General features: G+C 58.8%; 53 protein-coding genes and 1 tRNA gene (1 of these 54 running past the window's edge). 22 read left to right on the forward strand and 32 right to left on the reverse strand.

The features are described 5' to 3' along the window. The coding region (locus tag ABIL25_01215) for a hypothetical protein (protein ID MEO0080895.1) at positions 1-185 on the reverse strand (185 nt) is incomplete at its 3' end. A gap of 36 nt (positions 186-221) precedes the next feature. On the opposite strand from ABIL25_01215, the gene ABIL25_01220 reads away from it, so the two are divergent. The 3 genes from ABIL25_01220 to ABIL25_01230 all read left to right on the forward strand — a co-directional run bounded on the left by ABIL25_01220 (position 222) and on the right by ABIL25_01230 (position 1153). Further along, positions 222-557 carry a hypothetical protein gene (locus tag ABIL25_01220; protein MEO0080896.1) on the forward strand — a complete coding sequence of 112 codons (336 nt, stop codon included), beginning with the start codon at positions 222-224 and terminating at the stop codon, positions 555-557. Positions 558-622: 65 nt separating this feature from the next. Further along, positions 623-910, forward strand: coding sequence for a hypothetical protein (locus ABIL25_01225; GenBank protein MEO0080897.1), 288 nt, complete (start codon positions 623-625; stop codon positions 908-910). 12 nt (positions 911-922) lie between these two features. Continuing rightward, a complete protein-coding gene (locus tag ABIL25_01230; GenBank protein ID MEO0080898.1) occupies positions 923-1153 on the forward strand; it encodes a hypothetical protein in 231 nt (76 codons plus the stop codon). Positions 1154-1240: 87 nt separating this feature from the next. Here the strand turns inward: ABIL25_01230 and ABIL25_01235 are convergent, their stop codons facing one another. The 8 genes from ABIL25_01235 to ABIL25_01270 all read right to left on the reverse strand — a co-directional run bounded on the left by ABIL25_01235 (position 1241) and on the right by ABIL25_01270 (position 9228). Beyond that, a complete protein-coding gene (locus ABIL25_01235; protein ID MEO0080899.1) occupies positions 1241-2971 on the reverse strand; it encodes an ATP-binding protein in 1731 nt (576 codons plus the stop codon). After that, positions 2968-3642 (reverse strand): phosphate signaling complex protein PhoU, encoded by a 675-nt coding sequence (gene phoU / locus ABIL25_01240; GenBank protein ID MEO0080900.1) that lies wholly within the window; start codon positions 3640-3642, stop codon positions 2968-2970. Before phoU ends, ABIL25_01235 begins: the two co-directional genes overlap by 4 nt. A gap of 35 nt (positions 3643-3677) precedes the next feature. Then, positions 3678-4454, reverse strand: coding sequence for a phosphate ABC transporter ATP-binding protein PstB (gene pstB / locus ABIL25_01245; GenBank protein MEO0080901.1), 777 nt, complete (start codon positions 4452-4454; stop codon positions 3678-3680). A gap of 56 nt (positions 4455-4510) precedes the next feature. Continuing rightward, on the reverse strand, positions 4511-5419 hold the full coding sequence (gene pstA, locus ABIL25_01250) for a phosphate ABC transporter permease PstA (protein MEO0080902.1): 909 nt from the start codon (positions 5417-5419) through the stop codon (positions 4511-4513). Continuing rightward, complete coding sequence (pstC, locus tag ABIL25_01255) at positions 5416-6303, reverse strand: phosphate ABC transporter permease subunit PstC (GenBank protein MEO0080903.1); 888 nt, start codon at positions 6301-6303, stop codon at positions 5416-5418. The genes pstA and pstC overlap by 4 nt, the downstream gene beginning before the upstream one ends. 62 nt (positions 6304-6365) lie before the next feature. Continuing rightward, complete coding sequence (locus ABIL25_01260) at positions 6366-7226, reverse strand: PstS family phosphate ABC transporter substrate-binding protein (protein MEO0080904.1); 861 nt, start codon at positions 7224-7226, stop codon at positions 6366-6368. A gap of 10 nt (positions 7227-7236) precedes the next feature. Then, complete coding sequence (locus ABIL25_01265; protein MEO0080905.1) at positions 7237-8409, reverse strand: hypothetical protein; 1173 nt, start codon at positions 8407-8409, stop codon at positions 7237-7239. A gap of 135 nt (positions 8410-8544) precedes the next feature. After that, on the reverse strand, positions 8545-9228 hold the full coding sequence (locus tag ABIL25_01270) for a response regulator transcription factor (protein MEO0080906.1): 684 nt from the start codon (positions 9226-9228) through the stop codon (positions 8545-8547). Between the two features lie 141 nt (positions 9229-9369). Here ABIL25_01270 and ABIL25_01275 point away from each other — a divergent pair, with 141 nt between their 5' ends. The 3 genes from ABIL25_01275 to hcp are packed head-to-tail and all read left to right on the forward strand — an operon-like array spanning position 9370 to position 12309. Further along, entirely contained in the window at positions 9370-9828 is a 459-nt protein-coding gene (locus ABIL25_01275; GenBank protein MEO0080907.1) for an Rrf2 family transcriptional regulator, read from the forward strand. Then, positions 9812-10660 carry a 4Fe-4S binding protein gene (locus ABIL25_01280; protein ID MEO0080908.1) on the forward strand — a complete coding sequence of 283 codons (849 nt, stop codon included), beginning with the start codon at positions 9812-9814 and terminating at the stop codon, positions 10658-10660. The genes ABIL25_01275 and ABIL25_01280 overlap by 17 nt, the downstream gene beginning before the upstream one ends. A 2-nt stretch (positions 10661-10662) precedes the next feature. Beyond that, a complete protein-coding gene (gene hcp, locus ABIL25_01285; GenBank protein MEO0080909.1) occupies positions 10663-12309 on the forward strand; it encodes a hydroxylamine reductase in 1647 nt (548 codons plus the stop codon). 162 nt (positions 12310-12471) lie between these two features. Here hcp and ABIL25_01290 read toward each other — a convergent pair whose 3' ends face one another. Beyond that, the gene (locus tag ABIL25_01290) at positions 12472-13941 is read right to left on the reverse strand and encodes an IS1182 family transposase (protein MEO0080910.1); all 1470 of its coding nucleotides are present in this window, start codon (positions 13939-13941) and stop codon (positions 12472-12474) included. Between the two features lie 225 nt (positions 13942-14166). Here ABIL25_01290 and ABIL25_01295 point away from each other — a divergent pair, with 225 nt between their 5' ends. Then, on the forward strand, positions 14167-15849 hold the full coding sequence (locus tag ABIL25_01295; GenBank protein ID MEO0080911.1) for a PQQ-binding-like beta-propeller repeat protein: 1683 nt from the start codon (positions 14167-14169) through the stop codon (positions 15847-15849). Between the two features lie 75 nt (positions 15850-15924). On the opposite strand, the gene ABIL25_01300 is transcribed toward ABIL25_01295, so the two are convergent. From ABIL25_01300 to ABIL25_01315, 4 genes are all read right to left on the reverse strand, one after another. Then, positions 15925-16815 (reverse strand): hypothetical protein, encoded by an 891-nt coding sequence (locus ABIL25_01300; protein MEO0080912.1) that lies wholly within the window; start codon positions 16813-16815, stop codon positions 15925-15927. 17 nt (positions 16816-16832) lie between these two features. Next, the gene (locus ABIL25_01305) at positions 16833-17171 is read right to left on the reverse strand and encodes a type II toxin-antitoxin system PemK/MazF family toxin (GenBank protein ID MEO0080913.1); all 339 of its coding nucleotides are present in this window, start codon (positions 17169-17171) and stop codon (positions 16833-16835) included. Then, on the reverse strand, positions 17156-17398 hold the full coding sequence (locus ABIL25_01310; protein MEO0080914.1) for a ribbon-helix-helix domain-containing protein: 243 nt from the start codon (positions 17396-17398) through the stop codon (positions 17156-17158). Before ABIL25_01310 ends, ABIL25_01305 begins: the two co-directional genes overlap by 16 nt. Before the next feature lie 247 nt (positions 17399-17645). Beyond that, positions 17646-19052: a hypothetical protein gene (locus tag ABIL25_01315; protein ID MEO0080915.1), complete on the reverse strand. Its 1407-nt coding sequence runs from the start codon at positions 19050-19052 to the stop codon at positions 17646-17648. Between the two features lie 108 nt (positions 19053-19160). On the opposite strand from ABIL25_01315, the gene ABIL25_01320 reads away from it, so the two are divergent. Then, positions 19161-20171 (forward strand): dipeptidase, encoded by a 1011-nt coding sequence (locus ABIL25_01320; protein MEO0080916.1) that lies wholly within the window; start codon positions 19161-19163, stop codon positions 20169-20171. A gap of 476 nt (positions 20172-20647) precedes the next feature. Continuing rightward, the gene (locus ABIL25_01325) at positions 20648-21661 is read left to right on the forward strand and encodes a helix-turn-helix transcriptional regulator (GenBank protein ID MEO0080917.1); all 1014 of its coding nucleotides are present in this window, start codon (positions 20648-20650) and stop codon (positions 21659-21661) included. 181 nt (positions 21662-21842) lie between these two features. Here the strand turns inward: ABIL25_01325 and ABIL25_01330 are convergent, their stop codons facing one another. The 4 genes from ABIL25_01330 to ABIL25_01345 all read right to left on the reverse strand — a co-directional run bounded on the left by ABIL25_01330 (position 21843) and on the right by ABIL25_01345 (position 23616). Beyond that, positions 21843-22064, reverse strand: a complete 222-nt coding sequence (locus ABIL25_01330; GenBank protein MEO0080918.1) for a DUF2283 domain-containing protein — start codon at positions 22062-22064, stop codon at positions 21843-21845. An 8-nt stretch (positions 22065-22072) separates the two neighbouring features. Beyond that, complete coding sequence (locus ABIL25_01335; GenBank protein ID MEO0080919.1) at positions 22073-22333, reverse strand: DUF4258 domain-containing protein; 261 nt, start codon at positions 22331-22333, stop codon at positions 22073-22075. A 114-nt stretch (positions 22334-22447) separates the two neighbouring features. Then, positions 22448-22585 carry a hypothetical protein gene (locus ABIL25_01340; protein MEO0080920.1) on the reverse strand — a complete coding sequence of 46 codons (138 nt, stop codon included), beginning with the start codon at positions 22583-22585 and terminating at the stop codon, positions 22448-22450. 272 nt (positions 22586-22857) lie between these two features. Next, a complete protein-coding gene (locus tag ABIL25_01345) occupies positions 22858-23616 on the reverse strand; it encodes a FlgD immunoglobulin-like domain containing protein (protein MEO0080921.1) in 759 nt (252 codons plus the stop codon). 666 nt (positions 23617-24282) lie between these two features. Between ABIL25_01345 and ABIL25_01350 the strand changes: the two genes are divergently transcribed. Beyond that, positions 24283-26445: a TonB-dependent receptor gene (locus ABIL25_01350; GenBank protein ID MEO0080922.1), complete on the forward strand. Its 2163-nt coding sequence runs from the start codon at positions 24283-24285 to the stop codon at positions 26443-26445. A 12-nt stretch (positions 26446-26457) separates the two neighbouring features. Further along, entirely contained in the window at positions 26458-26892 is a 435-nt protein-coding gene (locus ABIL25_01355) for a YHS domain-containing protein (GenBank protein MEO0080923.1), read from the forward strand. A gap of 80 nt (positions 26893-26972) precedes the next feature. Here ABIL25_01355 and kbl read toward each other — a convergent pair whose 3' ends face one another. Further along, positions 26973-28223, reverse strand: coding sequence for a glycine C-acetyltransferase (kbl, locus tag ABIL25_01360; GenBank protein MEO0080924.1), 1251 nt, complete (start codon positions 28221-28223; stop codon positions 26973-26975). Positions 28224-28276: 53 nt separating this feature from the next. Then, the gene (gene deoC / locus ABIL25_01365) at positions 28277-29020 is read right to left on the reverse strand and encodes a deoxyribose-phosphate aldolase (protein ID MEO0080925.1); all 744 of its coding nucleotides are present in this window, start codon (positions 29018-29020) and stop codon (positions 28277-28279) included. 191 nt (positions 29021-29211) lie between these two features. Between deoC and topA the strand changes: the two genes are divergently transcribed. Next, positions 29212-31527 carry a type I DNA topoisomerase gene (topA, locus tag ABIL25_01370; GenBank protein MEO0080926.1) on the forward strand — a complete coding sequence of 772 codons (2316 nt, stop codon included), beginning with the start codon at positions 29212-29214 and terminating at the stop codon, positions 31525-31527. Then, positions 31524-31955 (forward strand): PPC domain-containing DNA-binding protein, encoded by a 432-nt coding sequence (locus tag ABIL25_01375; GenBank protein ID MEO0080927.1) that lies wholly within the window; start codon positions 31524-31526, stop codon positions 31953-31955. Before topA ends, ABIL25_01375 begins: the two co-directional genes overlap by 4 nt. Before the next feature lie 21 nt (positions 31956-31976). Here the strand turns inward: ABIL25_01375 and ABIL25_01380 are convergent, their stop codons facing one another. The 4 genes from ABIL25_01380 to ABIL25_01395 all read right to left on the reverse strand — a co-directional run bounded on the left by ABIL25_01380 (position 31977) and on the right by ABIL25_01395 (position 37039). Continuing rightward, positions 31977-32876, reverse strand: coding sequence for a hypothetical protein (locus ABIL25_01380; GenBank protein MEO0080928.1), 900 nt, complete (start codon positions 32874-32876; stop codon positions 31977-31979). 255 nt (positions 32877-33131) lie between these two features. Continuing rightward, positions 33132-34025, reverse strand: a complete 894-nt coding sequence (locus ABIL25_01385; protein ID MEO0080929.1) for a YCF48-related protein — start codon at positions 34023-34025, stop codon at positions 33132-33134. Further along, positions 34022-36253 carry a 6-pyruvoyl-tetrahydropterin synthase-related protein gene (locus ABIL25_01390; GenBank protein MEO0080930.1) on the reverse strand — a complete coding sequence of 744 codons (2232 nt, stop codon included), beginning with the start codon at positions 36251-36253 and terminating at the stop codon, positions 34022-34024. Before ABIL25_01390 ends, ABIL25_01385 begins: the two co-directional genes overlap by 4 nt. A 69-nt stretch (positions 36254-36322) precedes the next feature. Then, complete coding sequence (locus ABIL25_01395) at positions 36323-37039, reverse strand: coenzyme F420-0:L-glutamate ligase (protein MEO0080931.1); 717 nt, start codon at positions 37037-37039, stop codon at positions 36323-36325. Between the two features lie 162 nt (positions 37040-37201). Here ABIL25_01395 and murJ point away from each other — a divergent pair, with 162 nt between their 5' ends. Together murJ and ABIL25_01405 are read left to right on the forward strand one after the other, a co-directional pair. Next, positions 37202-38851 (forward strand): murein biosynthesis integral membrane protein MurJ, encoded by a 1650-nt coding sequence (murJ, locus tag ABIL25_01400; GenBank protein MEO0080932.1) that lies wholly within the window; start codon positions 37202-37204, stop codon positions 38849-38851. Positions 38852-38854: 3 nt separating this feature from the next. Beyond that, a complete protein-coding gene (locus ABIL25_01405) occupies positions 38855-39796 on the forward strand; it encodes a PAC2 family protein (GenBank protein MEO0080933.1) in 942 nt (313 codons plus the stop codon). Here ABIL25_01405 and surE read toward each other — a convergent pair. The 6 genes from surE to ABIL25_01435 form a co-directional block, all read right to left on the reverse strand. Further along, positions 39793-40554: a 5'/3'-nucleotidase SurE gene (surE, locus tag ABIL25_01410; protein MEO0080934.1), complete on the reverse strand. Its 762-nt coding sequence runs from the start codon at positions 40552-40554 to the stop codon at positions 39793-39795. The two genes, ABIL25_01405 and surE, sit on opposite strands and share 4 nt — an antisense overlap. A gap of 37 nt (positions 40555-40591) precedes the next feature. Further along, the gene (locus ABIL25_01415) at positions 40592-42091 is read right to left on the reverse strand and encodes a T9SS type A sorting domain-containing protein (protein MEO0080935.1); all 1500 of its coding nucleotides are present in this window, start codon (positions 42089-42091) and stop codon (positions 40592-40594) included. A gap of 95 nt (positions 42092-42186) precedes the next feature. Continuing rightward, entirely contained in the window at positions 42187-44079 is a 1893-nt protein-coding gene (locus tag ABIL25_01420) for a T9SS type A sorting domain-containing protein (GenBank protein MEO0080936.1), read from the reverse strand. A gap of 30 nt (positions 44080-44109) precedes the next feature. Next, complete coding sequence (locus tag ABIL25_01425) at positions 44110-46605, reverse strand: hypothetical protein (GenBank protein ID MEO0080937.1); 2496 nt, start codon at positions 46603-46605, stop codon at positions 44110-44112. A 329-nt stretch (positions 46606-46934) separates the two neighbouring features. Beyond that, positions 46935-49073 carry a YCF48-related protein gene (locus ABIL25_01430; protein ID MEO0080938.1) on the reverse strand — a complete coding sequence of 713 codons (2139 nt, stop codon included), beginning with the start codon at positions 49071-49073 and terminating at the stop codon, positions 46935-46937. A gap of 91 nt (positions 49074-49164) precedes the next feature. Continuing rightward, complete coding sequence (locus tag ABIL25_01435) at positions 49165-51567, reverse strand: tetratricopeptide repeat protein (GenBank protein MEO0080939.1); 2403 nt, start codon at positions 51565-51567, stop codon at positions 49165-49167. Between the two features lie 533 nt (positions 51568-52100). Between ABIL25_01435 and ABIL25_01440 the strand changes: the two genes are divergently transcribed. From ABIL25_01440 to rimI, 5 genes are read left to right on the forward strand one after another with little or no spacing between them, the layout of a single operon-like run. Beyond that, positions 52101-53243, forward strand: a complete 1143-nt coding sequence (locus ABIL25_01440; protein MEO0080940.1) for a fibronectin type III domain-containing protein — start codon at positions 52101-52103, stop codon at positions 53241-53243. A 25-nt stretch (positions 53244-53268) separates the two neighbouring features. Beyond that, complete coding sequence (locus ABIL25_01445; GenBank protein MEO0080941.1) at positions 53269-53970, forward strand: hypothetical protein; 702 nt, start codon at positions 53269-53271, stop codon at positions 53968-53970. Then, entirely contained in the window at positions 53967-54788 is an 822-nt protein-coding gene (locus ABIL25_01450; protein ID MEO0080942.1) for a hypothetical protein, read from the forward strand. The genes ABIL25_01445 and ABIL25_01450 overlap by 4 nt, the downstream gene beginning before the upstream one ends. 25 nt (positions 54789-54813) lie before the next feature. Further along, positions 54814-55440 carry a hypothetical protein gene (locus tag ABIL25_01455; GenBank protein ID MEO0080943.1) on the forward strand — a complete coding sequence of 209 codons (627 nt, stop codon included), beginning with the start codon at positions 54814-54816 and terminating at the stop codon, positions 55438-55440. A 27-nt stretch (positions 55441-55467) separates the two neighbouring features. Continuing rightward, positions 55468-55935, forward strand: coding sequence for a ribosomal protein S18-alanine N-acetyltransferase (gene rimI / locus ABIL25_01460; GenBank protein MEO0080944.1), 468 nt, complete (start codon positions 55468-55470; stop codon positions 55933-55935). Between the two features lie 15 nt (positions 55936-55950). Here the strand turns inward: rimI and ABIL25_01465 are convergent, their stop codons facing one another. Both ABIL25_01465 and ABIL25_01470 read right to left on the reverse strand, forming a co-directional pair. Then, positions 55951-56469: a nitroreductase family protein gene (locus ABIL25_01465; GenBank protein MEO0080945.1), complete on the reverse strand. Its 519-nt coding sequence runs from the start codon at positions 56467-56469 to the stop codon at positions 55951-55953. A 46-nt stretch (positions 56470-56515) separates the two neighbouring features. Next, positions 56516-56589 (reverse strand) — tRNA-Arg (locus ABIL25_01470). A 96-nt stretch (positions 56590-56685) separates the two neighbouring features. Between ABIL25_01470 and ABIL25_01475 the strand changes: the two genes are divergently transcribed. Together ABIL25_01475 and ABIL25_01480 are read left to right on the forward strand one after the other, a co-directional pair. Continuing rightward, positions 56686-57360: a class I SAM-dependent methyltransferase gene (locus tag ABIL25_01475; protein MEO0080946.1), complete on the forward strand. Its 675-nt coding sequence runs from the start codon at positions 56686-56688 to the stop codon at positions 57358-57360. 80 nt (positions 57361-57440) lie between these two features. After that, on the forward strand, positions 57441-57671 hold the beginning of the coding sequence (locus tag ABIL25_01480; protein MEO0080947.1) for a GWxTD domain-containing protein. Its footprint extends 969 nt past the window's final position; 231 of the gene's 1200 nt are visible here — the first part of the coding sequence; its start codon is at positions 57441-57443; its stop codon lies beyond the right edge, outside the window.

Below are 57671 nucleotides of genomic sequence, written 5' to 3' on the forward strand. Positions count from 1 at the left end.
GCCAGTCGTCGACAGATGTCTGCTTCGACCGCTTCCTTCCTCTTCTTACACTCCGACTCTCGACCCCTGGAATCCTTTCTCTGCTTGACCCGCGGCGGAATTGGAGTAGAAACTAGGCGTGAAGAATGACCCCGGTCGAGCGCGAATGCCCCGCCCGGCCGTGACGGAATTGAGATAGATATCATGCCCACGAAGTATCCGTTGAGCACAAAGGAGGGCTGATGAGAAGACTCACCGGCGATGTGTTGCGCATAAACATCACGCCCGCAGGTAAGCCCGGCAGACCCGGGACTTTCCCTTGGATTCGGGTCTACCGTCACCCCCACGGTATCAAGAGGCCAGCTAGCTACGATAGGCCACCTGAGGGGGTGAATGCAACCAAGGACAAACCAAGAGACCAGCTGGCCAAGGAGATTGGCGAGGCAGTGATAAAAAGCTCTAGAGTACTGAAGTCGTGGTTGCGGCCAAGGGTGACACCGGTGGACGTCGTTCCGTCTTCTGAAGTAGCAGAGGGTGCTCATCCTGAGACCTGGAATGCACGTGAAATAAGCTGCTGAAGGAATGCCGCAAGCTCCGACCTGCAAAGGGTATCTACCTTGAGAGAGACTTCATCACTGGCCTGATGACTACAGTCCTAGACTACCAGCTGAACGGCACCATTCTTGAGAACATTACTGAGCACCTCGAGACCAAGGGCTGGAAACGTCGCATTCGCTCCATGGAGGACCTAAAGCAGTTCTTCGGTCGCTATCCTGACGACAAGAAGGGCAATCGTGCTGCCGCCGTTGAGCTATGGGGATACAGATACAGCAAGCGCATGTGGCAGCTCAGGAGACTGGTCGAGTTACTAGAGAAAAGTCGTGTGACGGATTTACCGTCACTGCGGGAATGGGCGCACAAGAGCTGCTAAGAGAAAGATTTCATGGGAAGAATCAAGGGTCTAGGCTATGCGGTCTACCAGTGGCTAGTCATGCGTTTGGGCGTAGAGTCCGTGAAGCCGGACGTGCACGTATTGCGGTTCGTGGCGCGAACGATAGGACGTAAGCTCTCGCCCGAGGACACAGTCGCGTTGGTCAGGCAAGTCGCCAGAGATATGAAGTTGAAGGCGTACGAACTAGACTGGCGCATCTGGGAATACCAGAGAGACTTGTGACCCGATTCGGGACTGAAGACCGAGGTGCTTTGGCATAATCACGGTTCACTCGCTCTTTGCAGAGCTGGGCAGCAGGTATGACCGCGGTCAGGCCGAGGGGTGTGCGGATAAGCGGATTGTGAAGGCAGTGCCTTTGCCTGGGGTGCTTTCTACCTCAATTCTGCCCTGATGCAGTTCCACGATGTGCCGGACAATGGCAAGGCCCAGGCCGGTGCCGCCGGTCTTGCGCGAGCGGGCCCGGTCCACGACGTAGAATCGTTCGAAGATGCGCGGCAGGTGCTCAGACGCGATGCCGACACCGGTGTCTTCGACCCGAAGTACCGCATAGTCTTTCTCTCGCTCCACTCGCAGTTCTACATGTCCTTCTTCGGTGTAGCGGAGTGCATTGTCCAGAAGGTTGGAGATTACCTGCTGAAGCCGAAATCGGTCCGCCTCGACCAGCACTGGTTCAGCAGCAAGCAGAATCAGCTTCAGGCCCTTGGCTGCATAGCGCGGCCGGAACATTTCTGTTTCCTCGCGGGCCAGTTCGCTCAAGTCCACTGTCTCGAGCTCCAGCTTGAACTCCGGCTCTTCCAGCTCGGATAGTTGCGCGAGATCGGCCACAAGCCGCACGAGTCTTTCCGTGTGCCGGCGCACGATTTCCAGATACCGCTTGCCTTCTTCTGAGACCGACCCTTCTAGCGTTTCCAGGTATCCCTGAATCGCGGTCAGAGGCGTACGGAGTTCGTGCGAAGCCGCGGCCGCAAGGTCGCGCTTCATCCGGGTTGCAGCCTTGAGCTCCGTGATGTCGTGCAGGGTGACGACTGTCTCCTGAGTTGGCCGAATGAAGGATGCGTTGCAGACATAGGTACGGCCTGATACTTCCACTTCGTTTGTGTGCGGTTCGTGCCCCACACCGACCGAACGCAGGAATTCGCCCAGGCGGAACTCGCGGGTTATTTCCCAGTGATACCGGCCGACAACATCGCGGTCTCCGGCAATCCGGATGAAGCTGGCGTTGGCCAGTTTCACTTGTCCGGTTGCGTCCAATACCACGATGCCTTCCTGAATGGAGTTGATGATACGGTCAAGCGTTTCCCGCTGGTTGTTCAGGATACGGGACATCACTTCGAGCCGGGCCGCGGTTTCGTTGAAGGTGCGGCTGAGTTCGCCGAGTTCATCGGCTGCACCCGGGTCGGCTCTGACGCCGAACTCGCCGGACCCCAGCCGGCGAAAAGCCCGCACGAGCGTTGACACCGGCCGGGAAAGCTCTGAAGAGTACAGCAGGGCCGCAGCGATCGCGAAAAGAAGGATTGCCAAGGCGGCGACGAGGATGCGAACTGTAAGACTGTGGAGGGCAGCGTTCACCGGCCCGATGTCAGTGCTGGCCCTGATATAACCCGTTACAACCCCGGCTTCCTTCACGGCCAGAGCGTAGTAGAGCATCTCGCGGCCGGTGGTGCGACTGACTCGCAGTGAAGAACCCTGACCTGATGCTCGTGCCGCGATTATTTCCGGCCGTTCGCGGTGGTTTTCCATTGAATCCGGGTCGGCTTCGGTGTCCGCGAGTACCCGACCGAGCGAGTCAATCACGGTGATGCGCGTGCCGGCGGCGAGGGATAACTGCTCTAGTACTGAGTCAGATTCCGCGGTCCGGCCCTGCTTGAGTATCGGTCGGACCACTTCGGCGAGGATTGTTGCCTCGCGACGAAGCCCCTGTTCCAGAGTTGCCATATGGTTGCGGCGTACCGTGGTCAGACTGAGCATCAGCACCGCGGCCAGGGTGACAATCAGAACAAGCAGGTGGCCGCCGAAGACGCGGATGAAGAACGATTTCACTCTTTTTCCGTTGCCTCGCTCTGGCAGTGCTTGATGTTCTCACCCTGAGCAATGTAGATGGCTTCTTCTGAGATATTGGTCGCCAAGTCCGCCACCCGCTCAAGGTTCAGGGTTATCATTATCAGTCGCAGGGCTCGCTCGACTGTTTCCGGGTCGCGTTTCATGTACTCCACCAGCTCCTTAGTTATGAGACTCTTCAGTTCATCAACTGAGGAGTCGCGGCGGCACACATCGCGCGCCTGTTCCGGCCGGGCGTGCACAAAGGCATCCAGGCTGTCGTGTAGCATCGCCACGGTCTGGTCGGCCATCTTAGGAAGGTCAATGAGTGGTTTGACTTCGGGCCGGTCAACAAGATACAGCGCGGCTTCGCAAATGTTCACCGCATGGTCACCAATCCGTTCCAGGTCGCCGGCCAGTTTTATGCAGGAGATAATCGTGCGCAGGTTTGACGCTTCGGGCTGGTAAAGAGCAATAAGCCCGATTGCGGCATCTTCATTCTCTACCTCCAGGCGGTTGACACGCGGCTCCAGTTCGTTGATTACTTTATGACAGAGCGCGGGTTCACGCTTTACCAGCCCACGGATGCCCGAAGCGAGCATTTCTTCAACCAGGGAGGCCATCTCAAATACCCGTTCTTTGAGTTCGTTCAACTTACCTTCAAGGACCGTCATTCACACCTCCTGCAATGATACCAGAAAAAGACGCCTCATCCGAACTTACCGGTCAGGAAATCCTCGGTACGTTTGTCCTTGGGACTGGTGAATACCTGCTCGGTCCTGCCCCATTCGACCAGTTCGCCGAGCATCAGAAAGGCACAGTAGTCTGAGACCCGGGCCGCCTGCTGCATATTGTGGGTCACGATGACAATCGTGTAGTTGCGCTTGAGCTCCACGATCAGTTGCTCCAGTTTGGCTGTCGAGGCAGGATCAAGAGCCGAGGCCGGCTCGTCCAGAAGCACTATCTCGGGCCCGACCGCGAGCGCCCGGGCTAGACACAGCCGCTGCTGCTGGCCACCGGAAAGACTGAAGGCGTTGTCCTGGAGTCGGTCTTTGACCTCATCCCACAGGTTGGCCTGGATGAGCGCCTGCTCCACCTGCCGACGTATCTCAGACGGTCCGCCGAGGCGGTGGATGCGCAGTCCGAATGCGATGTTCTCGAATATGGACTTGGGGAACGGGTTGGGCTTCTGGAACACCATTCCTATCCGCCGACGCAGGTCAATCACATCGGTGCCGGCCGAGTAGATGTCCTCGCCGTCAATCATGATGCGGCCGGTAATGCGGGTTGATAGAATCAGGTCGTTCATCCGGTTTATGCAGCGCAGGAGCGTGGACTTGCCACATCCGGATGGCCCCATTATGGCGGTTACGGCGTTGGTAGGAATACGAAAGGTTACGTCCTTCAGCACGTGATTTGTGCCGAACCACAGATTGAGGTTTTCGACTGCTATGCGGACTTGTGCTCGATCATTCGCCGCTGTCATCAGTCATTCCTCCTTGCCGGTGCGGATGGCGTAGTGCGTGGAGCGTAGTGCATTTGTCAGACCTGCCACGTATTGGTACGGCTTATTCTTAGCCTGATTATGAACGCGACGGCATCGAAACCAAGTACAAATATCAAGAGAACGAGAGCAGTGCCGAAAGCGATGGGACGCACCTTGGCAATCTGGTCGTGCTGGGTTGCAAGTGCAAACAAATGGTAGGGCAGGGCCATGAATTTGTGCGACAGCGCGGTCGGAAGTTGCTTCGTATAGTAGGTCACGCCCGTGAAGAGAATCGGCGCGGTCTCACCGACGGTTCTGGCCACCGCCAGCAGGACGCCAGTGAGAATACCCGGGAACGCATAGGGCAGAACGTTGCGTCTTATTGCCTCCCACTTTGTCGAACCCAGTGCCAGTGCCCCTTCGCGGAACGAACCGGGGATGGCGGTAACCGCTTCCTCGCAGGTGGCGATTATCCAGGGCAGGTTTACCAGCCCCAGGGTAAGGCCCGAGGCGAGAACTGACATTCCAAGACGCATTGCGTTTACGAACAGCGCTACCCCAAAAAGCCCGTAAACGATAGATGGCACACCGGCCAGACTGCGGACAGAGCTGCGAATCATCTTGGTGAGAAGGTTGTTGGGAGCATACTCGGCAAGGTAGATGCCGGAACAGACACCGACCGGTACCGAGAACACAAGCGAGATGAGGGTTACGAGGGCTGTGCCGACGATGCAGGGAAGGATTCCGCCTTCGGTCATACCCGCGTTTGGGGCATGGGAAAGAAATTTCCAACTCAGAACCGGCGCGCCGTTGCGCACCAGGTAGAACACGAGCAGGAGTATGAAGGCTATAAAGACGAAGAGCGGAATGGCAAGAAAGACGAACCCGATGTTGCTGGTGAATCGCCTTCTTGGTATCGCACCGGCAACCGACAGGTGTTGGCGTCCGCGTTCATCTGTCCTCATAGCGTGAAGCTCCGCTTTTCTCTTCGAATCAGTGACTCGGCAATAAGGTTTGTGCCCAGGGCGATGAGGAAAAGAACAAGTCCAAGCGCAAACAGCGCATAGAAGTGGGTGGTGTGAAACGGCGTCTCGCCCAGCTCCACCGCAATCGTGGCGGTGATGGTGCGCACCGGGTCAAATAGTGATCTGGGAATCACTGGTGCATTGCCCGCAACCATCAGAACTGCCATCGTTTCACCGATCGCCCGGCCGAATCCAAGCATTACCGCGGCCAGGATGCCGGATTTGGCCGCAGGAAGCGTGACGCGCGTAGCGGTCGTCCAAGGCGTGGCGCCGAGCGCGTAGGCTGCCTCACGGTAGGACTGGGGCACAACGCGCAGGGCGTCATCCGAAACCGAAATGATCGTGGGCAGAGCCATGAAGGCAAGCAGCACCCCGGCGTTGAGGAGATTCAGGCCCGAAGGCACGTTGAACAGACGCGCAATGAATGGGCCGACTACTACCAGGCCGAAGAAGCCAATCACTACGGAGGGGAAACCGGCAAACAGTTCAACTACGGTCTTGACCAGAGTGCGGGCCTTGCCCTTCAGCCGCTCGGCGATGAATACTGCACCGGCGATCCCCAATGGAATGGATATGACAAGTGCAAGGACAGTGGTGAAGAAGCTGCCAGCCAGTAGCGGCACCAGCCCGTAGGACGGCTCGCCGTAGGCATCCGGATTCCAGCGCGTGCCGAACAGAAAGCCGCCAAGCGAAGTGCCGGCAAAGGTGCGTACACCGAAGAGCAGAAGGTACGCAAGAATACCGAACAGAACAAGCGCGGCCAGGACAGCGTTGACAAGGAATACTATCTGAACCAGCTTGTCGGCGACCTTGCGCAGTTTCACGGTCCGATTATGCCGCGTCCCGGCCAGGCGTCAAACCTGGCCGGGACGCACAAAGAAGGGTCCTACTTACCAAGCGCTGCCTTGTTATGTTCCTGATAGTCGCTCGTGACCGGGAAAAAGCCTTCCTGCTTCACGATTTCCTGACCTTTGGGGCTGAGTTCGAATTCGATGAACTTGCGGGCGTTCCCCTTGGGCTTGCCTGAAGTGTACTGATAGAGCGGTCGGGTAAGCGGATATAGCCCGGCTTCGACCTTCTTCTCATCGAGCGGTGACACATACTCACCTTTGGCGTTCCTCACCGCCACGGCTTTCACGCCGGTGGCTTCACGCAAATACCCTACCCCGACGTAGCCGATACCGCCCTCATCCGTCTTCAGGGCTTCGATAATCTGGGCGTTACCGTTCATCTGCCGCATCGCCACCGAATACTCGCCCTTGACCACTGCGTCGCGGAAGAAGACGAACGTGCCGGAACTGGGCTGGCGTCCGTACAGGCTTATCTTCTTGTTCGGCCCGCCCACCTGGTTCCAGTTCTTGATTTCGCCGCGGTAGATGGCGCCAATCTGCTCCGGTGTGAGTTTCTCCACCGAGTTCTTCTCGCTGACGATGACCGAGAGGCCGTCAATCGCAATGACGATGCCTACCGGGTTCACGCCGTTGGCGCGCGCGGTTGAGATTTCCTTGGACTTGATTTCCCGCGACGCATTGGCAATGTCGCACTCACCGTTGGTGATGGCGTTGATGCCCACGCCGGAGCCGCCACCGGTGATTGAGACCGAAATGTCGGGCTGAACTGCGGAAAACGCCTCGGCCAGGCGCTGGGTCAGGTTGAGCATTGTGTCTGAACCCTTGACCAGGACCTCGGCCGCGAAGAGAGTTGCGGCCAGCCCGGCCAGGACTGCAAAAGCTATGGTTCTTTTCATCAATTCCTCCTTACTGGGCTATGAACTCAGGGACAATCTGGGCCCACTCGAACCGGAACTGGGCAATGAAAGTATCGGTTGGTTTCGCACCTTCTGCCTTGGTCTGATTGCGGGTCCAGGCCACTTGCAAGGCAAGGCCCGGCTTGCCTTTCTCGCGGCGGATGAAGTGATAATTGAAGCCGCCGCCGTACGAAAGCGAACTCTTGGCGTCGTTGCGGGTTCCGTCTTCCTTACGCTCCCAAGTGGTGATGCGGGCGTACACGTCAAACTTGCGCTTGGCAAGAGAGACGAGAGGTATCAGGTCCAAACCGGACTGGGCATACCTTTTCTCACTTACTAGGCGTGTTGAGTCAACAATCTTGCCGGTTGTCGAGTCCGCAGTGTAGTACCCAAACTCACGGGTGTAGTTGTAGATGATATACTCGCCGGTCAGAGACACAGGCCCGAAGGCGAACTTCACGACCGGAGCAAGGCCCATCCGACCTTTGTTCACCGTATCCGGCAGAAGCCACTTCTTGCGGTCCGTACTCAGCTTACCCGCAGCCACATCGTTCTTGTAAGCAACGTGGTCCTCCGCATTACGGAAGACTGAGACACCGGCCATTACGCCGGCAAAAGGTGTCAGGCGCAGGTTGGCCAGCAACTCCGGGCTCTTATTCACGTACTTGCCCGCATACTTGTATCCCTCGCCGTTGTACAACCCGAGCTGCAGCTCGCCCAGGCCGCCCGGGAGGAAGCCATTCACGGTCAGGCCATAGTCCGCACTGGCCGCGATTCCCTGGATGTCGGCCAGGGACTTGTCCGGGTGCGTGTAGTCCCAGGAATAGATAAGACCGAAGTAGTGCTTCTGCAGACCCGCGGTGAGGTTGAAGTCTTTGAGGGGCAGAGCCAGGTCAGCGTAGCCCTCCTTCAGCCGCACGGTGGAACCCTCGGCATACTTGTCCGAGGAGAAGAAGTCCAGCGTGAACTTGGTGAAGAACTGGCTGGACCACTGGTAGGACAGCCGGATGTATCCCCGTTCCAACGCGAACCGGCTCACGTCCGGGTTCGTGATGCCGAACGAGGTTGACTGGTTCGTGTACCGAAACCAGCCGTTGTGCTCCAGTTCGGCCTGCTTCGGCTCCAGGGCCAAGCCTTGGGCTGCGAACAGAGCAAGGGCTGCGAACACGAGCGCTTTTCTCATATGACTCCTTTTCGTCATGGCCCAAGTATCCAGCCGGTCTTGAATACCTGATAGAGTGAATGTCAATTTTCTGTGAATGGCAGTCCGGTGGCTTGGAACACGATCCACCTGTATCGGGCGGCAATTTCCGGATACTCAGTCAGCCGTGAACCGGTACCCGACACCACGTACCGTGCGGATAGCGTCGCCTGCGGTGCCGAGCTTCTCGCGCAGGTTGCGGATGTGGGTGTCTATCACCCGGTCTATCACAGGCTTATCATAGCCCCACACACCTTCAATCAACTGGTCTCGGGAGAACACCCGGCCTGGCTGACGAGCCAGGACTTCGAGGATGCGGAACTCGGTCGCGGTCAGTTCTACCGGCTTGTTGTCCACCAGCACCGAGAACCGGTTCGGGTCAATCAGAAAGCGACCAACCGCAATTGCACCGGTGCCGGACGGCCGGTGCTCAAGCCGGCGCAGTACTGTCCTTACCCGCGCTACCAGCTCCCGTGGGCTGAAAGGCTTGGTTACGTAGTCGTCCGCACCGGACTCAAGCCCCAGCACCCGGTCGGTCTCCTCGACCCGCGCGGTCAGCATGATAATCGGCACCCCGGCCAGCCGGGCCTCGCTTTTCATGTACCGGCACACATCCATGCCGTCCGCATCCGGCAGCATCAGGTCAAGAATCACAAGATTTGGAACCTTGGTTGACAGGAACCGGTAGAAATGACCTGCATCGGCAAACCCCTCGACCCGGAACCCGGCTTTGCGCAAGTGCAGACCGACAAGCTCCAGAATATCTGGCTCGTCGTCAACAACCGCAATCAGCTTCGGCATCGCGCCGGCCAGAGGCTACCCCTGTCCGGCCTGCCAGTCAAGTCAAGAAACTGTGAATTTGTGTGCTGCCGTCCCGGTATTGTACAGAACGGCAGACGACAGCTTGACAGATTCGGCCGTTTTCAGTATTATAGTTCCAAAATGAGAAATATGGTTATTAGAGACCGCGCGCGCCTTTTCCATGTTTCCGAAGCGGCCAATCTGGCGCTGCATGCGATGGCAGTCCTGGCCGGCTCTGGAGACCGGGCCGTGCGGACGCGGGAAATTGCTGACAATCTTCAGGTATCTGCTGCCCATCTGGCCAAGGTGATGGCAATGCTCGAACGGGCCGGGCTGGTCACTGGCACGCGCGGCCCCTGCGGCGGCTACCGCCTGACCAGACCTGGTGCCGGCGTAACGCTGGCAGAAATCTACGAGGCAATTGAAGGCCCACTTGGAGCCGGAACATGCATCTTCGGTATACCGATATGCAACGGCAGCCGCTGTCCGCTCGGAAAATACTTCAGTCAGGTAAACCGCAACGCGGCCGCGAAGCTGAGAAAAACAAGACTGTCGGAAATTAACCTAACCGGGAGAGCAAAGCATGGGAAGAAAGCGTAAGATAATCAAAATAGACGAAGAGAAGTGTACCGGGTGCGGTCAGTGCATACCCAATTGTCCGGAAGGCGCATTGCAGGTGATTGACGGCAAGGCGCGGCTTGTCTCAGACCTGTTCTGTGACGGACTGGGCGCGTGTGTCGGTCACTGTCCGGAAGGCGCAATGACGGTGATTGAACGTGAAGCCGAGCCGTACGACGAAGCCAGAGTGATGGCCAACATCGTCAAGGCCGGGCCCAACACTATCGCCGCACACCTGGCACATCTGAAAGACCATGGTGCTATTGACTACCATAACCAGGCGGTCGCCTATCTAAGGCAACACAACATCCCCATTCCGGGTGAGAAGAAAACACTTGCCTGCGGCTGCCCCGGCTCTGCGGTCCGTGAACTTTCACCTTCTGTCGCAGTCGCTCGCACAACTGACCACTCAATCCCTCGGCCTCTGTCGCATCTGCGCAACTGGCCGATCCAACTGATGCTGGTACCGGTTTCAGCTCCTTATCTCAAAGGTGCGGACCTTCTGATTTCGGCCGACTGTGTGGGCTCTTCGCACCCCAACTTCCACGAGGAACTTGTCAGAAACCGGATTCTTCTCATTGCCTGCCCTAAACTGGACGATGCACAATTCTATGTAGAGAAACTGACCGAGCTGTTCCGGACTGCAAAGCCGAAGTCTGTAACCGTGGCGCATATGACCGTACCCTGCTGCTATGGTCTTGTGCAACTGGTACAGCAGGCAATAGAAGATTCGGGCGAGGTCATTCCGTTCGCCGAAGTTACGATAGACATAGATGGCAAGACAGTGAAACAAACCCAAGGAGTAAAATCGTGAGCATGTTCTGCTATCAGTGTGAACAGACCGCCAAAGGTACCGGTTGCACCGTACAGGGTGTCTGCGGCAAGGACGAAAGGACAGCAGTCCTGCAGGACCTGCTGGTATACGCCACCAAGGGCATAGCAATGTATGCACATCGGGCAGCTGAAATGGGAGCGTTCGACCCGGAAGTGAACCGATTCACAGTTGAGGCGCTGTTCTCGACCATCACCAATGTGGACTTTGACCCGGAGCGACTGCACGGTCTGCTCAAGCGTGCCGCGCAGGTGAAAGACAAGGCGAAGAAGCTGTATGAGGACGCAGCAAGGAAAGCGGGCAAGCAGGTAGAGAATCTGTCCGGGCCGGCTGCCTGGACTCCGGCCGCGGATATTCCGGGTCTGGTGGAACAAGGACGTGACAAGGGTATCCTCAAGCGCCACGAACGGTTCGGCCACGACATCGCCGGCCTACTTGACCTTATCCTCTTCGGTCTCAAAGGGATTGCCGCGTATACTGACCACGCCGCCATCCTGGGCCGGGAATCGAACGAGCACTATGCAGACATCTTCCGCCTGCTTGACCTTATCTCGCACGACACCTTCACCGCCGAGGAGCTTGTTGCCGCTGCACTCAAGGCCGGCGAAGTCAATCTCAAGGCTATGGAACTGCTCGATGCAGCCAACACCGGCACCTATGGTCATCCGGAGCCGACCAAGGTGCGTATCACCCCGCGTAAAGGCAAGGCAATCCTTGTGTCCGGTCACGACCTGCGTGATTTGGAACTTATCCTGAAGCAGACCGAAGACAAAGGCATCAACGTCTACACCCATGGCGAGATGCTGCCCTGCCATGGTTATCCGGGTTTGAAGAAGTACAAACATCTTGCCGGCCACTTCGGTACTGCCTGGCAGAACCAGCAGAAGGAATTCCCGAACTTTCCGGGCGCCATCGTCATGACTACCAACTGCATCCAGCGACCACAGAAAAGCTACTTTGAACGCATCTTCACCACCGGGCTGGTCGCCTGGCCGGGCGTTCCTCACATCGGCCCGGATAAAGACTTCACGCCGGTTATCAATGCCGCGCTTGCCGCACCGGGTTTTGACGCAGACGGCGAAGAGAAGTACATTACGGTCGGATTCGGCCACAACGCGGTGATGTCTCTCGCGGACAAGGTCATCGAACTGGTCAAGGCGGGCAAGATAAAGCGCTTCTTCCTCATTGGCGGTTGCGACGGCTCAAAGCCGGAGCGCAACTACTATACCGAATTCGCCCAGAAAGTGCCAAAGGATTGCCTGATTCTCACCCTTGCCTGCGGCAAGTTCAAGTTCAACCGGCTTGAGTTCGGCGACATTGGCGGCATCCCGCGCCTTCTGGACGTAGGCCAATGCAATGACGCCTACTCGGCCATCCAGATTGCCGCGGCCTTGGCCCAGGCGTTCAACACCGACGTCAACGGTCTGCCGCTCTCGCTTATCATCTCCTGGTACGAGCAGAAAGCGGTCGCGGTGCTCCTGACCCTGCTCTCCCTCGGTATCAAGAACATCCGGCTGGGCCCGAGCCTGCCCGCATTCGTCACGCCCAACATGCTCAAAGTGCTTGTTGACAAGTTCAACATCACGCCCATCACGACTCCCGACGCCGACTTGAAGGCGATTCTGGGCTAGTCTTCGACGCGGGACATGACCCGGCCGGGGACATGCCCCAATTTCGTCCGGGAAATTGGGATCGTGGAGCTTGTCTAGAAACCTTTCCGCCATGGCTCGGGATAGCGTGTTCCGCCCCGCAAGGCACGTATTCGGGTCGCGGCCGGCGACTTCTGTCTTGGGCTAAGTCGCCCAGGCCAACTTGGCCTCGCCCTTCAGAACTTTCCAGCTCATCTTCAGCAGGTTCAGTGCAGTAGTCATCCACTTCCACTCCAGCCCGGCCCCCCGCTGGCCGCGAAGTAGAAACTGCCGGAATCCCCCTATTATCTTGAGCTGTCCGATTGCCGGCTCTACCAGGCATTTTCTGCGACCGTAGACCTTCTTGCCTTCTTCCGTCCCAAGCTTCTGCCGCATTCTCGCCCGCTCTTCCTCGTAGTCGTCCCGACTGATCGACCGGCCCAAGAGATTGTTACTCGGGGTGCACTGCACCTTGCGCGGACACGCAAGACACACACCACGCGGCGCTCGGTAGACTCGTCTCGTCTGCTCGCTGTACTTGGTCTTGCTGTGGCGCTCAGATGTCCGCGTCATCGTCTGTCCCGCCGGGCACTCGTAGCAGTCACGCTCTCGGTCATAGCGGAATTCCTCCCGACCGTATAGCTCCGAATCTCTTCTCGCCATTCGCCCAATATGCTTCTCCTCGGTCTCCGGGATGTACCCCTCCACCCGCCCTTCTTCCAGAAGCTTGAGATTGGGGCCGCTCCGGTATCCGGCATCAGCCAGGAGCCGCTCCGGCTTCCGACCCGTGGCTTCTTCGATTCCCGCTAATGCTGGCGCGACCTGGTTGACGTCAACCGGCTCGATCGTCACTTCCGCATAGACAATCATCTGATGTTCATTCACCGCCACCTGCGCGTTGTATGCCGGCAATGACCCGGCCGGACCGTGCATGTAGCCCGCATCAATGTCCGTGCTGCTCATAAGAGCCTTCTTATCCCCGCGGCGGTCGGCCTCGGCCAGTATCTCCTTGATCTTCTCCACTCGCGCCTGCTTCTGTTCCAGCTCGGCGGGCAACTCGTCGCCCCGGCGCTCTTCACCGTAGGCCGCATCGTCCGCCCGGTCCGCTTCCTCGGCTTCGTCCAGCATCCGCTGGATCTCTTCTTCCAGCCGGGTCAGCTCTTTCTGCCACTCGGCCGGCCGCTTGAAGCTGTCGATGCCGGCGCTGGCACGTACCTTCGTACCATCCAGAGCCACCAGCCCCAACTGGCACAGCCCCAGGTCCCGGGCAATGCCCAGGACCTGGGCAAACAGCCGCTTCAACGCGGCCGGGTTGTTACGCCGGAACAGGCAGATGGTTCGAAAGTCCGGCTGTTCCATACCGGCCAGCCACATGAACACCACGTCTGCACCCAGCCGCTCCGCCAGCTTCCGGCTCGCCCGCACACCGTTGGCGTAGCCCCACAGAAGCACTTTCAGCATCATCCGGGGAGCAAAACAGGGCCGGCCTTCGTGATGCACCGTCCGAAACTCGGACACGTCCAGGTGGTCAATGATGTCTGAGATGACGCGGGCCGGATGGTCGGCCCGCACCCACTCATCCAGGCAGGGTGGCAACAGAAACATCTTGCGCTGGTCATAGGGGCGTACTGGCATAGACGATACCGCTCCTTTCGTCGGACCGGCCGATTGTCGGAGGGAAGACGGTCAATCCACTATATTAGACGCGCCAACCCGCACCCAGGTTTTTGGACAAGCTCCGTGTCCCAAGTCCGGACCAAGTCGCCAGCGGGCCGCGGTTCTCCCCGCGGCCCGTTTCAACTTGACCGCTCTCCGCGACTGAGTATTCTCCAGAGCAGGAGGTAGCTGAATGGCACCTAGATGGACAACCTCGCTTGCGCTTGTCGTACTGACATTCTGACTCTCGTCTGCAAGAAGCCGCCAGTTGGCAACAAGCCCAACACCCCGGCCGCGCCGATGGGCATCTCCAACGGCGGGCGCAACACCTCTTACGAGTTCCTCGCCACAACCACCGACCCAGACAACGACAGCATCCGCTTCCGCTTCCAGTGGGACGACAATGCGGCTTCTGACTGGAGCAACTGGGTTGCGAGCGGTGAGACAGCAGCGCTGTGGCACACGTGGTCTGACCAAGGTATCTACCAAGTGAAGGCACAGGCCCAGGATCAGCCGGGCCTGTTGTCCGGATGGTCCATGGCTCTCCAAGTCACCATCATCGCGACCTCCGCGCCCAACACACCTGGAACACCAACCGGCCCCGACTCCACGCGCAAAGACAGCCTCTGTACCTTCACGACCATAGCCACTGATCCAGATGGTGACGGTGTAAGCTATCGGTTCGACTGGGGTGACGGCGATACATCAGCGTGGACCGAACTCGTCGCCAGCGGGAGCGGAGCGGGGACGTACCACGTCTGGAACGACACCGGCACTTTCCAGGTCGCGGTTCAGGCTCAGGACGAGGATGCTGCGGTCTCTGACTGGTCTGTGGTCTGCTCCATGGCCGTGTGGCGGCCCAAGTGGCGGTATCGGACCGGCGGACAGATATGGTCCTCGCCCGCGGTCGCGGATGACGGCACGGTCTATGTCGGGTCGAACGACACCTATCTGTACGCCGTCAATCCATCGGGCACGCTCAAGTGGCGCTATCAGACCGGCGGCCAGGTCAACTCCTCGCCCGCCATCGCGGCCGACGGCACCGTCTATGTTGGGTCACTCGACAACTATCTCTACGCCATCAACCCCGACGGTTCGGTCAGGTGGCGCTACCAGACCGGCGACGATATCTGGACCTCGCCCGCCATCGCGGCCGACGGCACCGTCTATGTTGGGTCACTCGACAACCTCTACGCCATCAGCCCGAGCGGCAGCCTGAAGTGGCGGGACGAAATCGGCTACAACTCAGTCTCCTCTCCGGCAGTCGCATCTGACGGCACGGTGTACTTGGGGACTTCACAGCCCGGATACACCTATGCCATCGACCCGGACGGCACCATCAAGTGGCGGTACGCGGTCGAACCCAATGTCCAGACCTCCCCTGTGGTCGCCGCAGACGGTACCATCTACGTAGGGTCCAACCGCTACCTCAATGCACTGAACCCGAACGGTACACTCAAGTGGCGTTACGAGACTGGCAGCGCGGTTCAATCTTCTCCTGCAGTCGCAGAGGACGGCACTGTTTACGTGGGGTCTTGGGATCACTGCCTACACGCGATCAACCCGGACGGTACCCCTAAGTGGCGGCACGAGACCGACCATATTGTCACCTCGTCCCCAGCGGTTGCAGCTGACGGCACGGTGTATGTAGGGTCAGCGGATGGCTACCTGTACGCCACCAATCCGGATGGTACACTCAGGTGGCGCCACGCAACACGCGCTGGAGTATACTCCTCCCCCGCCATTGCGGGCGACGGCGCGGTCTACGTTGGGTCAGACGATGGCTGCCTCTACGCCATCCAAGGCGACAGCCCACTTGCGAACTCCGCGTGGCCCAAGTTCCATCATGACAACAAGAACACCGGCCGCGTCGGAGGCGGGAGATAGTAACAGCCGGCTCAGCCAAGAAGACCAATGATTGAGAGGCGCAGCACCACTCCTGCTGGTCTTGGAGCTACCCCTTCACAACTCTTCACGGCGTTGCGGTGCGGCAAACCAGCGGAGCCCGAATGCATCGTTCAGCACACCAGCCAGCCTTCGCACAACTTCTCCACAATCTTGATGCAGGTCGGCGTGCACCACTGAGTCCAAGCGCCAGTTCCTAAAGAGTAGCAGTACGACGTCCGCAAGGGTCGGTTCGGAGTTGAACTTCGACTGCACTCTAGCGGCCACGGCCGCGCGACGGTACTTGCCACCGGGATAGAAACCCGGATACGTCAGGTAGAACTCGTGAAGAAAGACTACGCCTGTCACACCCTCGGCGAGTTGCCGGCATTTTTTCTTCACTTCCCTCAACAGACGGGTCGCTTCCCGGTCCAGTAGCTCTTGCTCGGGACGCAGAGCCCGCGTCTGGACGTGACTGTCCAATTCCTTCCACGTACACGCCGCCTCACCGCAGAAGGTCAGGTCCTCACTCTCTACCATGAGATCCGCTCGGGCGCGCTTGTTCACTTCTGGCCACAGTGATACGCCTTCTCCCCAGTGCCGTACGCTGAAACCCAGGATGGATGCTTCGAAGATAGCTGAAACAACAGTCCTGTAGGCACCAGCAGAGCCACCGCGCCATTCTGTGGCCAGACGACGCCGCAACCGACTCCAGCCATTGGTCTGCCCGTGACGGCGGGCGTACTCACGCAGCGCGGCGAGGTAGTCGCTGAAGTCTTCCAAGAGGGAGAACCGGTTCACGAGCCAGCGAAACTGACCCGGCTCAACATAATTCTCGGCCTGTGTCAGGGAGGGGTCTTCGACTTCCTGAAACCACTTCCCCCACACCTCAACTAGCGCCGAGTCTGCCGGCAACTCAAGAAGTGCCTTCCGAACTCGCTGCTCTTCTGCCGGGTCAGTGCAGAGCACGGAATAGCCCCGACCTGCTAGTCTCCGATTATCTCGTTCAGTCCTTCTACGACCTGATTCAGTTCTTCTGCCGAGGCCCGGCCAAGTTTGCGGCCCAGGCGTTCGACTGACAGCGTCCGAACCTGGCTGATCTTCACCCAGGACCTCTTCGGCAGCTTGGGGTCGCTGAGTTCAAGGGTAAGGGGAAACCCGGCTGAGGGCGGTTGACTGGTCAAGGCCGCGGCAATCACGGTGCCCGAGCGCTCGTTGAACACATCCTGGCTCAGCACCAGCACTGGTCCTTGTCCCTCCTGCTCCCGGCCACGGGTCGGGTTCAAATCGGCCCAGACGATGTCGCCCCTCAGTATTTGGGCCATTCCGCCGCCTCGGCCGACATACCTTCCTCGGCCATGGCCTGCTCCGACGCCCGGTCGAGCTTGGCGCACTCGACAGCGAGGCGGCTGCGCTCCAGGCGCGCCAGTTTCTCGCTCACCGCCTCCTGAACAGCGCGACTGCGGTTGGGAAACCTCCGATTCCTCACCAGCCGGTCCAGACGTTCGAGCAGGTCTCTATCCATCGTGACGGCCACTTTCGCGGTACTCATACTGGCAACCTCCGGTATTACAATCTATCATACCAGAAGCTCCGTGTCAAATGGAGGCATAAGCCGACCCCAAGGACCGGTCGCGCGCGGCTTGCCCGCCATATTGAACAACTTTGCCAAGTATACTGAGTAGACTCGCGGGCACATGAGTTGACAACAGCAGTCCCGCCAAAGACACGAGGAAGTCTGCGCGAGGCTCAACAATCTGAGGATGCCACGGCTGAACGCGATGCTGCCGGGCTTGTTCCTAGTACTTCACTACCTGCGCCACTTCGGAGCCGCAGCGGACTAGGTAGACTCCGGGAGGCGAAGGACGGCCGAGGGCATCGGCACCATCCCAGACGCTGACCGCTGACCGTTCACCGCTGACCGTCAGGGTCCGCACGCACCGACCTGAGGTGTCGTAGATTCTGATTCCTTCCTGGCTGTTGGCTGTTAGCGGCAAACTGATGGCGATTCTTCCCCTGAACGGATTTGGCTCGCAGCGCAGCCCGCCGTCCGCTTCCTGCTCTTCTCGTTCGGCTACGCCGACTGGATATCCGAAGTGACTATACATCACCTTGTACGGCGCCGTGCTTCCCTGGGTCCACACAACCGTTGCGCCAAGACAGTTCGGATGCCGCACGTCCTCGGTGATCGGCAACAGGCCACGCAAGGTGCCGCTGCGCCACCCGGTCATGAAGTAATAGAGGTGACATGCGATGTCGGCACCGCCGCCAAGATGTTCATTTTCATTCCAGAACAGGTATGACCAGGTACTGCCGACGTGCGCTAGCACCGGCCGCGTTGAACGGGCTGCGGTCGGATATCCGCCGCCGTTCCCGCCTTCAAAGTGTGCCTCCATGTTCCCGGACGAGCTGTCTTCCCACGCACAGGCAAAGCTTTCGCCCGGTGAGCCGCGGTCAAGCGACGGGTGGCGCAATGGCCACGCGTGTGTCGCCAGCACCACCTCGCTGCCCCACACGCCGCCGACCCTACTGCGGCGTCGGATTGAGTAGGGCACGTGGCTTGCAGAATCAACCTGCTGCCAGACTACCACCATCTCGTTGCCCTGCGAGAAGTACTCAATCGAGGGAAAGAAACAGCATCCGGTCGTGGTTGTCGAAACCCGAAAGGTATCGCTTTGCGTGCCATTCTCGTTACATTCCCGGTAGTAGATTGCCGGTTTGCCAAACCGATAATCTTCCCACACGACATGTGCGATTCCGGCTGAATCTCCCCACACATCCGGGTGTAGTGCGTCGGCCCGGGATTGGCTCACATCGAGGGGTGCCATCCGATACTCGAAATTGCGGTAATAGACTTGCCGCTTTCCGGAACTCGTGTCTGGAAACTCCCAGACCAGGTGCCGGTCGCCATCCGGTCCTTTGTCAATTCCCGGATTTTGACCCGGATACATCATCACCGGCCTGGTCCACTCGAACCGGTTGATATTGCATACTCCAAGGCAGGACCACACACCATCTCTCGACTGGAATACGAGCGTCAGCGTCTCGCCCGGCATTCCGGAAAACTCAAACGCGGCCAGTTTGTGGCTGTTGTTGTACGCGGTGGCGTATGAAACGTCGGTTGAGCAAATGCAGCCAAAGAACCACTGCCCGCTTGCTGCGCCAGCCGCAGCAAGCACCGCGACTGCGACCTTCAGGCAATCCATAGCACCTCCTTTCGGGTAAACAATGGTAGACCACAGACAGACATCTGTCAATACGGATTGCCGCGAGTCAACCTTGACCAGTGACGCCCGACCGCTACTATCCGTTCGATGCCGAAGTCGGAGTGCCCCTCAACTGCAAGCTACGACCTGCAAGCCAGACGCTTCCTTACGGTTGACCTTCACTGCGACGCCATATATGAGCACGCCAAAGGCGCAAAGGACATCACCCAGCGGACCAACATCGGCCATCTCGACATTCCGCGCATGAAAGAAGGCGGCATCACTGCGCAGGTATTCGCCGTCTGGACCAACCCGGAGACATTCAAACCCAGCGAACGCGCGCCGTTCGTGCACAAGGCGATGGACGCGTTCGAAGACATCTGCCGCACTGTGCCAAAGGAGATCGGCCCTGCTCGCACTCCAGACGAGATGATAGCGCTGGTCGAGTCTGGCCGCATCGCGGGTATCCTCGGCATCGAAGGCGGCCATGCGCTGGAGGGCTGTCTTGATAACATCGAAGTATTCCAGAAGCGCGGGGTTCGCATCATCACCCTGACCTGGAACAATGCCAACGAGTTCGCAGATTCTTGTATGGAAGACACCGGCCGCGGCCTGACCCAGCTTGGTGTCAGGGCGGTCGCACTCATGAACCGGCTGGGCATCATCGTTGACCTATCCCACTCTGCTCCAAGTACGTTCTTTGACGCGCTGGAAACATCAACCGCACCGGTCATCTGCTCTCATTCTGCCTGTCGGGCACTGTGCGACCATCGCCGCAATCTGACTAATGACCAGCTCAAGGCATTGGCGCAGGCAAGAGGGCTTATTGGCATTGTATTCCTGCCTGCTTTTCTACGGCCTGAACCAGAGCCGACTTCACTTGCGGATGTGCTCAACCATATCCAGCACGCAGTTGAAGTCGCAGGAGTAGATTCTGTCGCGCTCGGCTCAGACTTCGACGGCTTCGGGCAAGGCCCGGTAGGACTGGAAGACGCTAGTCGAATGCCGGCCCTTGCCGCAGGCTTGCGCTCGCGCGGCTTCCCGGAGCCGGACATCCGCAAGATTCTTGGCGAGAACTTCCTCCGTGTGTGGCGTGAGGTTGAGGCCAGGAAGCATTAAGTTTGGCCAGCCAGGCACCAAGCCAGGAGAGGGGCGGTTCTACCAATTCTGGTTGGAGTTGCAGCCAGGGTCGTCCGACAATTGCCGGTCGAAGTCATTGGAGTTGTGACCTGGATGGTATCCTTCCCCGCGACTTGCGGTGCGTCCTGGCCAGCACCAGAACCTGTGCCTGACCGTGTGCCTGTCATTCTTGCTCGCTCCGTATCCGGGCAGGCATCAGGCACAGTGCCCAGCAGAGTCGGCAGGTAAGCAGAGCAGCAGCTAGCAGAAGAAACCGCTCTGCTAGCGACCTGTTCAGTTGCGGGGATTATGGCAAGGTAGGCGGCGGGGGGAATGACCCCTACCCTTGAATTCCAGAGACCATAACAGCATGGTAAGTAGTATCTTGCACATATAGTTAGCTTACAGAACCACTTCCGGCCTCGTTCACTGTCCGGCTTGAAGGCATTCACCAATATTGTAGAATCAAGCTAGTCATGAGGGTGCCTGCGCAGGCATTCCGATTCAGCTCAGAGCTAGGCAAGAGGCTCAGGGAGCTGCGTGAACGTGCAGGGCTGAAACAGGCCGAAGTCGCTTTCCGCATGGGCCGGCACAGCTCCAATCTAGTCAGCCGGCTCGAACTTGGTAAACCGAAGTTTCCAACCCTTGGTCTTATTGCCGACTTTCTCGCTGCCTGTGGCGCTTCATTCAGAGACGTGGCTGACCTGCTCGACCGGCCCGGTGCAGAGAGACCCAAACGCAAGCCCAGGCCGAAGACACTGGAACAGCGGATTGCGCTCATCAGGAAAAAGGCCGCACCGCTTGGCCGGCAAAGAGCGCTTGAGGACTGGCTCTACTCAGTCGTGAAGAGTGAAGGAATGCCGAAGAAGTTCGTCGAACGCAAGAAACTCATCGAGTCCGGCCGCAGGATATTCCGACTGATGGAGCAGGCCCGCCGCGGCATCGAGGCGGAGAAGAAGGCACTTATCTCCTCCGGCATCAGCGAAAAAGTGGCAGATGACCTTGAAGCCGCGGTGCAGGTGTGCCTGAACAACCTGGCCGAATCCGGCGACCTGGACTGCGACACGACAGTTGACGCGGTCTCGATTGCCGAGGGCCGGGCAAAACTGCCCAGAATCAAGAAGGCAGACAAGCGGCTGGAAGAAGAACTATCCGTGAAGCTCAAGCACTGGCGTCAGATGCGCTACTATACAACAGAGCGCATCAAGGAAGAAATCAGAGAACCTTTGAAACAGCAGGGCTGCAACCCGCCTGGTCCATACCTTGCCATCGTGCCTGACTTCTTCCAGATTGCCGAAGAGACCGCACTAGACTCAGAAGAACGCAAGGCCCGCACCGAAGCCCGGATTGCCCAGGTGAACGACAAGGACGGCGTGCGCAAGATGGCCGAGATGGTGTACGACCTGTATGAGAAGTACAAGGTGAACATTCCTGCCCGTCCCTTTGACTGGGACGCGCCCGTGCGTACCTCCCGCCCGGGCCGGCGCTGAAGCGGGCAAAGAACCGACACAGAACTCAGCCGCCAAGACAGGATATGGAAAGGCAGATACAGCCGACAATGACCGCCCGGCCGCCGGCAGTGATACCCTTCGCTGCCTGGATATCATCTGTGACAGACGGTCATCTCTGGTTGCCCGGAACGCGGGCGGTGCCTTCAGCCTGTCCGGTCGGCTAGCCTGTCGGGACCGGTGCGGCGAGGTCTTCGAGAATGACGCGCCGGAGTATCTGCTCGTCACCGAAGCGGCGGCGCGCGTCCAGCACTTCAATGCCGGCAATCCGGCCGTCTTCGGTGTAGTCCACCGCAATGCCCTCGGCAACGTGCTTGGTCGTCACCGTGGTCTCGATGAACCTGATATACAGCGCGTCAACTTCAGAGTCGTATGATATTCGCATGCTTTCCTCTAATCCTGTAGATAATACACGTAAACCGTGACCACTACAATAGCATCCGATTCCTCGACAAGCACCGGACGCACCTGCTTTCTTGCGTACCATCGGCCGTTCCACTCGCGGCCGAACGCGAACTCCTTGCGGTAGTCTCGCCGGCCGCGCTCAACCGGTTGCCAAGGACCTTCCCGAATAGCTTCAATGACTTCCGACTCAGAAGCCCCGCAGAAGACCATGTTCTCCCGGGCGTGGCGTGAGAACCTGATGAGCTTCATACCCTGATTCTAGCTCCCGGCCCCGTTCCTGTCCAATGCCGGTCGTAGTCCATCCCCCGGCTGGCCCTGTTCAGCACTCAACGCTCCCCCCCACCATCACATGCTGTCTACTGCTTACCGTACGCCGTCCTGACTGACCTCGGGCAACTGCTGTCTTTCCTGCGTGAAACGCCCGGATTCCGGGGCTACCCCGGAATCCCCGGCCCGGACTTTGGACTCCCGAAGGAATTCCCGGCGCAAGACGCCGGGCATAGAGCCTCATTCCGCCTTGACATCACTCCGAAATACGGGAAGTGTCCCTCATCCCGCCCAGCAGAGGCATCAGCCTGCCGTCACGAGTCGGTCCGGCTCCGGTCGATGTGCTACTCATAACGAACATCGCTGCCTCCTTTGGCGTCCCGCGCTTTGTGGCTCTTGCTTGGTAGCTTATTCCAGACCCGGCTCAAGTCAACCGGCCAGCGCCGGAGAGTGCGAGGCGCGGGGCTCCCCGCGCCCCGCCTATCTCGGCCGTGAACACACCCTGGTTACTTCACGATGATGGTCTGCTTGGTGACGGTAGCACCATCGAGATCAAGTGTGTAGAAATAGGTCCCGGGCTCGACAGGAGTGCCGTCCGGACGAAGCCCATTCCAAGTGACACTGTACCCGCCCGCTGACGTATGCTCGTTCAGCAGCTCCCGAGCGAGTCGTCCTGACTTATCATACACGATTAACTTTGCCGTACCGTCCCGTGGAAGTTCGTAGGCGATATTCAGACTCCGGCAGGTGGGGCTTGGTGCACCCCTTAGGCGTAGGTTAGCAGCAAAGGGAGACTGATTCGACTCGCCGACACCTGGTAGTCGTTCCCAGGCACCCCGGAGAATGAGTATCCCAACCAAACACTGCCCGTGGTTGTCACTGTGAGAGCCGTCGTTCACACCGAGATAAAGTTCGCCGGCCCAAGGTGAAGATTCCATCCCGTAGAGCCGGCCGACGCCGAATGGCTCATTGTCACCCACCTTACCGACTATTCCGTATCCACCGAGCGACCCTGCCGGAAGGAGACCTCCCTGCGGACTAGGCTGCCCTTCCCCAAAGATGGTGAAGACGTTCGGTTCCCACCAGGTCGCGGCCGCGAAGCCGAAGAGGTATATCCTGTCACCCTGCTCGACCTGAATACCCGTGGCCTGCCACCCGGGATCTGATGTCTCGACGAAGAAGACGGCATCTATGTACTGCTGAGCGCTGGCCGGTGACGCCAAGAGAGCCGCAACAGCCAACACGACAAACCCCGCAGTCCTCATACGACCTCCGATCATTTGCTTGGCGCATCCGCGCACCTCGGATGCGCATCTTTCGAGTTCGGCTCGGTGCCGCCGTTGCCAGTCAGTAACCGCTGCATACGCCCGCGGCTCAACCGGCGAATCCTTCTTGCGCCCGACGCATGCATCGGGCGTTGTCGAGATGGGGTTCTTTCTCTCAGTCCGGGCGTTGCACCCGACTACACTTGGCTGCTCAAGTCAGAAAACGCGGAATGATAGCAGATAGGGGGTCAAGTGCTGCATAATTGACTGTAGCGGCACAACTTACGCCATTGTGGCCGGCTCTGTCTTTCTGGGGGGGTACGTGCTGCTGCCAAGACTACGCCAGCGCCGGCTTATCAGGAGAATCACCAATGCGGAACTCAACCCGGCTGGGAAACACCGCGGGCAAGAAGCTGCGAGTGCGCAGCGATGAGCTACTCCGCGGCAACTACTAGGGACAGCGTTTCTCGGCTCCGCGCCCCTTCTGTCCCTTTGGCTGGGACGCGCCGGTCAAGCCACAGCGACGCTGAAGGCTGTTGCTGGTAAGCTACCCTCGGACTCACAGTTGGCTACGGCTCTTCCCAGTCAGGTACACCTTCTTCTCTTCCCGTCTGCCGCGGGCACCCTTCTTCCCGGCCCGAGGTCTAAGTGATGATGGCAATGAGAATGAACCGGAGCTCCGTTTGGGTGATTGCGCTGTTGTTCTTCTCCGCCGCGCACGCCCAGTTTCACGGCTCAGTCGAAGGCATAGTATCTGACAACGAACATCGTCCGTTGGCTGGCGCGCAGGTATGGCTGGAGGGACACCCGGTCGGAGCCGCGACCGATGCGTCCGGGCGCTACTTCATCGAGGTGCCGACGCACGGCGAGTTCCGCGTGGTCTACCAGTACACCGGTTACGAGTCTGAGACCCTGGCGGTCGTGGTCGGGCACGGCGAGACGGTGAAGCAGAACGTGGTACTGAGGCAGACTTCCATCCCGGTTCCGGGTGTGGAGACTCGTGCCAGCCGCGAGACCATGCACGAGTCCAAGACTCCTGAGCCGACGGTAATCATCCCGCAGGCCGCGGCCGAGCAGGCCGGAAAGACCACCATCGGCGAAGCCGCGACCCTCGAGACCGGCATCCAGCTGCAGAAGCGCTGCAGCGCCTGCGAGGCAAGCGAAGTCTCGATTCACGGTCTGCCCGGCCGGTTCTCCCTTGTCCTCCTGGAAGGAACGCCGGTATTCACCAATCTCGCCTCCCGCTACATCCTGGACCTACTGCCGGTTGAGTTCATAGACCGGCTGGAGGTGCTCAAGGGCGCGTCCGGCGCCATCTGGGGCTCGGACGCCATCGCCGGAGCCGTCAATATTCTCCTGCACCAGCCATCCGAACCGTTCGAGGCCCGGGCCAGCTTCACCCGACGCAGCTACGGCAACGATATTTCCGCCTTGGTGGGCAGTAACCACAGCCCGCTGGGCATGAGCGTCATCGCCGCACACGGCAACCGCGATTTCGTGGACCTGAACCACGACAGCGTCGGGGAGAACTCCGCCTTCCGCCGCGACCTCCTGCTTGCCAACCTGAACTACAGCCCGGTCGTGCAGTGGCAGTTGAATGGCGGCGGTACCTTCGGCGACGAACTGCGCCGGGGCGGCGCCATCGTCCCTGACTCCGCCTACGCCACGAACCCTATGGCTGAGAAGATTCACACCCGGCGCTGGGACCTGTGGCAGCGCACCGACTTTGCGTCCGGCGACCTGGAACTACAACTGCGCCTGGCGCTGTCCGAACACAGTGAGGACGGCATGGTGGAGACAAGAGACTACTCTGCCAGCCAGACTACCACCTATGCTGATTTCAGCACCGGCCTGCCGCACGTCGCCTCAGGCGTATCATTCTCCCGGCAGGCGCTCACCGACAGCCGCCTGTTCAGCCAGGGCTATGCGGAAAACGACCTGGGCGTCTGGGCCGCGGGCAAGAACCTGACCCCGACTGTCTTCGGCGTCCCGACCGACCTCCTGCCCGCCCTGCGGGCAGACTTCAACTCCGAGTACGGGTTCATCTTCTCGCCCTACGCCGCGGTGAAGCTGTACCTGAGCTTCGCGGACCTGAGTTTCGCGGCCGGGACCGGGTTCCGCACCCCCACGGTGATACTTGAGAGCATGGAGAATCTGCCCAACGGGTACCAGTACGCCGTGCGCCGCGACTCGGGCCTAACCCGCGAATCCGGCTTCTCCGTCGTGGCTGGTGTGGGCAGAAAACTCGTCAGCCAGAAGCTCGTCACCGAACTCCGGCTGAATCTGTTCCGTCACCGGGTGGGCAATTTCATCACCGCGGACCTGGTCGGGCTGGACACCGTCACCCGCCGCGCCATCTTCTACTACCGCAACCTGGATGAAGCCACCTCCTCCACCGGCGCAGAGTTCTCCGCCGGGTTGACCGTGCCCCGCGGCATCTCGGCCAATTTGGGCGCCTACCTCCTTGCCCCGCGCAGCGGCTCCAACCAGGCCCTGCCCTTTGTCCGGCGTTGGGGCGCGAACTACTCCGTCACCTATCCGTTCCGGCGCTGGGGACTGGAATTCGCCGCCAATGGCGAAGTCAACGGCCCGATGCTGGTTCGGACCGTATCCGACAACGGCACCATCCAGGACTACGACTCGCCGGTCTACTCGGTCCTGAACCTGCGCGCCACGAAGAAGCTGTGGATGTTCCGCCTCAGTGCCGGCGTGAACAACCTGTGGAACTATCACCAGCCGCCCCTGTCCCACCACGAGGGCAGAACCGACTACTACTGGGGTCCGATAATCGGCCGTGAACTGTACGGCACCATATCAGTGAACATCTAAGCAGGAGGACAAATGAAACCGCTTCTCTTGACCATCATCTCTGTCGGGCTGGTGCTGACTGGTGCGGGCAGCGCCCCGCCGCAGGCACAACAGTTGCCCTGCGCCTGTCTGAACTGGCTCCAGAGCGTCAAGATCGAGGTAACACAACTGGACAGCGGCGCAGTCATCAAGCTCTTCGCCGACAACCCCGCGGCTCTAAAGATGATTCAGGATTACGTCGGCGGACTCACCGCGGCTGCATCACCGACCGCCAAGGACCCGGTATGCGGGATGGATGTCAATCGCGCTCAGGCGACGGAAGAAGGCCTGACCGCAGGCTACCAGGGAACAACCTACTTCTTCTGCAGCGCGAAGTGCCGCGGGGACTTTATGAGACAACCGGCGAAGTTCGCTCCCAGGCAAGCCCCGGCTGGCTCCTGCCAGGGATGTGGCCGAGGCTGTCACTAACGGCCTGCGTTGAACAGAGCGGGGCGCCTGAAAAGGCGCCCCGCTCCCTGTATCCTGTACTCAGTCTTCTTTCTACTTGCTCACAGTCCGTATTTGGCGACTATCTCGTCCTTGGTCTTGTGCAGGATGTCGTACTTCTTGCCGACTTTGATGAACGCCTCAATCGCCCTGTCAATGTGTTCCTTGTCGTGCGCGGCCGAAAGCTGTACCCGGATGCGCGCCAGCCCCTTGCCAACTACCGGATAGAAGAAACCGATGACATAGATACCCTCGTCGTACATGTCGCGGGCAAAGTCCTGGGCCAGTTTGGCGTTGTAGAGCATTATCGGCACGATGGGATGCACTCCCGGCCGGATGTCAAAACCAGCATCGGTCATTGCCTTGCGGAAGTACATCGTATTCTTCTCGAGCTTATCCCTGCGTTCGGTCGTGCGCGAGAGTAGGTCAATGATGGTGATGGCCGAGGCCGCAATCACTGGCGGCAGGGTGTTTGAGAAAAGGTAGGGCCTGGACCGCTGGCGCAGGATTTCGACGATTTCCTTTCTCGCCGCGGTAAACCCGCCGGAAGCTCCGCCAAGCGCCTTGCCCATTGTCGAAGTAATGATGTCCACCCGGCCCATAACTCCACAATGTTCGTGCGAACCGCGACCATGCTTGCCCATGAACCCAGTGCAGTGGCTGTCATCAATCATGACAAGGCAGTCATACTTATCGCACAGGTCACAGATTTCCTCTAGCGGCGCAATGTCGCCGTCCATTGAGAATGCGCCGTCAGTGGCGAACACTCGGAACCGGGCCTTCTGCACTTCTTCGGACCTGAGCTTCTCCTCAAGGTCAGCCATGTCCATGTGCTTGATGATGTACCGCTTCGCCTTTGACAACCTGATGCCGTCAATCACCGATGCATGATTCAGAGCATCGGTCAGGATGGCGTCTTCTTCCTTGAACAGCACCTCGAACAGCCCGCCGTTCGCATCAAAGCAGGACGAATAGAGAATTGCGTCGTCCATGCCCAAGAAGTCGGCAATCTTCCGCTCCAGTTGCCGGTGTACGTCCTGAGTCCCGCAGATGAACCGCACCGAAGACAGTCCATAGCCCCACTCATCCAGCGCCTTGTGTGCGGACTTGATCGTGTCCGGATGACTGGAAAGCCCCAGGTAATTGTTCGCACAGAAGTTCAGGACCTCTTTTTTTGGCGCGCCGGCTGGGAACTCAACCTTGATGCCCGCGCCCTGGGGCCCGAATATGTACCTTTCCTCCTTGTACAGCCCTGCTTCCCTCACTCCTTTGAGCTCGGTCTGCAGGAATTCCTTTATCTTACCGTAAGCCACGTTTCCTCCTTAGGTCTAATTGTTCAACCGGCCAGTAAGAATCCGACATGGTGCTAACCTGCGCTACTCCTGGCCGCCTGATTCCTTTCTTCGTTCACTATTGCCACCCCCGAACTAGTCCCGATTCGCGTCGCACCGGCCTGAACCATCTTCTGGGCCGTTGCCAGGTCACGGATTCCGCCTGCGGCCTTGACCCCGATGCGGCCGTCAGCAATCCGGGCAAGTAGCGCCACATCCTCAACCGTGGCTCCGCCGGTCGAGAAACCGGTTGATGTCTTCACGAACTGGGCACCGGCGTTAATCACCAGCCTGGTCGCCTGCTCCTTCTCCTCATCCGTGAGCAGGCACGTCTCGATGATCACCTTCACTGGCCGCTTCTGGGCGGCGTGTACCACCCGGCTGATGTCCGACACAACCATTTCATGCGCACCAGCCTTGAGCCAGCCGATGTTCATCACCATATCCAGCTCATCCGCCCCAAGGTTCACTGCGGCCATTGCCTCGGCCGCCTTGGCCTCGCGCAACATCGCGCCAAGGGGAAAACCAACGACCGTGCACACTTTGATGGCGCTGTTTTCCAGTTGCTTCCGGCATAAGGGTACATAGCACGAATTCACACACACAGTCGCGAATCCGTATTCCTCAGCCTCGGCGCACAGCTTCTCAATCTGCTGCGGTGTCACGTCCGGCCGAAGCAGAGTATGGTCAATCAGTCCAGCGATGCTCTGTATGGTTGACATCTTGTTGTGCGCGGCAATTCTAGACCCGCGCGTGTTGCTGTCAAGAAAACTTGGCATTGGACCGGAACCCGACCTAAGGTTAGTCCGCTGACTACTAAGACCTCTGAGCGATCCGTCTTCTGGATTTTGCCGAAGGAGAAGCTGGGGCAGGAAGTTGCAATCTCGCTGCTGCCGCAGGGCCTACGCTCTTCGACTTACGGTAACACAGGGTTGACATCCTGACTGGCGGCCATATTCTACACGCCTTCATGAAGGCTGCAAAAGAGCTAGTCATCGTCGAGTCGCCGACCAAGGCAAGGACGATATTCCGACTGCTTGGTCAGCGAATGCGCGTTATTTCAACAATGGGACATATCGCAGACCTGCCCAAGTCCAGACTTGGAGTGGACATTGAGCACGGATTTGAGCCAGACTATATCCGCATCCGGGGCAAGGGACCAATCATCAAGGAATTGCAGCAGGCGGCGGCCGAATCGTCGGTGGTATATCTTGCCTGCGACCCGGACCGGGAGGGTGAAGCAATCGCCTATTCAGTTGCGAACGAAATCAGCGGGAACGGGCATCGCAAGCAACGCAAGAGGGGAAAGTCTAAGGTCCGTGGTCCGGTCGTGAAGCGGGTGCTGTTCTACGAAATCACTCGACCAGGGTTGGAGAAGGCTTTTTCTGAACCCGGTGAAATTGACCTGAACAAAGTAAACGCGCACCGGGGAAGGAGGGTTCTTGATCGGCTAGTTGGCTACCTGGTTTCTCCGCTGCTCTGGAAAGTGGTGAAGGTTGGACTTTCTGCTGGCCGGGTTCAAACTGTTGCGCTGCGCATGATCGTCGAACGCGAGCGGGAAATTCTTGCTTTTAAACCAAGCGAGTACTGGGTCATCAAAGCAAGATTTGCAGCCCGGGCCGGGAGTTTCGAAGCCCAGCTTGCCCGTATCGGCGGCAAGAAGGTAAGTCTCAGAAACAAGGCTGAGGTTGACGCGGTACAGAGCGACTGTGCGGCAGCCGAGTTCCGCATCGCTTCGGTCAAATCGCACACCAAGATGCGCTCGCCGCTACCGCCCTTCACAACCGCAACCCTTCAGCAGGATGCCGCCCAGAAACTGGGTCTGCCGTCCCGCAGAACGATGCAGCTTGCCCAGCAGCTCTTTGAGGGAGTTGAGATTGAGGGAGAACCGGTCGGACTCATCACCTATCCGCGCACCGACTCGGTTCGTGTGGCCGATGCCTTTCTGGCCGATACGCTGAACTTCATTGGCGGCACGATGGAGCCAGCTTATCGGCCGCCAGCACCCCGGCACTATCGCGACAAGACCGGCGTACAGGGCGCCCACGAAGCAATCAGGCCGACCCGGATTGACCGGACACCGGAATCGGTGAAGAACGCCCTGAGCCGGGATCAGTTCCGGCTGTACGACCTTGTCTATCGGCGGTTCTTGGCAAGCCAGCTCGCCGACGCTCGCTACTCAGTGACCGAGGTCGTTGTCTCAGGTGGCGGATACGAGTTCTGGGCCGAGGCAGTGAAGTGTGAATTCCCGGGATTTGAGCGCGTGTACGGTGACCAGGCGAAAGAGACCAGTCTCCCCGAACTCGTCCCGGGTGAACCGGTCGAGCTGAAGGAACTCTTGCCGGAGCAGAAGTTCACTCAGCCACCGCCGCGCTTTACCGAGGCAACACTAATTAAGAAACTCGAGTCGAACGGCATCGGCCGGCCTTCGACCTACGCAACTATCGTTGCCACGCTTTTCGACCGGAAGTATGTCGAGCGCAAAGACAAACGCCTGTTTCCGACTGAACTCGGCATGGTCGTAAACGACGTGCTCGTACCAAGATTTGCCAACGTGTTTGAGACCGGGTTCACGCGGGAAATGGAGCAGGAGCTCGACCTTGTCGAGGAAGGAAAAGAAAAATGGCAGGCGGTCGTAGAGCGGTTCTACAAACCGCTGAAAGAGGACCTAGACAAGGCGCAGGCGGACGCACCCGACATCAGACAGGGTCTGCAGAAAGAGCTCGCCGAGAAGTGTCCCAAGTGCGGTAAGCCGCTGGCCGAGCGGTGGGGCCGGTACGGTAAGTTTGTCGCCTGCTCAGGCTACCCACAGTGCCGGTACATCAAGCGGGAGCAGAAGGCGCCACCGGTGCTGCTGGATGAGAAATGCCCTGAGTGCGGCCGGCCGTTGGTCGAGCGCACGAGCCGGTACGGCAAGTTCAAGGCGTGTTCCGGTTACCCGGAGTGCAAGTACGTGAAGAAGGAACCAGCTACCGTCCTGAAGGTCGGAGACAAGTGTCCGCAGTGCGGTAGGCCGCTTGTTGAACGGCGGGGTCGGTTTGGTGCGTTCGTCGCCTGCTCAGGTTACCCGGACTGCAAGTTCATGGCCCGCGGAGCGAAGCCCGCGCCGAAAGTGCTGGACGAGAAATGTCCGGAGTGCGGCAAGAACCTTATTGAGCGTCAGGGTCGGTTTGGTGCGTTCGTCGCCTGCTCAGGCTATCCGAAGTGCAAGTACATCAAGAAGGAACAGAGAAAGGGTTCAAGGGTTCAAGGGTCCAAGGGTCCAAGCGGAGAGGGGACGGAGTGACCTGCGTCAGGAACGGCGCCTACTGGCAGTTGCGGCTGGAGCGGGGGGAGGATGTGCCGACCGAGGTTGCCGGGTTCGTTTTGCGGCACCAGATACGCTCAGGCCTAATCACTGGGCTGGGTGCGGCTGACATGGTCGTGCTTGGACATTTCAGTCTTAGGACGAAGAAGTATCGCAAACGTAAGCTGGCCGGCGAATACGAAATCGCCGGTATCCTCGGTAACATCGCCTGGGATGGCAAGGTTCCGGTTTGCCACATGCACGCGGTCGTGACCGGGCCGGATATGAAAGCCCTCGGCGGGCACCTGTTTGCTGCCCGGGTCGCCGCGACCTGCGAGATTTCCATCCTGCCGGGCGCCCGGCGCCTGGGCCGCAAGCTCGACCAGACCACCGGACTCAAGCTGCTCGCTCTTCGGTCCCGGGGCTGACTGCGGCCTGCGGTTCTCTTGTCAGGCGGTTTGGCCAGGCGCAGCCGCAATGCGGCCGGGACAGGATACCAAAGGGCAGGCCGGACACAGGTGCCAGGCCGGCTTCGCCTCGGGCGGCTGGCCGGTTTCTCTTGAGCGGCGCATGGTCCGGACCGCGGCCAGCAGTTGCTCCACTTCATACCTGCCAATTCTGACCTCAAATGTGCGGTCCGGGTACACGACATAGGCGTATCCCGGCCGAACTCCGAACTCGGCCTCGGCTAGGAGCGCCTGCGCCACTGCCTGCATCCGGTCTTGGACGGTCAGACGCTTTGGCGTCACAAGCGACCTTGTTTCCAGCGTCGCCAGGTTCCGACCCTGGCGCACGACGCAGTTCAGGTGTCCCGCAATCCCATACCGGCTGGCACGGACTAGCTTCCGGTCACGCTCGACGTCGTCGCGGGACAGGACGTCGCCGGGGATGGCGCGAAGATAGTCCGGGGTGCGCTGACGCCAGCAGTACCAGCGCACGATGAAGTAGATCGAGAATCCCATTACGACCGTGCCGATGAGATTCAGCGAGTATACGATGAGGTAAAGTGACTCGTGTCGGAGCAGCCAGGATATGCTCCAGGCAATCAGCGCGGCTACGGCGCAGGCGATTGAGAACAACCAGAGCAGTCCGGTCCCAGGAACCTCAAACGGCATAGTCCGGCTCCTCCCCGCGCCCGGTTCCTGCTTCAGTCGTGCGAGCTGTTCCCGGTGCTCGAGGCTCAGGGGCGTGTCCCGCAGCCACCAAATGTACGGGCAGCAGAAGAAATCGCGGATTTCTTCGACCGTGACTTCCGACCGGGCCGCGGCGTCGCGTTGAGTGTTCTGCATCATCTCGGCAGTCGGCATCGCCCCGGCTGGCCGGACATTCTCAGCCGTACCGCAGGCCAATTCAAGACATGGTTCGGCGCCGGGTCAATCGTGGCTGCGCGTCCCCGTAATCCAGACATTGGCAAATGCACTACCGGCTGGCATGTCGGGTGTCGGCAGCGCTCCCAGGAGAGAGATAGGCAAAGACAGCCGCCACGAAACTGGCGCTAATCTCGCATGCGTGTTTATTTGCGGTTCCCTATCTCGGCGGTGCAAACTGTCTTCCCTTCTGGTTCGTCGGCTCTCGGCAACTTGGTGTTGAAGTCCAATCCGAACCTAAAGCTCGACCGATTCAGCCCGGACCCAGGAGTGACCGCCATCAGTCGTGAGAAGGATTGTGCCGTTGCGGCCACACGCGCACCCGATCTCTCCGTCCGGCCGGAAACTGAGGCCGAGCAGGTCTTCAGCCGTGCTGCAACACGCCGCGGTCCAGGTATCACCGCCGTCATCGGTACTTAGTATCGTGCCCGCACCACCAACGCACACGCCGTGTTCGGTCCCGCGCGGAAATGCAATCCTGTGGAATGCAACATACCCTACGCTTGGCTCCAGCCGACGCCAGGTCTCACCGCCATCTTCGGTCTTCAGGAGCGTGCCGCCGTCGCCGCAGACATAGCCCACGACGTCATCCTCAGGGAAGCACAAACCCCGAAGATTGGCGACACCGGCGATTCCGCCCCCGGTTGCAAACCAGTGCTCACTGCCAGCCACTTTCCTGAGAATCGTTCCCGCGGCGCCGACCGCAAGCCCGGTTTCTCCGTCAACCGGAAACGATACGGCCAAAAGGTCAGCCGTGGTTGGAACCATAAGCCGACGCCAGGTAGCGCCGCAGTCATCGGTGCGCATAATCAGACCAAAGGTGCCGACGATGTACCCGGTTCGTTCAGTGGGGAAACACACACCGTAGATGTCACTATCTGTGTCAAGACTTACCGTCTGCCAGCTCCTGCCAGCATCCGCTGTCTTCAGCAATGTGCCGCCCGCTCCGACTATGAAGCCTTCGAGCATATCCTCACGAAAGCAGACGCCGAAGAGGTCAGCATGGGTCGGCACCGGCACTCGTTGCCATGTATTTCCGCCATCGTGGGTGACAAGCAGGAGACCACTACTACCAACACAGAATCCATCCGTGCCCTCACCCGGCAAAACTACCGCCCTAAAGTCGTTCATTCGGTTCCCATCCTCCTTCGTTCACGATGCACAAAGCCACCAGTTCTGACCGCGAGGAGCAGCACGCATGCGGCAAGCGATAGGATGCTAACCGCAAGCAGTATCGAACGCAGCCGTCCCAGGGGTGCGGTCACCACCAATCGGTGTCTTCCCTCAGGACAGCGCAGCCAGATGAAATGGTCTTTGGTCTCATAGAAGTCCACTTTCCGGCCGTCGAATCTGATTGACAACTCCGGGTAATAACTCAAGGCGAGTCTGAGGAAGCATTCAGACCGATTCTCTAGCTCGATTTCCACCGAGCTGTTGCTGATGCTGGTGTTGAGTACGTGGCAGTCCGGCTTCGGCCCGAGCGATTCGGCTTCATACCGCGCTGCTGCCGGAATGAAGCCCATTCGCCGCAACGACGTATCAATCAGCACGCTGTCTAGAAAAACCTGCCAGTCTTCGGCAATGCAGAAACTTCTTGCCTGGGCAAGTTGTTCGGCTGACATTGGCCTTACCACATTACTCGCCATGACCAGCCCGGCCCGGGTCGGACCGAACACGACCGGAGGTTCCTGCTGTGCGACAAGGAACCGGTCGTCCCAGGCGATGCCTTGCTTGGTTGCTAGGTAGATAAACTCTCCTGCGCTATCAGTGCTCATCAGTGCCGGCAGAGTAATCAGATGGCTCACGCCCATCAGCGCCAGTGCCTTGAATGTTCCCTCGGTCAGAGCCGCCCGCGTTGTATCGCCCAAGTCCGCAGCCACGTAGTTCGTCCAGGGATAGACGTACAGCATCGAGCGCGGCGCGAACTGGTGGTACGGCGGCCCGAGCGGACTGGCCAATCTGCCAAACAGATAGCCGGTCGCCGGATAGCGCAGCGTGCGCCGGACATCGTCAATGCGGTCCTCAGGTATGTTCACGTCAAGAACCTTGACCGTCGGCTGGCTTCGGAGTACGTCGTAGACATACTGTCTCGTACCGAGGAAGGTCCTGATACGCGCGTGCCGGACATTCAGCAGCGTCGGCACGCAGTCGGCAACAAGTGCCACGACAATGACCACTAGGCTGACGAACCGAACATGGTCTGTCTTTACCCGGCTTTCAAAACAGCCAAAGCCCAGGGCCACGAGAACTGCGGCGAAGAACATCCAGTACACGAGGAATCTTACTGGCGGCAATCCCGCGGTCAGCACTTGGCCGATCCGGCCGAGCCGGGGCACGACGAAGGTGAACCCGAGCGCAAGCGCCAGCCCGGCAACCGGGAAACCGGCTTCGCGCCGAATCGGCCGGTTGACCAAGAGCAGCACTACCGATGCCACGACCAGCAACACGACACTGATTCCGATGTATGCACCGTCGTATCCGCCAGGCTTGACCCCGGGCCAGAGCAGGGCTGCGAGTCTCGGCATTCCAACCGGTACGAACGACTGTGGGTATGCATGCGTGCCATACTCCAGCACCAATGGCACCAGGATGAAAGAACTTAGGCCGATACCGCAGGCGGCTGCGGCTCCAGCGCCAGCCAGAACTCGCCCGGCCTGACGGCCGCGGTATGCTACAAGCCACCAGACCAACGCCAGTACGAGAAAGCTCCAGATGAATACACCGTAAACAATATGCGCGAGCATTGCCAGCCCGAGGCACAGACCGAGGAGACCAGCGTCGGCAAGCCCGGCCCGCTCAACCAGTCGGTCCAACGCCAGGAAACACAAAGGCAAGAGTACGAATACAAGCGCCAGCGGGTAGTTCCCGGCTATTGAAACGAAGAACACGCGCCACGGAACAAGTACATAGACCAGAGTCCCGAGTGCGGCCGCGGCTTTCCGGCCGGTTTTTCTCCAGAGGTATAAGTACATTACCGCGGCCGAGCCTAGGTACAATCCGAACAGAAGCACTTTCAGTGCGAGTAACTGACCGCCGCCGGTCACGAACGCCAGTACTCCACCCAGGAATGCAAACAGTGGCCCGTAGAATCGCAGGTGCGGATAACCGGAGTAGAACATGAAAGACCAGAACGGCGAAGTGCCTTCCTTCAGCGACTCATAGACGATTCGCTGTCGGACAAGGTGGGGCCAGACATCAACGCTCGTTGGGTGTCCGGGTGCAATATAGGAGAACCCGGCTAGAGCAACAATCAGCAAGAGCACGGCCGCGGCAACAAGCAGTACCCACTTTGGAATTGCCCCTGCCGGCTGCTCCTTGCTTCGCACGCCGCAGGCTTCTGACACGCCGGAGTTGTTCACGATGAGTTTAGTTCTGGCCGTATTGGCCTTTCACTTTGCGCCGACCGCTGCCCTCTACACCGGGTAGCCCTACTCGTCGCGCGAACCGGCACTGTCATTCTGTCTCTTGCCTGCCGGCCTCAGTAGAATCACCGGCGTCATTGCGTCGCCCTGGCCCGCCGGGTTGTCACGCATCGCCTGCTGCACCAGCTCCGTGTCCAGCCTATCGGAAGCGCCGACCACGGTACAGCCGAATATATCGTTGGCATCCACGACCGCGGATTCGCAGCCGGTAATCTCCTTCATCTGCCGGGCCACCGCATCCGGGTCCAGGGGGCCCTTAATGACATACTCGTAGTACTCCTTCACACCTGAAGTGTGAGCCGCATCAATCATCGCCGCCTGCTTGCCCGCGACCCGATAGAAGTCACCGGACCGACCGCGCAGTTTGCCCCAGGCCCCGGCCAGAGCTGCCCGCACGATTCTCGGTGCGCCGACCTCATCAATCGCGCACTGCATTGACCACGGACTGCGCAGCCCGATGCCGTAGGGGACCTTCTTGACGAACCGCCACAGAACGCTCGCCCAGAACCCGGGTTTTATTTTTGTCACGGGTATCGCCCGACCCTGCATTATCGCCACCGGGCTTTCGGCAATTGTTACTATGTCCCCGGGCTGAACAATGGGCACAACGAAGCGACGCATCACTGCTACCAGGTTGTCTTTCTCCGTGAGCAGACCGGTTCTGACCCAGATGCGCCTCACCTGCTGACTGCCGACCTGCACGACCTCTGGTTTGACACTCACACCACGAATCTAGTCCACCGCACGGAAAAATCAAGACCGTGAGAGCAGTACCGACGGTCAGGGTTACCGAATCCACAGTCAACTTAGCTGCCGCCTTCCTCTAGCGCATTCCTTCTTACTTTCTACTTTGTCCTTTGTTCTTTTGGCCTATACTTGGGTCGTATGGACGAAACCAAGTCCAGCTCGGCAGCGCGGTTCACCCGCCGGGTTGGACTGTTCACGTTCGGGACCCTAGTCTCCCGACTGCTTGGCGTTGTGCGCGAGTCGGTATTTGCCTACCTTTTCGGGGCCGGACTCGTAACCGACGCCTTCAACGTAGCGTTTCGTATCCCCAATTTCTTCCGAGACCTGTTTGCCGAGAGTGCACTATCGGCCGCGTTCGTACCGACTGTCGTCCAGAGTATCAAGGAGGGTAACCGCGCCAAGACTTGGCGTTTTGCCGCGAACATGCTGAACGTGATGCTCCTTGCAATTGGGCTCCTTGTCGTGACGGGCATCGTATTCGCGCCGCAGGTCACAAGGCTGGTCGCAATGGGATTCACCAAGGATCCCGCCAAACTTCACCTGACCGTGGTTCTGACCCGTATCATGTTTCCGTTTCTGCTCTTCGTCGCGCTCGCAGCCTGGGCCATGGGCATCCTGAATGCGTGTGGCACTTTTTTTGTCCCGGCCGTTGCGCCCGGTGCGTTTAACGTCGTCTCTATTGTCGTACCACTTTTGACCTACGGCTGGCTCCGTTCCCGAGGCGTTGAGCCGATAACCGGCATGGCCGCGGGTGTCTCGGTCGGAGCGGTCGCGCAACTGCTTGTCCAATGGCCCCATCTGCACCGTTATGGCTTCCGGTATCGGCCAGTACTTGACCTCCGCGACCCAGAGCTGCACCGGGTGCTCCTGCGTTGGGTCCCGATGGTACTCGGACTGGCAACCTGGCAGATAAACTTCCTTGTGAATACCTTTCTTCTCACATTCCTGAGTGAAGGCTCGATCACCTGGATTAGCTACGCGTATCGGATTCAGCAACTGCCGGCCGGGCTGTTCGGCGCAGCCATCGGCTCGGTTGCGCTGGCCGAGTATTCGCACCAGACCGCGGGTGGCAAGGCGACAGCAATCCGGGAACGATTCCACCACGCTATGGGCCTAGTCTCAGCCTTGACCCTGCCGGCGGCCGCGCTGCTCTTTGTCTTGGCCGTGCCCGTGGTCAGGCTTGTTTACCAGCACGGCCGGTTCACTCCCCAGGACACGGCATTCACTGCTCAAGCACTGGCGCTATACTGCCTCGGAATATGGCCCGCGGCCGCAACCCGCAACTGCGCGGCCGGTTTCTACTCGCTCGGCGATACCCGAACTCCGGCGCTCATTGCGGTCGGCGTTGTTGCGCTCAATATAGCGATGAACCTAATGCTTATGCGCGCAATCGGTTTTCGCTCGTTCGCCCTTGCCAGCTCGGTTGCACAGCTTGCGAACTTCACCCTGCTGTTTTTGCTTCTGAGACGCCGGGCCGAGGGGCTATCTGTCCGGTTTAGCACAGCCTTCAGGATTCTGGTTGCCTCGGTCGGTGCCGGCATTCTAACCTACGCTCTATCTTGGCTCTACGAGCATCTACTACCAGTAACCAATGTCTGGCTCCGGGCAGGCCAGATTGTTCTTACCGGATGCATAGGACTTGCAGCCTTTTTCTTGCTTGCCCGCCTCATTGGTGCAAGAGAAGTAAGTTCCGCTTTTTCATTAACTTTCAGGCGACAGCCAAAATCTACCCCGTTGCAGATTGACAACGCCGGCTCCTTGAACGATGATAATGCGTCTAATAGATAGACTATGGCTGTCAAACAAACAAGTGAGGTGCCCAAGAACATACCCGTGCTGATGGCCGGCTGGCCGGGCATGGGCAATGTCGGTATCGGTGCGGCCGACTATCTGCGTCGCAAACTAGGCGGGAAAGTTTGCGCCAAGATTGATGTCTCCCGTTACTGCTTCCCTGAGTCTATTGAGGTGGACTCAGGCATCGGCCGGATCCCTGACCTGCCAGCCCATGACATCTACCTTATATCCGACCCGCCGTTCTTTGTGTTCGAAGGTGAGGTTCAGGTCGGTGGTGAAGCCGGCTTGTCAATTGCTCAGGAGCTTCTCGACTTCGCGGTCGAGCATGGTGTCAAGACCGTCTATACCGGCGCGGCTTTCGCATCACCGGTCAGTGCACTCGACCCGGCCCGGGTATTCGGCGTAGCCACCGACGAGCGGCTCAAACAGACGTTCCCGGCGCTGGGTGTCGAGCCGCTGGCTGAAGGTCGGATTTCAGGCCTGAACGGCCTGTTACTTGGACTGGCTGGCTCCCGTGGACTTCCGGCCGCGTGTTTTCTTGCCACGATGCCCCACTACGCGATTCAAACCCCAAATCCAAAAGCATCAAAAGCGGTTGTTCAGGTGCTCGAACGTATCCTCAACACCTCAGTGGACATGACCGAGATTGATGCGGCGATTGCCGAGTCGGACCGGGTCCTGGGCGAATTCGAGTCCCGGGTCAATGAGGCGATTCAGGCACTCAAGCAGCAGGCTGAGCGCAGTGCGTCCGACGAGGAGGAAGAGCACCAGCCCGAGCCGCACGAAGTTATGGACCGTGTTGAACGACTGTTTGAGCAGGTTCAGCGTGACCGCTCCAAGGCCGGAATCCTCAAGGCCGAGCTTGACCGCTGGGGCCTCTTCCATCTATACGAGGACCGTTTCCTCGACCTGTTCGACAAGAAACGCAGGAAAAGCTAGTACAGGCGCAGCCGGCTGAATGCTCGTTGCAGCCGGGCGATTTCGCGGTGATGGGTCATGTCCAAGTGCAGTGGCGTGACTGAGATGTAGCCCGAATACACCGCCTCGAAATCCGAGCCCCGGGTCTCGGCAAAGGACATCTCGCCGTCAATCATGTACGAAACCCCACCGTCCGGCAACGAACCTTTTATCGCCATGTCCCGGTAGATCCTGTGCCCAAGCCGAGTTACCTTCACGCCCCTCACCTCACCGGCCGGTATGTTGACGTTGAGCAGGACCTTTTTCGGCAGCACACCGTCCAGCAGCAGTGGCACCAGCTCGCGCAGGAACCGCTTGGCAGTCTCACGGTTCTGACCGGCCTCAAGGTAGGAAACCGCAACCGCGGGCATCCCGAGCATCGCGCCCTCGATTGCGGCTGCAACCGTTCCCGAGTAAAGCACGTCATCCCCGAGATTCGGACTGTCGTTGATGCCGGAAAACACGAGGCTGATAGAACGCTTCAGAATGCCGTGGTGGGAGATAAGGAGGCAGTCGGTCGGCGTGCCGTGCACCGCGAACCAGCGCGGCCGTAGCCGCCAGACCCTTATCGGCTTACGCAGGCTGAACGAATGGCTGGCCGCAGACTGATTGACTGCCGGCGCAACCACATACACCCGGCCCATGCCCTTGAGACCATTGTACAGGTCCTTTAGCCCCTGCGCCTCGATGCCATCGTCGTTCGAAAGCAGTATCAGGGGACGCTTTGCTCTAACGGTCACGCGCTATGTATATCCGCCACTGGCCGGCTGTCAACAGCTACGGACAGACGACCTTCGTGCGCGCCACAAGGCCAGGGTGTTTGACCTCGACAAGATACACGCCGCTCGATAAGCCGCGCATATCAAGCGGCATGCTAAACGCACACTCGCCGATGACCAATGGACGGACAAAGACGCACCTGCCCGCCGCATCGTAGATGCGCACCAGACCACTTGACCGCTTGGCCTCCTGGCTGCTGAGTCTGAGCGTCGCCAAGCCTGAGATAATCGGATTCGGGAATACTGCAAACTGCCAATCTCCAACTGGAGCCTCTCCAGCTTGCTCAAGCCCGGTTGATTCGAGCCGGCCGCGCAGGTAGTACACATCCTGATTCCCGGACGAGACGTCGTACCAAACCACGTGCAGCATGCTATCCTGACCGGTAATCGCGGGATGGCAGACATTCGCACTGCGGTCGGTCAGCCTTGTCGGCTGGCTCCAGACACCGCCCTGACTCCGCCAGGCGTGGTACAACTGCGAGGTCTGCGATGTGGCAGTTTGCCCGCACCAGACTGCATGGCCTTCGCCATTCGCAAGACAAGAGATGCTTGGATAACCCTGCTGTCTCATCGTCTGGACTGTCAAGACCGTAATGCTGGACCACCCTGCCGGCGTGCGCAGTCGGTGGTAGATGTTTTGGTAGATGTCATTGCCCGACCGGCCATGCCAGACAACGTGGAATCCGCCGGAGTCATCAGCGCAGGGAAATGGCGCGTACTGGGTCAGACTGTTGCTGAGCTCGGAGACAAGCTCCACCCCCAACCAGAAACCGTTGACCCGGCGACGACAGAATACCTGATTTATCCCACCGCCCAGGTCTAGGCCGCACCATGTAACGCACAGGTTGTCGTTCTTGTCCGCGGCAACCGAAACTTGGTCATGCGGGCAGAGAGCGTCGGTAATGACCTCGGCTGCGCTCCAACCTGAACCTGGCCGCCATTCCTTGTGAAACACCTGATAGTGCATACTCCCATTCGGAATCCCATACCAGACAACGTGCAACCTCTCACCGCCGAGCTGATACGATACCGACGGGTAGAATCCAAACCTCTCGCTTCTGCCACTGTCAATCAGAGTGTCAGGATACCAGCGCAACCCGTCGTATCGCTTGTACCAGATGCCGTAGCACGGATACTGGCCGGTATGCCATACCACACTGACCCTTCCTGACTGGTCGCAAGCGATGCCGGGCTGGTTGCAGTCCACCGGCTGGTTGGTGAGCATTGTCTCCGGGAGCCATACCTGCTGTGCCCGGTCAAATCGGCGGTACCACAACTGGTACGGAACCGTACGCTGATCAACCCAGGTTACATGCACGTTGCCTTGTCCGTCCACGGCGATGCTGTGTTGCCGCGCGTAGCCAGTGTACTGGTAATAGGTGTTTGTCGTCAGCGGCAGTATTGAATCCCAGACCGGGTCAGCGCCTGATGTCTCCTGGGCGACTGCGGCAAGCAGAATCAGAGTAACTGGCAGCAACGTGCTTCGGGGTCGTCTCACAGACGTATAGCTAACACAGGGCCGCTGCCAAGTCAAGAACAGGGGGCGGCTTTCCGCCGCCCCCTGCAAGTCAGTCCGATTTGGACCTGTCGGTCCTATCTCTGAACCACGAGTTTCTGGGTTGCGGTTGCGCCATCAGCGTCAAACCGGACAAGGTACACGCCTGCCGGAATCTTCCTAAGGTCCAGTGAAGCGACCGAGACGCAGTCAGCAGCGACGAGCTTGCGCGCAAGCACACAGCGACCTGCTACGTCGAACACGGCAATGCTCACCGGCCCGGGTTTGGGCAGAGTGTATCGCACCGTTGTCCAACCAGACGCCATCGGGTTCGGGCTTATTGCAAATTGCACGCTACCAAGTGCCAACTTGCCCGCCTGCACCCCGATGTAGGGCGTGCGGCCTGATACGTAGAAGGCTGGTGGCTCACGGTATCGCCACGTCTCAAGCGTCTTGTTACCCTTGAGTGCAAAGAACGCTGCATACCCGTAATAAACCAGGTCTCCCCCCGACTTCACGCGCTTCTTTTTGTTGGTCGTGCCGTTACCTGGTACTGTATCAAGCTGGGTCCAGCTATCGCCCTGAGGAAAGTACTTGAAGAAGCCCTGAGTATTACCGCCCTTGAGCGCGTAGATGTTGCCATCGTACCACGCACCCGCGGCGCCGTCCTTGGACTTCTTCTTCTTCCCAGCCCGGCCATTCTCCAGCCCGAAAACCGGCATACCCTTCTTCGCAGTCTTGTACCAAGAGTCACCTTCGATGTCGTAACGGAACATGTAGTGGTTTGCACCGTCGTTGTACTTGGCCTGATGTGCGTAGATCGTATTATCGCCGTCGTAAACCAGGAACGAACCCTTGTCGTACTTCTGCTTATTCGCACCGTAAGGCACCTCAGGAAGCGTATCCCACCGGCCGGCCTGGATGTTGTAGCGGTAGAACTCAGTCTTGTACCCCTTCAGGAGATAGACCCAGCCGGTGTCGTCGCGCTGGACAAACACCATGTCCTCTCCGCCCTTGACCCGCTTCCGGTACACGCCCTCAGGCACACCTGTCAGCGCTGTCCAAGTGTCTTCCTCGATATCGTACCGCCAGAAACCAAGGGTATTATTACCCTTGGTCATGTACACTGCTCCGACATTATCAGAGACGCCCCGGCAGCCCTTGGACGGCGGCTTGTTGCGGCCTTCTTCCTCGGACGGAATTGGTTTGAGGTCATGCCAAGTACCATTTGCGCCGGTCATCGGGTCGTACTTGTAGAAGTCCGGCGTCTTGTACCCTTTTGCCGCATAGACGACAAAGCCATCTTTCTCTTTGTCCGGCCCAGTTGCTAGCCAACCACCGTCCTTCACGCTCCTGTTTGACGGTGAGTATGGCACGTTCGCAACCTCAACCCAGCCGTAAGGCCAGGGTGGGCCGTACTGAACGTTGAACGACCCCAGCTTCCAGTCGTTGTCCGGGTCCTGGTCCCCGAAAACGTAGGCCGAGCACTTCACTGCCCAGTCGCCCAAGACTTCACCGACGTTGTACCCAGTGAACTCAACGGTTCGGGATTCGCCCGGTCCGAGGTCCTCGACCGGCTCGGTCGGGCTGTGCACCCGTGTGTGGGATGGATCCTCGAGGAAACAGTAGGCAGTGAAACTGGTCGGTGCGTCACCGTTGTTCCGATAAGTCGCCTTAGGCTTGACCTCGGTATTGGCCGCAACGTAGCCACTCGGTGCGACAATCTGCACGCACTCGATATCAAGCGCAGGCGGCACGCCGCCCGGCCCGAGTCCGTACCAGAAGCCCCAGTATCCGAGCCGATTAGTTGCCGACGCGGTACCCTGGATTGACTGGGCCAGAGAACCGTTCATCCGGTGGCTTGTGCCGACTCCGGGCAACCCACCCGAATTGAACGACTGCCAGGGTATCTTGTAGTCCTGCGCCGAAGCAAGATTGGCAAGCAGGAGCAGCGCCGAAATGGAGACTATACGTCTCGTTCTGTTAGTCATTTCGTCCCCCTTTCAGAGTTGCAGTTCCTCCTACCTTCCTCGTACCGTTTTTGCAGTCAGGCGGTCGCTGGCAGCGCAAGCCGGAATCCGCTTCGGCAGTTTCGGCCCCTGCGGCCTCGGCTCGAAATGCAGTTTTGTGCCGTCGAACCACATCGGCAGAGCTGAGTTCCTAGTGTCGTTTTCGTTGAACATCACCCGTTCCATCTTCTGGTCAAAGTCGGTTGCGGCGAGTTCCTCAGGCAGCTCTGGCTTCTGCTCGTATCCGGCCCTGCGGCCGACCGCAATCCAGGCGAACTTGGTCGAGCTCTTGCCCGAATTCGACTCGCGCACTGTAAAGCCGTTCTGGTCAACTGAGGCCAGATACACCTGATTCTCGCACTCGCCCATTGGGGTCACAGTCACGACAACCGGCACCTCACCCGAGACTATGTCGCTGAACGCAGCGCCAAAGGTCACGCTAGCTTCTCCGTCCTTAAGCTCGCTTATGCCTGAGGCATATACTTCGACGTTCACCGAAGTCGGCACATAGGTTGCCTCGCGCTTCGTGCCAGTGTTGTGCAACACTGCACTAACGCCGTTGGTGTAGCTGTTTCCGTCCGTGTATAATGCATACCTGTTACCCTTGACATGCGCGCCGTACACATCGCCCCTGAGCCAGCCGCCCATCAGGCCGCCGTACCAGCCGCACCCAAAACCGTCTCCCGATCCCGAAGTCCATGCAGTAGTGCCATAACCGCCGTAACGGGCCGAAGTACTTGAGTAGTACCCCAGCGCACCCCATGTGCCAATTAAGCCGCTCGAATTCAATATCATACCGCCAAATGCGCCCGCGGTCCTACCATAATCATCCCAAGTGACGCCAATCGTTCCCGCAGAATACGTGTTGCCCCAGTCCTGCAAACCGATGATACCGCCGTTCGGGTCATCCCAGCTATAGCCCGAGTACGAACCCGACTTATAGCCTATTACGCCCAGCCAGTCGTCTGTGGAACCCAGCACTCCCCGTGCACCATTGCCACCACCGCTGCTAATACCGGCCACACCCAGAAACGGGCTATTGGCATGGACGCCGGTGTTTAGGGTGCAGTATGCCTTTATACCCATTGCGTAGGAACTGCCGTATCCATATACAGCGTACTGCGTCGTGCTTGCGTTGTACGCGTAGCCGTAGACCCCGTAGGCAGCGCTGCCGAGGTACCCGTAGTGGTCGGCGTCATACCAGCCGTATATGCGATAGCTGCTACTTGGGTTAGTTCCAACTGCGATGTAGCCGGCCCCGGCATCCTGGATTGAGGAGTTCCCCAAGGTCGTCGAGGCCGTCCAGCGGGCAACGTAATTCGCGGTGCCCGAACCTCCCACACCCCCGCCGGTGCCGTTCGATGCCGCGGTGATGCGGCCGTACTGGTCAACCGTCAGATTTGTGTTCGTATAGGAACCGGCTGTCACGCCGGTCGTAGTCAATGTGGGATTCGGGTACGTGCCAGTCAGGTGCCCACCCGCTGCCTCGCCGTTGTTGATGTAGCGATTGTCGCCCCAGGTCTGGTCGAATCCCACCGTGCCGGTCGTTGTTATCGGGTTAGGCGAACAGATGATGCCAGTGCTCTGGCTGACACTCGTCACCGTGCCAGAACCGCCGGTGCCATTCGACGCTGCCGTGATCCGGCCGTACTGGTCAACCGTCAGGTTCGTGTTTGTGTAAGAGCCCGGGGTTACACCACTGGTATTCAACGTGATGTTCGGATTCTGTCCACCGCTTGACGCAAGCGGAGCACTTGCGGTAACGCTCTGCACGTAGTTGTGCGTGTGAGTGTAAGGCGCGTACCGGGCATCTCCCCAGGTAACGTCAAAGCCGACCGTGCCGGTCGTTGTTATCGGGTTAGGCGTGCAGATGACACCTGTCGCCTGACTCACACTCGTGACGGTTCCGGTGCCACCCTGAAGGTCGTCACCAGGCAACCAGGACGATGTACTGGCGTTCCACTTCAGCACTTGGCCGTTCGTGGCACTCTTCTGCGCAATCGTCGGATTGGGATACAACCCGGTCAAATCGCCACCGGCCACAGTCGTGACGCTGATATAGTCGGCTGCAGGCCGGTTACCAAGGTTGGCTGCGTCATCCGCGTTGTAGGCGTACGGTGCACTCACTATTCTTGTCCTCGGCAGAATCGGATCGCCTTCCACCGTCACCTGAAACCAACACTCAGGCCCTTCCGGCAACTCGGTCGGCTCAATCTGGTTGTTCGAACCTAGGATGACATTGAAAAGACCTCCGGTCACTTGCACATTTTGCTGGGTCTCGCTCCACACCGGTGAGCCGCCGGTTGACTGAGTGTATATCTCGAAGAGCATGTCGAACTGGCCCTCGAGCGGGTTACCGCTTCCGTCCGTGAGCTTGCCCTGGTAGTTGATGTACTTTGGTATCTGGATAGCGTCCTGGGCCGGGACACTGGCCTGGCCCGCCGCAAGGGCGGTACCAATAGCAATGGTCAGACACAGAACCATTGCCGTGATGCTGATTCTAGGCATTGCGCCTCCTTTTTGTTTTGCCCTCTGTGCCTGAGGGCGTTCCCTTACTTCAGCAGGGCCGCACCTTGCCCTGCTTTCCTGTGTCCTTTACGATTCGGATGTACCCGTAAACTTACACCGCATTGTAAGGCCAGGAAAAGGCCATTGTCAAGCAGAAAATTGGCTTGGCTGGAGACGGGACGAGACGCAGCGCTAATTAGGAACAAGACTGAAATCAACATTCCCGAGCTGACAAGAACGTAGGCAGCAAGCGTTTTGCAGGACTGGAGGAGTAGTCTCGTTCGGCGGAAACTAAGGTCTGATCGTTCTACCCTTACTCTGTTCGCGGTCTATCTCTGCACCACTAGTTTCTGCGTTTGCGTCAGGCCTTCGGCATGCAATCTCACCAGGTAAATCCCGGTTGCGAGCTCGCACATATCAAGCGGGATGCTCAACTCCTCATGACGCCCACTATTGTTATTCCTTCTCCATTGGGTTAGGGGAGCAAGGACACACCGTCCCGCGGCATCGAAAATGCTCACCCGGCAACGCGAGCTTCTAGTCACCAGGCTACCTGACAGCTTGAGCATTACCTGCCCACCCCTTGCCGGATTTGGCGCAATCTGCAGTCTGGCATCTGTCATTTGGTTTCGGTTTGCTGGTCCGGCGATTCCGATTCCACCGTCTGTGGTCTTCAGTACGCAGCAGGCATCGTCGCACACATAGCCAACGCTGTTGTCTGCAGGAAACGACACGCCAATAAACCCGAGTCCGGCTGCAGGCAACGTCTGAACCTCCCAACTCTGGCCGCCGTCAGTCGTCTTGACCACCGTAGCATTATCGCCGACCGCGTACCCGGTATTAGCATCAACCGGGAAGACGATCCGCCTGAGTCGCATCAGCACACCGGTTTGCAGAGGAACCCAGGTCAAACCCGCATCGGTTGTTTTCAGGACCTCTCCTTCTTCCCCGCATGTGTACCCAGTACCAGGCAGCGGGAAGAAAAGGTCTGCTATTGGCCGCTGGGCCGCAGTATCGGATGACCAACTTGCGCCCGCGTTCGTGGTCCGGTAGATGACGTTCTTCGCACAGACGAATCCGACCGCCGGGCCGGTGAACCATATCGCGACATAGCTTCTCATTGTGTCCGGCGGGTTTACCCGGGACCAGGACGCTCCCGCGTCCGTGGTCCGGATAATGGTGCCGGCCGCGCCGCACGCATATCCAGTATCGGTGTCGGGAAAGGAAAGACGTGCCAAGTCTGCCTGCACGCCCGGACACGAGTCCGGTTTCCAGGTCTGTCCGCCGTCTGTAGTCCTAATGATTGCGCCCTGAGGACCGACACCGTAACCGATGTTGGCGCCAGCCAGAAAACACAGGTCATTGATTGTCATCTGGAAGCCGAGGCTGTCGGTAAACCACGTCTCTCCCGCGTCCGTGGTACGGTACACGACATCCTGGCCGGCAACGTAACCCGTGTCAGAGTTTGGGAACTCGATGTCGAAGCTCGCGCCTGAGAATCCGTGCGACAGACGGTTCCAAGTCACGCCGGCATCCGTAGTCGCGAGGAGAAGCCCTCGTTCGCCGACCGCGTAGCCACTAGCACCGGTCGGAAAGTGAATTGAGTGGAGCGCGCCCAGGTCCGGCCCGGTCGGTTGTTGCATCCAGGTCTGGCCCGCATCGGTTGTCTTGAACACTGACCCCATATCGCCACACACATAACCAGTGTCCTCGTCCAAGGGAAAGTGGATTGCGCGAAGCTGGATGCTGGCAGGAACTGACTCAGTTTGCCAAGAGCTGCCGCCGTCGGTAGTCTTGAAAACCCGACCCCGGTCCGCCGCGACGTATCCGATATTCGCATCAAGGAAGCATAGCCCGTTCAGTCGCACCCGACCGGTGCTGACTGTTTCCGGCTGCCAGGAGCTGCCGCCGTCCGTAGTCCTGAATGCCACTCCGGATACGCTTACGACATATCCGGCTTCGTTGTTCAGGAACTGAACCGCAGCCAGTCGATCGCTTGTGCCGACCAGAATCGGCTGCCATGTCTCACCACCATCGGTCGTCTTCAGAAGCGTTCCGGTTTCACCGCACGCATAGCCGGTACTCGCATCGGTCGGGAAGTGGACTGCGTAGAGCGTCGGCCCACCGCTTGCCGATGTATTCCAAGTGCTGCCCGCGTCGGTCGTCTTCAGCACCGTACCGGCATCGCCGACCGCATACCCTGTGGTCCCGGTCGGGAAATGAATCCCTCTGAGGGTGTGCCGACCGACCGTTGCCACGGTCCAAGTCGTACCCGCATCCGTTGTCTTCATCAGGGTCCCTCCGTTGCCGGCCGCATATCCGGTGTTGGGACCGGTGAAGAAGACGGAGTTAAGACTGTTGCCCTGTGGCCAGGGGTTGACCCACGACCAGCCGGCAAGACCGACTGACGATGCCACGGCAATGGCAATACCTGCGGCCGCCAGTATCATTCTCTGTCTCCAAGTCATCCGTAACTCCTTTCTCCCTGTCCGTGCCAAGCCCTTGGCTTGGCGATTCTGAGCTCTTGTCAGACAGCTCAAGTCCGGATTACCATGGCCGCTACCAGAGAATAAACTCCGGAACTTTCTTTCCCTCCGCTGCTTGCTTGAGCTGCTGTGCGGTCTGTTGTCCAGGCACGAGCTTGAGTACCGCCTCGGCCTGGGCCTTGGCCTTGTCCCATTCAGCAAGATTCAGAAACGCGCTGGCCAGCCTGAGCTTGAGCTCAACGTAAGCCGCGACTGCGGGCGTGCCGGGTATAAGCCGGACACCCGGCCGTTCAACCCGCTTGATTGCTGCCTCAAATATCCGAGCCGCCTCTCCGTAGTTCTTCCTTGCGCTGTGAAACGCACCGAGCTTGATCGCGGCCTGAAGGTTCAGCGTGTCGAGTCTGGTCGCGCGCTCGTAGTTCTCAAGCGCGGCCGAGGAATCGGCGGTTCTTAGATACAGGTCACCCAGAATTAGAAAAGCGGGCACGTTCAGCGTGTCAGCCGTGGTGAGCATCTTCACCGTGGCAATTGCCTGACTAGGGTCGTTGCGGGCAAGGTATATGTCGCTCATCGCGTAATAAGCCGGTGCGAATCTGGGTGCAATCGTGATGAGCCGGCTATAGTTTTCCAACGCCCTGGTCGTGTCGCGCCGGTTGAGATAAATGTCGCCAATAAGTGCAAGCGCCTGGAAGTTCGTGGTGTCGGTCCGATACCAGTCTTGGGCGAACGTCAACGCAGTGTCAAGCAGGGCCGCCCGGACGGCCGGTTCAATTCCGGGGACCCTGGTTGCCTTGTTGAAGAAAGTAAACCCCAGCTTACCTACGGCCTGGGTCCGACTCGGGTCAATCTCAAGCGCACGCCGGAAGTCGGCAATCGCACTGTCGAACTTGCCTTCGTCGAATGAAAGGTTCCCGCGCAGAGTGAATACATCGGCCTGGGCGTCACGGGCCAACACCGTCCGTCCGAACCAGTTGTGTTGCTCGTGCAGCGAAATTGCTCGGTCAAACGCCCGGCGTGCCTTGGCCGCGTTACCAACCTGCTGGTGATAACATTCGCCGAGGTTTCGGTATCCGAGTGCGGTGACAAATGCATGCCGGCCGCTCATCGGCACTGTACAGAATATCCAGGACAGGATTGCAAACAGCACCACAAGACCCAGCTCAACGATGCCGGGCTTCTTGTTCTTCCACTGACCAATGAGCCGACTGATTGTCGCGCCACCGAATACGGCCAGCGGCAGGATTAGCGGCAGCCGGTACCTAGTACCGACGTAGAACACCATTAGCGTCAGCCCGGTCGCAACCAGCACAAGATATAATGGCCAAAATTTCGCCCGGCTGCGAAGTTCCAAGATAAGTCCGGCAAGTCCCAGCGCGAAGAGCAGTGCGAAGGGTAGAAACGCGATGCGCAGCACCGGTACCTGCTCAAGCTCCACCGAAAGGAAATAGTTGCTGGCAAACTCGTAGTTTGAGAGCATGAGCACAAGTTTCTGGAACTCGAGCCGCAGGAAGTTACCCGGGTTCTTGGCAATCCAAGAGAGCCCTCGCTTCAACCAGAAAGAAGAGGCCTCGGAAGGTTTGATTGAATCCCGCTGCATCGTTCTGGCTGCGTACCCCATATCGAAGAACTGTTGCTCACCGATGCCAGTCGGGTACTTGCCGCCATAGGTCTGTTCATACACCTCGGGCGGATGGACAATCGTGCCCGAAGCACCCGGGTTGTTGCCCTGGTAGAATGTATAGCCGGAGTTTGCGTTCACCAGTACAAAGTCGTTACCCGCCAGTACGTTGTGTAGGGTCGCGGGCAGAATTGCCACAAACCAGCCGGCCGCGAACAGTACGAAGCAGACGAACCGGAACCGCTTGCGCAGAAACAGCCAGAAGAGGAACAGAACCGGTACGATAACAATCGTCCCGCCCCACGCCAGGGTGCCGACCCCGATGCACAGTCCGGCCAGAAGCCAGTGGAGCCGGGGTCTTCGCTCCTCAGAACGCAGCAGCAGCCACACGGCCACAAGCAGCAGCGTGATGACAATGGTGACCGAAACCAGCTTGGTCTCTTTGAACGACAGTGGCGCGTACAATGCGCCCAGCGCCATCGCCGCGATGCCAGCACGATGCGAAAACAGGCGCTTCGCAATCAGATAGGTAAGGAACAGATTCAGGACTCCAAGCAGTATTTGCAGCACGTACACCGGTAGAAGCGAGTTGAACACCCAGATGAGCGCTGCGAGTACATAGGGATACAATGGTGCCCGATAGAACACCCTGAGCGCCGGCGCAAGACTCAAAACATCGCCTTGGATGATGTTGCGGGCCCAGTCGAGGTAAACGATTGAATCGCCCATCGGGAAGTTGTAGTACGGCATCTGCTGTGAGTAGTAGACGAGATAGATGAGTTTGTACAACAGCGCTGCACCGAGCACGGCCAGTACGGCAATCAATTCACGACTGAGACGGAATCGTTGTGTCGTCATAACGCTACTTACCTCCGCGGCAAATCGTACCCGGCTTCGTGACCAAGTCAAGGCCCCGATTTTCGTCAGAAATAACCTACCCGAAACAGGTTCGTTTCGTCAGAATGGACAAGGCCTGTTCGGGCGTGAAATAACAAGCTACCAAGGACCATCTCTTCCTAGACGACGAGGGGAAAACCATCCTGGCAGCCTGCCTGCTAGACATCTTTTCTCCTTCTCACTCACTCGGTCCGCTTCGACAACCAGCGGCTGTTCTGCCATCCCAAGCTCAGAAAGGCATCTACCAAGCTCAAGGCTATCAGTCCATCTACGGTTGACCGCCTGCTCCGACCAGTCCGCAAGGAGCTCGTGGCAAAATGCCGCTACAAACCGTGGTGTGCCGACGCAGGAGGTTGCATGACTACAGTCAGTGCAGAACCTATTGGGGGTAGGTCCAAATTATCAAGGCTTCCTGGGTTGCCCCGAAATCCAGGCGTCTGACGTCCGGTGTTGTTGACATGTATTTGCTGCGGGTTAGGATTGTGACACGTGGAATGATGAACGCGCTGGTAGCCTGCATTGTTTCGGCCGCGTTTGCGGCCGGTTCGTTCTCTGCTGCTGATAGTCCGAATGACCAGGGCGGTGCAATTCGGCTGAGCTGGTCCGCGGTCGGGGATTCGGTTCTGATAAGTAGTTATCTGGTGTACCGGTCAGACGCGCCAGACTCCGGGTTTGTGCCCTTGACTGAGGAGCCGAGTTCGTCCTCTGAGTACACGGACAACAGTGTGCAGGATGGCCGGCCGTACTATTACCGCCTTGACGCGGTGAGCGGTACTGATACTGTGAGAGGTAAGGTAGTTGGGCCGGTAAAATCAGTTGCCCAGTGGTTCAACACAACGCGGGTGAATATTCTGGTCCTGACGGCGGTGATTTCCGGGCTTTTTGTGTTCTACATCTACCGCGCGCGCCGGGGAGCAAAGATGTTTGTGCGCAAGATTTCCGGGCTGGATGCGATTGACGAGGCACTGGGTCGGGCGACCGAGATGGGCCGGCCGATAATGTTCAGTTTTGGACTCGGATACATCACCGACATGGTGGTCATCGCGGCCCTGCCGCTGCTGCGCAAGGTGGCGATGAAGTCCGCGGAGTACTCGACTCGGTTGCTGGTGCCGAACTCGGACCCGATCGTGATGACCGCGGCCCAGGAGACGGTGAAGGAGGCTTATACTGAGATGGGTCGGCCGGACTTCTACAATGCTGACAACATCAGTTTTCTGACTTCGGACCAGTTCGGCTATGCCGCAGGCGTAGATGGCATGATTCTGCGCGAGAAGCCGGGCGCAATTTTCTGGCTCGGATATTTCTATGCCGAGTCGCTGATTATGGCCGAAACCGGACATTCGGTCGGCGCAATTCAACTGGCAGGCACGACCGAGACGACGCAGTTGCCGTTCTTTGTTGCAGCCTGTGACTATACCATGATCGGCGAGGAGATCTACGCGGCTTCGTGCTATCTTAGACCGGAGCCGGTAATGCTTGGCACCTTGAAGGGTGAGGATTTCATCCGGTTCTGGCTCATTGTGCTGATTACGGGCACCGTGGCTCTGGGCACACTGGCGACGCTGGTGTCGAAACCGGCGCCGTGGCTTCAGTCAGTGTTTGAGACTGTAGTAAGGTGGGCAACACCAGCCTACTGAGGACAATGAGGAGCGAGACAGAAACATGCTGAAGAGGAATGTGCCGCTGGCCGTTGTGTTCGTGACCGCCCTCCTGCTCATCGTTGCGTTCTTCATTCCCCACCGGCCATTCGGCGACCTGGAGTCACGGTTCCTCAACTGGTACGCGATTGTGTCCGGGTTCACATTCCTGCTCGGACTTGATTCCCTGACCCGGCACCATCTTACCCGGGTGATCCGCCGGACCGAAGGCTGGCCCTACAGCCTGCTGCTGGTCCTGTCCTTGGCCGGGACAATGGGACTCGGGTTCTACTCGTGGATTCGGTTTCAGTCACCGTTTGCCCTGCGCGCGCCCTTCATGTGGTTGTACACCTATATGATAATACCGCTTCAGGCCACGATGTTTGCAAGCCTAGCGTTCTTTATTGTGTCCGCGGCGTACCGGGCTTTCCGGGTGCGCAACTTCGCGGCGACGCTGCTGCTCATTGCCGCCTGTCTTGTGATGCTTGGAAACGTACCCTTGGGCAGTTCCATCTGGCGCGGCATCGGCGAGCTCGTTCACCTGGTGGTCCCGGGTGTGGACGTGGGAAAATTCGCCGGGCTAGAGCTTTTTGCCGCGGTCAAGGACTGGTTGATGTCAATTGCAACTGCCGCCGCAGTACGGGGCATTGGTATCGGTCTGGCACTGGGCGGCATTGCAATGTCGCTACGCATCATTCTGGGAATTGAACGGACCTACATGTCATGAGATTCTGGGAACGGCTTGCGAACGTTGACCGCAAGGTTCTGTATCTGCTTCTGGCTCTGGTCGTGGCCGTGCCGATTATCGTCCGGCCGAAAACCAGCATAAGGGTCTCCGAGCCGGTACGGGAGGCGTTTGGCGCGGTTGACCGGCTACCGGCCGGGTCGGTCGTAATGATTTCCATTGACTTCGACCCGTCATCGGCGCCTGAAGTCCAGCCGATGTTGGTGGCCCTCCTGCGTCATGCCTTCAAGAAAAATCTTAAGGTTATCGTGATGGGACAGCTTGCCCTGGGGCTGCCGCTAGCAGAAATTGCACTCGACCAGGTTGCGCCCGAAATGGGCAAGAAGTACGGCGACGACTACGTGAACTTCGGTTACCGGCCAGGATTCACCGCGATGATGGTTGGAATGGGGCGAGAAATACGAGACTATTTCCGAACCGACTACCGTAACGTACCGGTTGATTCATTCCCGTTCATGCGCCAGGTGCACAACTACGAGGATATCGCACTACTGGTGAGCCTGGCGCACGGTGGCGTTGCTGATGCCTGGATCCAGTACGTGGGCGGGCGGTTCAATCAGGCGATAATCGTGGGCTGCACCGGTGTGAATGCGCCGAATCTGTATCAGTACCTGCACTCAGGCCAGATAAAGGGACTAATCGGCGGATTGCAGGGTGCATCCGAGTATGAGACACTCGTTGAAAGGCCGGGTTCGGCCACGCTCGGCATGCCGGCCCAGTCTGCCGCGCACGGACTGATAATACTTCTCCTTGTCATCGGCAACATCGGCTACCTGCTGTCAAGGAAAAGGAAGGCGTGACCCTCGCTCCATTGAGCACCACCATATGCTACTGAATATCATCGGCACCTGGATCGCGGCCACACTCACGCTAGCGATTCTTTCCTTTCTGTATCGGGACAATCCGTTCTACAAAGTCGCGGAGCACATCTACGTCGGCACTTCGGCCGGCTTCGCGGTAATCTATGCGTGGGCATTCGACGTGTACCCGATGCTTGTAGATGCATTCCGAAACAATCTGGCCGAGCACAACTACTGGGAGGCGTGGATTCTCGTCGTGCCGACAATTCTGGGAATAATGATGCTCTGCCGGTCAATCCCAAAGATTGCCTGGATTTCGCGCTGGCCGATTTCGTTCACCGTCGGAATTGGATCCGGACTTGGGCTGGTCGCCGCCGTCCAGGGGTATCTTCTGCCCCAGATTTCCGACACTCTCCGGCCGCTTATCACGGTCAACAACTTCGTGGTCTATATTGGAGTAATCGCGACGCTATTCTACTTCTATTTCTCTAAAGAGCACAAAGGTGCCTTAGGTGTTTTGTCACGGGTCGGCATCATCTTCATCATGGTTGCGTTCGGAGCATCGTTCGGGTACACGGTCATGGCTCGTGTCTCGCTCCTGATCGGCCGGTTCTATTTTCTGCTCCACGACTGGCTGCACGTAATACGCTGAACGCCCAACCAGAGCGACATTGGCGCAATGGAAGGTTTGATTACCGCTGCTCTCATCCGGCCCATGACCGAGGAAGACCTTGATGACGTCGAGAAGCTGGAGCAGGCAACATTTGTCGAGCCCTGGAGTCAGGCCTGTTTCCGACAGGACTTGCACCGACCCCACAGCCTGGCATTGGTCGCAGTGAAAGATGGGCGTCTGGCCGGTTATGCGGTTGCCTGGGCTGAGGAGGAGCTGCACGTAGCGAATATCGCGGTCGAGCCGGCATTCCGACGTCTAGGTATAGGCCGGGCGCTCATGCAACAGTTGGAGACATTTGGCCGGAGACGCGGTGTAAAGTCCGTTTATCTGGAGGTCAGACAGTCAAACACCGAGGCACAGGCTTTCTATCGGCGGCTCGGGTTTGTCCAGACCTACGTGCGTCGGGGTTACTACTCGAACGGTGAGGACGCGGTGGTGATGGAGAAAGATATTGCAGCGGGACAGGGTCAATAGGCCTAATTGGGCCTGCTAGACATAGCGGTCGTAGCAGACAATTTCCGAAATGGGCTTGCGCGGCCGGGGCCTGGGCTCACTGGCCGGGTAGCCCAGCGGAGTCAAGGCGATCGGCTTCACATCTTCGGGTATCGCGAGCACTCTTCTGACTTCTGCTTCAATGAATGCACCAATCCAGCACGTGCCAAGCCCCTCGGCCGCAGCCGCAAGGATCATGTGCTCTAGCGCAATTGTTACGTCTACTGCGGCCGCACTCCAATATCCGCCCATGCCGTGCCAAGCTTCCTGTTCAAGCGCACACCCGCAGATGACAACCGGCGCTTCACCGACAAACTGCTGGCCGCGGCAGGCTGGCACCAGTTCCTGCCTGACCTTCGGGTCTCGGACAACGATGAACTTCCAAGGCTGAATGTTCTTTGCCGAGGGAGCAAGGCGGCCGGCTTCAAGGATGCGGGTCAGCACTTCTTCCGGGACCGGGTCAGGTTTGTAGCCGCGGACACTCAGACGGTGACGGACGACCTCATAGAAATCCATCACACCTCCAGCACGGTAGATTCAATGGTTCCTGCAAGACAGGAAAAGCGCCCGACGCGAGTTGAACGCGTGGCCTGCAGATCCGGAGTCTGCCGCTCTATCCATCTGAGCTACGGGCGCCAGGGCCAGAATCTAACCGAGCAGCCGGCGGAAGTCAAGCCGAGCCAAGTATGACCATTGACATGAGGCAACTGCCAGCAGTAAGATGCGAGAACGATGAGCCCGCAATCACCGTTCGACGAACTCGCTGAGCGGTACGATGCCTGGTACGACACCAAAGGCAAAACGGCGTTTGAGACTGAGCTTGCCGCACTCCGACCGCTTCTGCCCGCATTGCCCAAGCCCTGGCTTGAGGTCGGATGCGGCAGCGGCCGGTTCGCCCAGGCGCTTGGAATCCCGCTTGGCATTGACCCGTCGGTCGCCTTGTTGGCCAAGGCGAAAGAGCGTGGTATCGAGGTGCTGCACGGCGAGGGCGAAAAGATGCCGTTTCGGGCCGCGAGCTTTGGCACGGTCTTTCTACTGACGACTTGGGAGTTCCTTACTGAGCCGGCAAGGGTCCTTGCCGAGTGCCGACGCATTCTCAGACCTTGCGGTCGGCTGGTCAATGGCTATCTTGACCGTGATGGCAAGTGGGCAGCGAGCTATGTTGAGAAGGCCAAGGCAGGACACCCACTCTTCACCCATGCACGGTTCTGGACTCTCCCCGAAGTTGCAAAGGTCACAAGGGAGGCAGGCTTTCGGATTGTCAGAGTTGTCTCGACGCTGTTTGTCGGACCGGGCGAGCCCCTAGTAGTGGAAGAGCCGCGGTCTGGATATGTCCGAGGCGCCAGCTTCATTGTCATGGTTGCCACTACTCGTTTGTCAGAAATAGAAGAATCCAGGAGGATGTAAGTTCCAGTGGGTCAACATGTTTGATAGCAACATGCCGGTTTCCTTGACTTCGGTGCCATGCAGCCTAGACTATACTTTCGATGGCTCTGACTGTCGTTCTTATCATCGGCTCACTTCAAGTGCTAGGAAACCTCAAGCTCTCGCTTGACATGGCGCAATACCCGAGGCCAGACAGCGGAACAGACCTTGAGCTATCCTACGAAATTCCGCTAACTTCGCTTGTGTTCCTTAGGTACAATGACAGCTTTGCCGCCCGATTCGACATCGCGGTTCAGTTGCTGGATCAAGCCGGTAACCCACTGGCGGGAGAC

It is taken from the genome of candidate division WOR-3 bacterium (assembly GCA_039801365.1).
GTDB lineage: Bacteria > Hydrothermota > Tepidihabitantia > Tepidihabitantales > Tepidihabitantaceae > JBDRUN01.

What these genes read in the sequence shown, in the direction of transcription:
- ABIL25_01220 (MEO0080896.1), top strand. Translation starts at nt 222, where the DNA reads ATGAGAAGACTCACCGGCGATGTGTTGCGCATAAACATCACGCCCGCA.
- ABIL25_01225 (MEO0080897.1), top strand. Translation starts at nt 623, where the DNA reads ATGACTACAGTCCTAGACTACCAGCTGAACGGCACCATTCTTGAGAAC.
- ABIL25_01230 (MEO0080898.1), top strand. Translation starts at nt 923, where the DNA reads ATGGGAAGAATCAAGGGTCTAGGCTATGCGGTCTACCAGTGGCTAGTC.
- phoU (MEO0080900.1), bottom strand. Translation starts at nt 3,642, where the DNA reads ATGACGGTCCTTGAAGGTAAGTTGAACGAACTCAAAGAACGGGTATTT.
- pstB (MEO0080901.1), bottom strand. Translation starts at nt 4,454, where the DNA reads ATGACAGCGGCGAATGATCGAGCACAAGTCCGCATAGCAGTCGAAAAC.
- pstA (MEO0080902.1), bottom strand. Translation starts at nt 5,419, where the DNA reads ATGAGGACAGATGAACGCGGACGCCAACACCTGTCGGTTGCCGGTGCG.
- ABIL25_01260 (MEO0080904.1), bottom strand. Translation starts at nt 7,226, where the DNA reads ATGAAAAGAACCATAGCTTTTGCAGTCCTGGCCGGGCTGGCCGCAACT.
- ABIL25_01265 (MEO0080905.1), bottom strand. Translation starts at nt 8,409, where the DNA reads ATGAGAAAAGCGCTCGTGTTCGCAGCCCTTGCTCTGTTCGCAGCCCAA.
- ABIL25_01270 (MEO0080906.1), bottom strand. Translation starts at nt 9,228, where the DNA reads ATGCCGAAGCTGATTGCGGTTGTTGACGACGAGCCAGATATTCTGGAG.
- ABIL25_01275 (MEO0080907.1), top strand. Translation starts at nt 9,370, where the DNA reads ATGAGAAATATGGTTATTAGAGACCGCGCGCGCCTTTTCCATGTTTCC.
- ABIL25_01280 (MEO0080908.1), top strand. Translation starts at nt 9,812, where the DNA reads ATGGGAAGAAAGCGTAAGATAATCAAAATAGACGAAGAGAAGTGTACC.
- hcp (MEO0080909.1), top strand. Translation starts at nt 10,663, where the DNA reads ATGTTCTGCTATCAGTGTGAACAGACCGCCAAAGGTACCGGTTGCACC.
- ABIL25_01290 (MEO0080910.1), bottom strand. Translation starts at nt 13,941, where the DNA reads ATGCCAGTACGCCCCTATGACCAGCGCAAGATGTTTCTGTTGCCACCC.
- ABIL25_01295 (MEO0080911.1), top strand. Translation starts at nt 14,167, where the DNA reads ATGGACAACCTCGCTTGCGCTTGTCGTACTGACATTCTGACTCTCGTC.
- ABIL25_01305 (MEO0080913.1), bottom strand. Translation starts at nt 17,171, where the DNA reads ATGGCCCAAATACTGAGGGGCGACATCGTCTGGGCCGATTTGAACCCG.
- ABIL25_01310 (MEO0080914.1), bottom strand. Translation starts at nt 17,398, where the DNA reads ATGAGTACCGCGAAAGTGGCCGTCACGATGGATAGAGACCTGCTCGAA.
- ABIL25_01315 (MEO0080915.1), bottom strand. Translation starts at nt 19,052, where the DNA reads ATGGATTGCCTGAAGGTCGCAGTCGCGGTGCTTGCTGCGGCTGGCGCA.
- ABIL25_01320 (MEO0080916.1), top strand. Translation starts at nt 19,161, where the DNA reads ATGCCGAAGTCGGAGTGCCCCTCAACTGCAAGCTACGACCTGCAAGCC.
- ABIL25_01325 (MEO0080917.1), top strand. Translation starts at nt 20,648, where the DNA reads ATGAGGGTGCCTGCGCAGGCATTCCGATTCAGCTCAGAGCTAGGCAAG.
- ABIL25_01330 (MEO0080918.1), bottom strand. Translation starts at nt 22,064, where the DNA reads ATGCGAATATCATACGACTCTGAAGTTGACGCGCTGTATATCAGGTTC.
- ABIL25_01335 (MEO0080919.1), bottom strand. Translation starts at nt 22,333, where the DNA reads ATGAAGCTCATCAGGTTCTCACGCCACGCCCGGGAGAACATGGTCTTC.
- ABIL25_01340 (MEO0080920.1), bottom strand. Translation starts at nt 22,585, where the DNA reads ATGCCCGGCGTCTTGCGCCGGGAATTCCTTCGGGAGTCCAAAGTCCGG.
- ABIL25_01345 (MEO0080921.1), bottom strand. Translation starts at nt 23,616, where the DNA reads ATGAGGACTGCGGGGTTTGTCGTGTTGGCTGTTGCGGCTCTCTTGGCG.
- ABIL25_01350 (MEO0080922.1), top strand. Translation starts at nt 24,283, where the DNA reads ATGAACCGGAGCTCCGTTTGGGTGATTGCGCTGTTGTTCTTCTCCGCC.
- ABIL25_01355 (MEO0080923.1), top strand. Translation starts at nt 26,458, where the DNA reads ATGAAACCGCTTCTCTTGACCATCATCTCTGTCGGGCTGGTGCTGACT.
- deoC (MEO0080925.1), bottom strand. Translation starts at nt 29,020, where the DNA reads ATGCCAAGTTTTCTTGACAGCAACACGCGCGGGTCTAGAATTGCCGCG.
- topA (MEO0080926.1), top strand. Translation starts at nt 29,212, where the DNA reads ATGAAGGCTGCAAAAGAGCTAGTCATCGTCGAGTCGCCGACCAAGGCA.
- ABIL25_01385 (MEO0080929.1), bottom strand. Translation starts at nt 34,025, where the DNA reads ATGAACGACTTTAGGGCGGTAGTTTTGCCGGGTGAGGGCACGGATGGA.
- murJ (MEO0080932.1), top strand. Translation starts at nt 37,202, where the DNA reads ATGGACGAAACCAAGTCCAGCTCGGCAGCGCGGTTCACCCGCCGGGTT.
- ABIL25_01405 (MEO0080933.1), top strand. Translation starts at nt 38,855, where the DNA reads ATGGCTGTCAAACAAACAAGTGAGGTGCCCAAGAACATACCCGTGCTG.
- ABIL25_01420 (MEO0080936.1), bottom strand. Translation starts at nt 44,079, where the DNA reads ATGACTAACAGAACGAGACGTATAGTCTCCATTTCGGCGCTGCTCCTG.
- ABIL25_01425 (MEO0080937.1), bottom strand. Translation starts at nt 46,605, where the DNA reads ATGCCTAGAATCAGCATCACGGCAATGGTTCTGTGTCTGACCATTGCT.
- ABIL25_01430 (MEO0080938.1), bottom strand. Translation starts at nt 49,073, where the DNA reads ATGACTTGGAGACAGAGAATGATACTGGCGGCCGCAGGTATTGCCATT.
- ABIL25_01435 (MEO0080939.1), bottom strand. Translation starts at nt 51,567, where the DNA reads ATGACGACACAACGATTCCGTCTCAGTCGTGAATTGATTGCCGTACTG.
- ABIL25_01440 (MEO0080940.1), top strand. Translation starts at nt 52,101, where the DNA reads ATGATGAACGCGCTGGTAGCCTGCATTGTTTCGGCCGCGTTTGCGGCC.
- ABIL25_01445 (MEO0080941.1), top strand. Translation starts at nt 53,269, where the DNA reads ATGCTGAAGAGGAATGTGCCGCTGGCCGTTGTGTTCGTGACCGCCCTC.
- ABIL25_01450 (MEO0080942.1), top strand. Translation starts at nt 53,967, where the DNA reads ATGAGATTCTGGGAACGGCTTGCGAACGTTGACCGCAAGGTTCTGTAT.
- ABIL25_01455 (MEO0080943.1), top strand. Translation starts at nt 54,814, where the DNA reads ATGCTACTGAATATCATCGGCACCTGGATCGCGGCCACACTCACGCTA.
- rimI (MEO0080944.1), top strand. Translation starts at nt 55,468, where the DNA reads ATGGAAGGTTTGATTACCGCTGCTCTCATCCGGCCCATGACCGAGGAA.
- ABIL25_01465 (MEO0080945.1), bottom strand. Translation starts at nt 56,469, where the DNA reads ATGGATTTCTATGAGGTCGTCCGTCACCGTCTGAGTGTCCGCGGCTAC.
- ABIL25_01475 (MEO0080946.1), top strand. Translation starts at nt 56,686, where the DNA reads ATGAGCCCGCAATCACCGTTCGACGAACTCGCTGAGCGGTACGATGCC.